49 protein-coding genes and 1 pseudogene are annotated in these 55,235 nt (G+C 72.6%); 17 read left to right on the top strand and 33 right to left on the bottom strand.

Annotated features, from left to right (window positions below; all coding sequences use genetic code 11):
• Positions 1–108, top strand: a pseudogene (locus tag CR165_RS18890) (IS5-like element ISRso1 family transposase); the annotation flags it as partial.
• An 18-nt stretch (positions 109–126) separates the two neighbouring features.
• Here CR165_RS18890 and dps read toward each other — a convergent pair.
• From dps to CR165_RS18920, 6 genes are all read right to left on the bottom strand, one after another.
• On the bottom strand, positions 127–609 hold the full coding sequence (gene dps, locus CR165_RS18895) for a DNA starvation/stationary phase protection protein Dps (RefSeq protein ID WP_109518503.1): 483 nt from the start codon (positions 607–609) through the stop codon (positions 127–129).
• A gap of 86 nt (positions 610–695) precedes the next feature.
• Positions 696–2,309 (bottom strand): MFS transporter, encoded by a 1,614-nt coding sequence (locus CR165_RS18900; protein WP_109518504.1) that lies wholly within the window; start codon positions 2,307–2,309, stop codon positions 696–698.
• A gap of 210 nt (positions 2,310–2,519) precedes the next feature.
• Complete coding sequence (locus tag CR165_RS18905; RefSeq protein WP_109518505.1) at positions 2,520–3,443, bottom strand: ketopantoate reductase family protein; 924 nt, start codon at positions 3,441–3,443, stop codon at positions 2,520–2,522.
• A gap of 57 nt (positions 3,444–3,500) precedes the next feature.
• The gene (locus CR165_RS18910; protein WP_109518506.1) at positions 3,501–4,073 is read right to left on the bottom strand and encodes a nucleoside 2-deoxyribosyltransferase; all 573 of its coding nucleotides are present in this window, start codon (positions 4,071–4,073) and stop codon (positions 3,501–3,503) included.
• Between the two features lie 49 nt (positions 4,074–4,122).
• Positions 4,123–5,541, bottom strand: a complete 1,419-nt coding sequence (gene otsA / locus CR165_RS18915; RefSeq protein ID WP_109518507.1) for an alpha,alpha-trehalose-phosphate synthase (UDP-forming) — start codon at positions 5,539–5,541, stop codon at positions 4,123–4,125.
• Between the two features lie 12 nt (positions 5,542–5,553).
• On the bottom strand, positions 5,554–7,332 hold the full coding sequence (locus CR165_RS18920) for an ABC transporter ATP-binding protein (protein ID WP_109518508.1): 1,779 nt from the start codon (positions 7,330–7,332) through the stop codon (positions 5,554–5,556).
• 131 nt (positions 7,333–7,463) lie between these two features.
• On the opposite strand from CR165_RS18920, the gene CR165_RS18925 reads away from it, so the two are divergent.
• Entirely contained in the window at positions 7,464–8,522 is a 1,059-nt protein-coding gene (locus tag CR165_RS18925; protein ID WP_109518509.1) for a glycosyltransferase family 4 protein, read from the top strand.
• An 84-nt stretch (positions 8,523–8,606) separates the two neighbouring features.
• Here CR165_RS18925 and CR165_RS26045 read toward each other — a convergent pair whose 3' ends face one another.
• From CR165_RS26045 to CR165_RS18945, 4 genes are all read right to left on the bottom strand, one after another.
• Positions 8,607–10,313 carry an ABC transporter permease gene (locus CR165_RS26045; RefSeq protein WP_281262111.1) on the bottom strand — a complete coding sequence of 569 codons (1,707 nt, stop codon included), beginning with the start codon at positions 10,311–10,313 and terminating at the stop codon, positions 8,607–8,609.
• 107 nt (positions 10,314–10,420) lie between these two features.
• The gene (locus tag CR165_RS18935) at positions 10,421–11,074 is read right to left on the bottom strand and encodes a flavin reductase family protein (protein ID WP_109518510.1); all 654 of its coding nucleotides are present in this window, start codon (positions 11,072–11,074) and stop codon (positions 10,421–10,423) included.
• A 34-nt stretch (positions 11,075–11,108) separates the two neighbouring features.
• Positions 11,109–12,080, bottom strand: a complete 972-nt coding sequence (locus CR165_RS18940) for a 2-hydroxyacid dehydrogenase (RefSeq protein WP_109518511.1) — start codon at positions 12,078–12,080, stop codon at positions 11,109–11,111.
• Positions 12,081–12,085: 5 nt separating this feature from the next.
• Complete coding sequence (locus tag CR165_RS18945) at positions 12,086–13,096, bottom strand: 2-hydroxyacid dehydrogenase (RefSeq protein ID WP_109518512.1); 1,011 nt, start codon at positions 13,094–13,096, stop codon at positions 12,086–12,088.
• A 146-nt stretch (positions 13,097–13,242) separates the two neighbouring features.
• On the opposite strand from CR165_RS18945, the gene CR165_RS18950 reads away from it, so the two are divergent.
• Both CR165_RS18950 and CR165_RS18955 read left to right on the top strand, forming a co-directional pair.
• Entirely contained in the window at positions 13,243–14,031 is a 789-nt protein-coding gene (locus CR165_RS18950) for an SDR family oxidoreductase (protein ID WP_109518513.1), read from the top strand.
• The gene (locus CR165_RS18955; RefSeq protein ID WP_245906591.1) at positions 14,024–15,304 is read left to right on the top strand and encodes a hydantoinase/carbamoylase family amidase; all 1,281 of its coding nucleotides are present in this window, start codon (positions 14,024–14,026) and stop codon (positions 15,302–15,304) included. The genes CR165_RS18950 and CR165_RS18955 overlap by 8 nt, the downstream gene beginning before the upstream one ends.
• A 52-nt stretch (positions 15,305–15,356) precedes the next feature.
• Here the strand turns inward: CR165_RS18955 and CR165_RS18960 are convergent, their stop codons facing one another.
• Entirely contained in the window at positions 15,357–17,912 is a 2,556-nt protein-coding gene (locus CR165_RS18960; protein ID WP_109518515.1) for a VCBS domain-containing protein, read from the bottom strand.
• Positions 17,913–18,051: 139 nt separating this feature from the next.
• Here CR165_RS18960 and CR165_RS18965 point away from each other — a divergent pair, with 139 nt between their 5' ends.
• The gene (locus CR165_RS18965; protein ID WP_109518575.1) at positions 18,052–18,573 is read left to right on the top strand and encodes a YaiI/YqxD family protein; all 522 of its coding nucleotides are present in this window, start codon (positions 18,052–18,054) and stop codon (positions 18,571–18,573) included.
• A gap of 46 nt (positions 18,574–18,619) precedes the next feature.
• Here CR165_RS18965 and CR165_RS18970 read toward each other — a convergent pair whose 3' ends face one another.
• The 3 genes from CR165_RS18970 to CR165_RS18980 form a co-directional block, all read right to left on the bottom strand.
• Positions 18,620–19,597 (bottom strand): aldo/keto reductase, encoded by a 978-nt coding sequence (locus CR165_RS18970; RefSeq protein WP_109518516.1) that lies wholly within the window; start codon positions 19,595–19,597, stop codon positions 18,620–18,622.
• Positions 19,598–19,684: 87 nt separating this feature from the next.
• Positions 19,685–22,060 carry a penicillin acylase family protein gene (locus CR165_RS18975; RefSeq protein ID WP_109518517.1) on the bottom strand — a complete coding sequence of 792 codons (2,376 nt, stop codon included), beginning with the start codon at positions 22,058–22,060 and terminating at the stop codon, positions 19,685–19,687.
• Between the two features lie 140 nt (positions 22,061–22,200).
• Complete coding sequence (locus CR165_RS18980; protein WP_109518518.1) at positions 22,201–22,968, bottom strand: IclR family transcriptional regulator; 768 nt, start codon at positions 22,966–22,968, stop codon at positions 22,201–22,203.
• 186 nt (positions 22,969–23,154) lie between these two features.
• Between CR165_RS18980 and CR165_RS18985 the strand changes: the two genes are divergently transcribed.
• From CR165_RS18985 to CR165_RS19005, 5 genes are all read left to right on the top strand, one after another.
• Complete coding sequence (locus CR165_RS18985; protein WP_109518519.1) at positions 23,155–24,606, top strand: N-acyl-D-amino-acid deacylase family protein; 1,452 nt, start codon at positions 23,155–23,157, stop codon at positions 24,604–24,606.
• 69 nt (positions 24,607–24,675) lie between these two features.
• Positions 24,676–25,263: a LysE family translocator gene (locus CR165_RS18990; RefSeq protein WP_109518520.1), complete on the top strand. Its 588-nt coding sequence runs from the start codon at positions 24,676–24,678 to the stop codon at positions 25,261–25,263.
• Positions 25,264–25,331: 68 nt separating this feature from the next.
• Entirely contained in the window at positions 25,332–26,915 is a 1,584-nt protein-coding gene (locus tag CR165_RS18995) for an alkaline phosphatase D family protein (protein WP_181378242.1), read from the top strand.
• A gap of 103 nt (positions 26,916–27,018) precedes the next feature.
• Positions 27,019–28,398, top strand: a complete 1,380-nt coding sequence (locus tag CR165_RS19000) for a class II 3-deoxy-7-phosphoheptulonate synthase (RefSeq protein WP_109518522.1) — start codon at positions 27,019–27,021, stop codon at positions 28,396–28,398.
• 20 nt (positions 28,399–28,418) lie between these two features.
• Complete coding sequence (locus CR165_RS19005; protein ID WP_109518576.1) at positions 28,419–29,561, top strand: beta/alpha barrel domain-containing protein; 1,143 nt, start codon at positions 28,419–28,421, stop codon at positions 29,559–29,561.
• A 35-nt stretch (positions 29,562–29,596) separates the two neighbouring features.
• Here CR165_RS19005 and CR165_RS19010 read toward each other — a convergent pair whose 3' ends face one another.
• The 4 genes from CR165_RS19010 to CR165_RS19025 form a co-directional block, all read right to left on the bottom strand.
• Entirely contained in the window at positions 29,597–30,016 is a 420-nt protein-coding gene (locus tag CR165_RS19010; protein WP_109518523.1) for a DoxX family protein, read from the bottom strand.
• Positions 30,013–30,822, bottom strand: coding sequence for an HvfC/BufC N-terminal domain-containing protein (locus CR165_RS19015; RefSeq protein WP_109518524.1), 810 nt, complete (start codon positions 30,820–30,822; stop codon positions 30,013–30,015). The genes CR165_RS19010 and CR165_RS19015 overlap by 4 nt, the downstream gene beginning before the upstream one ends.
• Positions 30,819–31,676 carry an MNIO family bufferin maturase gene (gene bufB / locus CR165_RS19020; RefSeq protein ID WP_109518525.1) on the bottom strand — a complete coding sequence of 286 codons (858 nt, stop codon included), beginning with the start codon at positions 31,674–31,676 and terminating at the stop codon, positions 30,819–30,821. Before bufB ends, CR165_RS19015 begins: the two co-directional genes overlap by 4 nt.
• Positions 31,677–31,750: 74 nt before the next feature.
• The gene (locus CR165_RS19025; protein ID WP_109518526.1) at positions 31,751–32,041 is read right to left on the bottom strand and encodes a BufA1 family periplasmic bufferin-type metallophore; all 291 of its coding nucleotides are present in this window, start codon (positions 32,039–32,041) and stop codon (positions 31,751–31,753) included.
• A gap of 170 nt (positions 32,042–32,211) precedes the next feature.
• Between CR165_RS19025 and CR165_RS19030 the strand changes: the two genes are divergently transcribed.
• Both CR165_RS19030 and CR165_RS19035 read left to right on the top strand, forming a co-directional pair.
• Positions 32,212–32,760, top strand: a complete 549-nt coding sequence (locus CR165_RS19030; RefSeq protein WP_281262112.1) for a sigma-70 family RNA polymerase sigma factor — start codon at positions 32,212–32,214, stop codon at positions 32,758–32,760.
• Positions 32,757–33,395 carry an NrsF family protein gene (locus CR165_RS19035; RefSeq protein ID WP_109518528.1) on the top strand — a complete coding sequence of 213 codons (639 nt, stop codon included), beginning with the start codon at positions 32,757–32,759 and terminating at the stop codon, positions 33,393–33,395. The genes CR165_RS19030 and CR165_RS19035 overlap by 4 nt, the downstream gene beginning before the upstream one ends.
• Positions 33,396–33,414: 19 nt before the next feature.
• On the opposite strand, the gene CR165_RS19040 is transcribed toward CR165_RS19035, so the two are convergent.
• From CR165_RS19040 to CR165_RS19060, 5 genes are all read right to left on the bottom strand, one after another.
• Positions 33,415–34,140 (bottom strand): prephenate dehydrogenase/arogenate dehydrogenase family protein, encoded by a 726-nt coding sequence (locus CR165_RS19040; protein ID WP_109518529.1) that lies wholly within the window; start codon positions 34,138–34,140, stop codon positions 33,415–33,417.
• A gap of 278 nt (positions 34,141–34,418) precedes the next feature.
• Positions 34,419–35,831, bottom strand: a complete 1,413-nt coding sequence (locus CR165_RS19045; RefSeq protein ID WP_109518530.1) for a dipeptidase — start codon at positions 35,829–35,831, stop codon at positions 34,419–34,421.
• 27 nt (positions 35,832–35,858) lie between these two features.
• Complete coding sequence (locus tag CR165_RS19050; protein WP_109518531.1) at positions 35,859–36,620, bottom strand: N-acyl homoserine lactonase family protein; 762 nt, start codon at positions 36,618–36,620, stop codon at positions 35,859–35,861.
• A complete protein-coding gene (locus tag CR165_RS19055) occupies positions 36,617–37,384 on the bottom strand; it encodes an SDR family NAD(P)-dependent oxidoreductase (RefSeq protein WP_109518532.1) in 768 nt (255 codons plus the stop codon). The genes CR165_RS19050 and CR165_RS19055 overlap by 4 nt, the downstream gene beginning before the upstream one ends.
• A complete protein-coding gene (locus tag CR165_RS19060) occupies positions 37,384–39,009 on the bottom strand; it encodes an ABC transporter substrate-binding protein (RefSeq protein ID WP_109518533.1) in 1,626 nt (541 codons plus the stop codon). Before CR165_RS19060 ends, CR165_RS19055 begins: the two co-directional genes overlap by 1 nt.
• Positions 39,010–39,119: 110 nt before the next feature.
• On the opposite strand from CR165_RS19060, the gene CR165_RS19065 reads away from it, so the two are divergent.
• Complete coding sequence (locus CR165_RS19065) at positions 39,120–40,112, top strand: D-2-hydroxyacid dehydrogenase (RefSeq protein ID WP_109518534.1); 993 nt, start codon at positions 39,120–39,122, stop codon at positions 40,110–40,112.
• 49 nt (positions 40,113–40,161) lie between these two features.
• Here CR165_RS19065 and gpt read toward each other — a convergent pair whose 3' ends face one another.
• A complete protein-coding gene (gpt, locus tag CR165_RS19070; protein WP_109518535.1) occupies positions 40,162–40,641 on the bottom strand; it encodes a xanthine phosphoribosyltransferase in 480 nt (159 codons plus the stop codon).
• 3 nt (positions 40,642–40,644) lie between these two features.
• On the bottom strand, positions 40,645–40,986 hold the full coding sequence (locus CR165_RS19075; protein ID WP_109518577.1) for a tRNA-binding protein: 342 nt from the start codon (positions 40,984–40,986) through the stop codon (positions 40,645–40,647).
• Between the two features lie 203 nt (positions 40,987–41,189).
• Here CR165_RS19075 and ggt point away from each other — a divergent pair, with 203 nt between their 5' ends.
• Together ggt and CR165_RS19085 are read left to right on the top strand one after the other, a co-directional pair.
• Positions 41,190–42,797, top strand: a complete 1,608-nt coding sequence (gene ggt, locus CR165_RS19080) for a gamma-glutamyltransferase (protein WP_109518536.1) — start codon at positions 41,190–41,192, stop codon at positions 42,795–42,797.
• Between the two features lie 67 nt (positions 42,798–42,864).
• Positions 42,865–44,355 (top strand): amidase, encoded by a 1,491-nt coding sequence (locus tag CR165_RS19085; protein ID WP_109518537.1) that lies wholly within the window; start codon positions 42,865–42,867, stop codon positions 44,353–44,355.
• Positions 44,356–44,397: 42 nt separating this feature from the next.
• On the opposite strand, the gene CR165_RS19090 is transcribed toward CR165_RS19085, so the two are convergent.
• Genes CR165_RS19090 through CR165_RS19100 form a run of 3 tightly spaced genes read right to left on the bottom strand, consistent with a single transcriptional unit; the run spans position 44,398 to position 47,891 of the window.
• On the bottom strand, positions 44,398–45,114 hold the full coding sequence (locus CR165_RS19090) for a ribonuclease activity regulator RraA (protein WP_109518538.1): 717 nt from the start codon (positions 45,112–45,114) through the stop codon (positions 44,398–44,400).
• A gap of 17 nt (positions 45,115–45,131) precedes the next feature.
• Positions 45,132–46,895, bottom strand: coding sequence for an L-arabinonate dehydratase (gene araD, locus CR165_RS19095; protein ID WP_109518539.1), 1,764 nt, complete (start codon positions 46,893–46,895; stop codon positions 45,132–45,134).
• Positions 46,896–46,913: 18 nt separating this feature from the next.
• Positions 46,914–47,891, bottom strand: coding sequence for a 2-hydroxyacid dehydrogenase (locus tag CR165_RS19100; RefSeq protein WP_181378243.1), 978 nt, complete (start codon positions 47,889–47,891; stop codon positions 46,914–46,916).
• 125 nt (positions 47,892–48,016) lie between these two features.
• Between CR165_RS19100 and CR165_RS19105 the strand changes: the two genes are divergently transcribed.
• Positions 48,017–48,727, top strand: a complete 711-nt coding sequence (locus tag CR165_RS19105) for a GntR family transcriptional regulator (RefSeq protein ID WP_109518540.1) — start codon at positions 48,017–48,019, stop codon at positions 48,725–48,727.
• 9 nt (positions 48,728–48,736) lie between these two features.
• Here CR165_RS19105 and CR165_RS19110 read toward each other — a convergent pair whose 3' ends face one another.
• Positions 48,737–49,588, bottom strand: coding sequence for a VOC family protein (locus tag CR165_RS19110; RefSeq protein WP_109518541.1), 852 nt, complete (start codon positions 49,586–49,588; stop codon positions 48,737–48,739).
• Positions 49,589–49,769: 181 nt separating this feature from the next.
• Here CR165_RS19110 and mbfA point away from each other — a divergent pair, with 181 nt between their 5' ends.
• A complete protein-coding gene (gene mbfA / locus CR165_RS19115) occupies positions 49,770–50,726 on the top strand; it encodes an iron exporter MbfA (RefSeq protein ID WP_109518542.1) in 957 nt (318 codons plus the stop codon).
• Positions 50,727–50,744: 18 nt separating this feature from the next.
• Here mbfA and CR165_RS19120 read toward each other — a convergent pair whose 3' ends face one another.
• The 4 genes from CR165_RS19120 to CR165_RS19135 form a co-directional block, all read right to left on the bottom strand.
• Complete coding sequence (locus tag CR165_RS19120) at positions 50,745–52,469, bottom strand: ABC transporter ATP-binding protein/permease (protein WP_109518543.1); 1,725 nt, start codon at positions 52,467–52,469, stop codon at positions 50,745–50,747.
• Between the two features lie 40 nt (positions 52,470–52,509).
• The gene (locus CR165_RS19125; RefSeq protein WP_109518544.1) at positions 52,510–52,785 is read right to left on the bottom strand and encodes a DUF3253 domain-containing protein; all 276 of its coding nucleotides are present in this window, start codon (positions 52,783–52,785) and stop codon (positions 52,510–52,512) included.
• A 25-nt stretch (positions 52,786–52,810) separates the two neighbouring features.
• Positions 52,811–54,169, bottom strand: coding sequence for an MFS transporter (locus tag CR165_RS19130; RefSeq protein WP_109518545.1), 1,359 nt, complete (start codon positions 54,167–54,169; stop codon positions 52,811–52,813).
• Between the two features lie 119 nt (positions 54,170–54,288).
• Entirely contained in the window at positions 54,289–55,044 is a 756-nt protein-coding gene (locus tag CR165_RS19135; RefSeq protein WP_109518546.1) for a DUF1194 domain-containing protein, read from the bottom strand.
• Positions 55,045–55,235: the final 191 nt, after the last annotated feature.

The raw sequence follows: 55,235 nt of genomic DNA on the forward strand, positions 1-55,235 counted from the left end.
CGCTGGCGTCGCCTGGTCCGTGACTACGAGCGCCGCTCCGACGTCTCCGAAGCCATGATCCACGTCGGCATGGGCGCGCTCCTCATCAGGCGCATCGCCCACCCATGACCATTCTCAAACGGGCACTTACTTGTCGAGATGCGCTTCCAGCATCCACAGCTTCTTGTCCAGGTCGCGGGACAGGCCGGTCAGCAGGTCGGCCGTGTCGGCATCGCCCGCCTCGTCGGTGGCGTCGATCCCCTCGCGCACGGACTTGGCGAGGTTGGCGAAGCGGTCGGCCAGCTCCTTCACATGCTCCATGCTGGCCGTGGTGTGCTGCGGGTAGGCCGGCAGGCGGGTCTTCTCGCCCACCAGCTGGCTGGTGCCGTCCGGCGTGCCGCCGATCTGCACCAGGCGCTCGGCCACCTCGTCGGCGGTGGCGAAGAGCTCGTTGTAGAAGCCCTCCAGCATGGTGTGCAGGCCAATGAAGTTGGAGCCGCGCAGGGTCCAGTGCGCCATGCGCACGCAGTTGGTCAGGTCGATGGTGTCGACCAGCGTGCCGTTCAGCACGTTCACGGACACCTTCTTGGCGTTCTCGCCCAGATCATTGCGGGTGGCGCGCAGGCTCATGGTTTGGTTCTCCTGTTCGGCGCGGGTAACGCTGAAGCTTGTGTGGGGTTGCCGGGGGCGGCTGTCAGCCCCGCTTCCCGCCAATTCTAGAGGGACTGGTGGATATAGCGCGCGCTCTCGGGGCCGGTTTCACCCCGGTGCAGAACCGCGGCGCGGGCGATGGCGGCATGGTCGGCCGGCTGCAGGCGGTCATTCTCGCGCAGATGTTCCGTCCAACTGCCCACCGACCACACCTCCACCCACAACTCGGGGTGCGCGACATCCTCGTAGAGCCGCCAGGAGAGCGCCCCGCTGCGCAGCCGGGCGCGGCGCAGATCGGCCATGGCGGCGAGGAAGGCGGCCCGGTCGGCGGGGTCGATGCGGTAGCGGACCATCTCCAGCACCTGGCCGCGGTCCTGCGCCAGGAGGGGCGCCAGCTCGGCGGCCGGCGCCTCGGGCTGCGGCATGGCGGGGCTGGCCACCTCGGCGGGGCCGGGCTGGTCCAGCCGCCAGCGGCGCATCGCCAGCGCCGCCGCGGCGCCACAGGCGCCGAAGCCCCACAGCGCCCAGCCCACCCCGACCAGCGTGCCCACCCAGCCGGCGAGCGCCGAGCCGAAGGCCAGCGCGCCGAAGAAGGAGAGCTGGTAGATGCCGATGGCGCGCGCCCGCACCCAGGCGGGCGATGAGAGCTGCGCCGCCGCCTGCAGGGTGCTGGCGGCGCCGATCCAGGCCGCGCCGTAGAGCAGCATGCCGAGCCCCGCCGCCGCCCAGCCGCCCAGGGCCAGGCGCGGCGCGAGGCCGAGCAGCAGCAGCGCGCCGGAGGCGAGCAGCGAGGCCGCCATCACCAGCCCGCCACGGTCCAGCCGGGCGCGGGCGCGCGGCAGCAGCAGCCCGCCGCCCACGGCGCCGACGCCCATGGCCGCCAGCAGCAGGCCGAAGGCCTCGGGCCCCAGCCCCAGCCCCTCGCGCACCAGCAGCGGCAGCAGCCCCCACATGGCGGCGCCGAAGAAGAAGAACACCACCGCCCGCAGGATGATGACCCGCAGCGCCGGCGAGGCGCCGACGAAGCGCACCCCGGCGCGCATGGCGGAGAGGAAGTGCTCCTTGGGCAGCCGGCTGGCCGGCGCCTCCCGCCGCCACAGCACCAGCGCCACGATGAGGATGAGGAAGCAGAAGGCGTTGAAGGCGAAGGCCGCCTGGGTGCCGGCGAGGCCGATGATGAAGCCTCCCAGCGCCGGCCCCACGGCGCGCGCCAGGTTGAAGCCGATGCCGTTGAGCACGATGGCCTGGGTGAGGTCGGCGCGCGGCACCAGCTCCGGCGTGGTGGCGGCCCAGGCGGGGAAGTTCATCGCGCTGCCGGCGCCGATGGCGAAGGTGAGCGCCAGCAGCCCCCACGGCCCCAGCAGGCCCAGCGCCGTGAGGATGCAGAGGAGCAGGCCCATGGCGCACATCCAGGCCTGGGCGAAGATCAGGTAGCGGCGGCGGTCCACGATGTCGGCCATGGCGCCCGATGGCAGCGCCAGCAGGAAGACCGGCAGCATCGAGGCCGCCTGCACCAGGCTGACCATGATGGGCGAGGGGGCGAGGCTGGTCATCAGCCAGCCTGCGCCGGTGTTCTGCACCCACATGCCGGTGTTGCTGGCCAGGTTGGCCAGCCAGAGCAGCCGGAAGGCCGGGTGGCGGAGCGGCGTGAAGGCGGAGGGCGGAGTCGGTTGGGGCATGGTGGGGGGCAAGCTGCCTCAATACCCCCCGGGGGGGCGTGACTGTTTGGTCATCTGCGCGCGACCGGCGGGATACACGAGGAAACGTTCATTTCCGGAAAAGGGCTCCGAGAAATCATCGCCGGCCTGGCGGCGCCCCGGCGGGGAGCGCCATGCCAGGCTGGCAAGGCCTCCCGGCTTCGTTTTTCCCGGACCGGAGGACGCTTTCCGTCAGGCGAAGTCCCGCTCGCGCTGGCGCACCAGGGCGGTGATGGTGGCGTTCACCGGCGCCGCGCGCCCGGCCAGCGCCGCCTCGCGCGGGATGGCGCCGTTGATGGCGTCGATCTCGCTGCGGCGGCGGGCCCGGTGGTCGAGCAGCAGGGAAGGGCGGGCATTGGGGATCTTGCGGCCGAAGGCGGTGATGTGCGCCACCGGGTCCTCCACCGAGAGGCGAACGCCGCGCGCCTTCGCCACTTCCCATGCCTCCACCCCGCAGGCGCGGGCGGTGGGCCACAGGTCCTCGTCCGCCATCACCTCGCCGATGGTCAGGCCGGTCAGCGCGCAGATCCCGGAGAAGGTGACGTTGCAGATCAGCTTCTCCCAGGTGAGGGCCTGGATGTCGTCGCAGGCCTCGGCGCGGAAGCCGGCGCCGCGCCACATCGCGGCGATGGCCGCGAGGCGCGGCGTCGCCGGCCCGTCCAGCTCGCCGATGCGCACCACCTCCATGCCGTTGTGGTGGGCGTGGCCCGGCCCCTTCAGCGAGGCGCCGAAGCCCCCGGCGATGCCCGCCACCACCCGGTCCTGCCCCAGCGCCCCGGCCAGCACGGCGCTGCTGCCGAGGCCGTTCTGGATGGTCAGCACCGTGGTCTCCGGCCCCAGCAGGGGCGGGATGGCGCGGGCGGCGGTGGCCACGTCCCGCGCCTTGGTGGCGAGGATCACCAGATCCACCGGCGCCTGGCCCTCGGTGGAGGTGGCGGCGGCGAGGCGCACGGTGCGCTCGCCCGAGGCGCCCTCCAGCCGCAGCCCGTCGCGGTTCATCGCATCGACATGCGCGCCCCAGGAATCGATGGCCAGCACATCGTGCCCCGCGGCGGCGAACAGCCCGGCATAGACCGAGCCCATGGCGCCGCAGCCCAGGATGGCGATTCGTGACATGCATTCCCTCCGTCGCGGCGCCTCTGCCACGCCGGAGGTCCGGTCATGCGGGTGCCGTCAGGGGGCAAGCCTTCCCCGCTTCAGCGCCGCCACGCAAGCCTCGAAGCCCTCAAGCGCCTGCCAGCGGCGCGCCTCCGGCACCTCCCGCGCGACGAGGATGCCGCCCGCGGCGACGATGCCGCCATCGATCATCAGGTTGTCGTGGCAGCCGAAATCCTCCAGCGCCAGCCCCTCGGCATCGGCCCAGCCGCCCCCGGGGCCCGGCCGCAGCCCGGCGCCCAGGAAGTGCCGCGTGCGCTGGGTGAAGCCCTGGCCGCTGTTGCTGTAGCCCGCCACCGGCCGCCCCAGCGCCCGCATGAAGCCCAGCTCGTACACCGTGCCGGCATCGGCCGAGGGGCCGCGGAAGGGGGTGAGGTTGGCCACCAGCGCGTCGCAGGCGCGGATATGCGCCTCGTTGCGGAGATAGATCTCCAGCCAGCGGCTGTCCGCTGCGTCGGCGGCGGCGCTCTCGATGGGGTCGGTCGGGAAGACGCCTTCCGCGCCGTGGCGGGCGCAGATGGCCTTCTTGGCGGCGGCGATGGCGGAGGCGTCGGGGAGGAAGACATCGGGTCCGGCGAGGTAGATGCGCATGGCGCGCAATCTGCCCCGGCCGGGCCCGGCTGGCCAGGAGCGGCGCGCCTCAGGCGGCGTCCAGCGCCCGGGGCGGCAGGGCGTGCAGGTCGCCCACGAAGCGGTCGCGCCAGCGCTCCAGGCTGTTGTGGCGCATCACCTTCAGCATGGCGGCGTGGCGCTCGCGCCGCTCTGCCAGCGGCATGGCCAGCGCCCGGGCCAGGGCATCGGCCACGCCAGCCTCGTCATGCGGGTTCACCAGCAGGGCGGCATCCAACTCCCGCGCGGCCCCGGCGAATTGCGAGAGCACCAGCACGCCCGGATCGGCCGGGTCCTGCGCCGAGACGTATTCCTTGGCGACGAGGTTCATGCCGTCCCGCAGCGGCGTCACCAGCCCGACGCGGGCGGCGGCGTAGAGCGGCATCAGGGCGCGGCGGGGGAAGGAGCGGTTCAGGTAGCGCAGCGGCGTCCAGTCGAGGTCGGCGAAGCGGCCGTTGATGCGGCCCGCCTCGCCCTCCAACTCCCGCCGGATGGCCTGATAGGCCTCCACATCGGTGCGGGAGGGCGGCGCGATCTGCAAATACTCCACCTGCCGGTGCCATTCCGGGTGCTTCGCCAGGAAGCGCTCATAGGCGGCGAAGCGCTGGCGCAGCCCCTTGGAGTAGTCGAGCCGCTCCACGCTCATCATCAGCGCCCGCCCGGCGAGGCCGGAGCGGAGTGCCGCGAGCTGCGGCTGGTCCGCGCCCGCCACCGCCTCGGCCCGCAGCGCATCGACATCCACGCCGATCGGGTAGACGCCGGTGCGGATCTGGCGGCCCTCGGCGGCCAGCAGCCCGCCCTCCAGCGCCGTGCCGCCCAGCTCGCGGCAGACATAGTCGGCGAAGGCGGTGCGGTCGGCCTCGGTCTGGAAGCCGATTAGGTCGTACTGGCAGAGGGCGCGCACCAGCTCGGCATGGACCGGCACGGTCATCAGCACGGAGGGCGCCGGGAAGGGGGTGTGCAGGAAGATGCCGATGCTGTTGCGCAGGCCGAGCGCCCGCAGCGCCCCCGCCAGGCAGAGCAGATGGAAGTCGTGCGCCCAGATGACGTCGTCCGGCGCCACGAGGTCGGCCAGGTGGCGGGCGAAATGGGCGTTGACGCGGCGGTAGCCCTCGAACTCCGCCCAGTCGAAGCGGGCGAGGCCGGTCTGGTTGTGCAGGATCGGCCAGAGCGTGCCGTTGGCGAAGCCGCGGTAGTAGTCGTCGTAGTCCCGCTGCGTCAGGTCGGTGGTGTAGAGGGTGACGGGGCCGCTGCGCGCCACGGCGGGCGGCAGGCCGGGCGGCAGGCTCTCGGGCGGCACCACATCCGGCACCGTCTGGCCGGACCAGCCGAACCACAGCCCGCCGGTGTGGCGCAGCGCGTCCATCACGCCGGCCGCCAGGCCGCCGGCGGTGGCCTCGCCCTCGTTGATCGGGGCGACACGGTTGGAAACCACGACCAGTCGCGACATGCGCGCTTCCCCTCACGCCGCCTCCGGCAGCTCCGGCAGGTTCCCGGAGTGCTGCTGGCGCAGCAATTCGCGATACGGTCCGTGGCGGCGGGCCAGCTCCGACGGAGGGCCGTCCTCCACGATCCGGCCGTGATTCATCACGATGATTCTGTCGAAATTTTGCAGGGTCGACAGGCGGTGCGCGATGGCGATGACGGTGCGGCCGCGCATCAGGCTGTCGAGCGCCGCCTGGATGGCGCGCTCACTCTCGCTGTCCAGCGCCGAGGTGGCCTCGTCGAGCAGCAGGATGGGCGTGTCCTTCAGCAGCGCGCGGGCGATGGCCAGGCGCTGCCGCTGCCCGCCCGAGAGCTTGACGCCACGGTTGCCCACCACCGTGTCGAACCCCTCCGGCAGCGCCTCGATGAAGGCGCGGCAATGCGCCATCTCGGCGGCGCGCAGCACCTCCTCGTCCGTCGCGTCGGGGCGGCCGTAGCGGATGTTCTCCCGCACCGTGCGGTGGAAGAGGGCGGTGTCCTGCGGCACCACGGCCAGCGCCGTGTGCAGGCTCTCCAGCGTGACGTCGCGCAGATCCTGCCCGTCGATCAGCACGCGGCCGGAATCGGGGTCGTAGAAGCGTTGCAGCAGGGCGAGAACGGTGGATTTGCCGGCGCCCGAGAAGCCCACCAGCCCGACTCGCTGGCCGGGCGGCACGGTGAGGTCCAGCCCGTCCAGCACCGTCGGGCGGTCCGGATAGGCGAAGTGCACCAATTCGAGCCGCACCTCCCCCGCGCCGGGGAGGAGCGGCACGGCGCCGGGGCGGTCCTCCAGCGCGTGCGGCACCAGCAGCGCGCCGGTCGCCTCCTCCAGCCGGGCGAGCTGCTGGGTCAGTTCCACCAGCGCCACCGCGATGTCCCGCGTGCCGTGCAGGATGGTCAGCGACAGGGTGGCGAGCAGCGCCACGTCCCCCACCGAGGCCTGGCCGCGCTGCCAGAGCAGCAGGGCGGCGGCCAGCACGGCGCCCGCCATCAGCACGGTGAGCACGGCGTGGATCGTCCGCAGCTTCTCCATGTAGAGCAGGCTGCGCTGGTGGGCGCCGATCTCCTCGCCCACGGCCCCAGCGATGCGCGCCCGCTCGCGCAGCGTGGCGCCGAAGGCGCGCATGACGCCGATATTGCCCACCACGTCCACCAGCTCGCCATCGATGGCGGCGGCGCTGTTGGCGTGCCGGCGGTGCAGTGCGGCGCCACGTCGCGCCAGCCGGTGCATCAGCAGGCCGATGGCCAGTGCCACGGCGGCCAGCGCCAGTGCCAGCGGCGGGTGGATGGCGCTGGTGAACAGGATGGCGCCGATCACCGCCGCGCTGGGCGGCACCACGTTCCAGGCGAGCGTGTTCTCCACCGTGAAGGCGGCCTGGGCGGTGGCGGAGACGCGGGCGGCGAGCGCCCCTGGCAGGCGGTCTGCGAAGTAGCCCGGGGTGTGGCCGGCGAGATGGGCGAAAAGGTCCTGCCGGATGTCGCCGGTGACGGCGGTGAAGCTGCGCGCCGCCGCCCAGCCGCCGACGCGCCAGAGCAGGTTGTCGGCCGCGATGATGGCGCAGAGCAGCGCGAAGGCCGGCCAGACGCTGCGCGCCGCCGCCTCCGGCCCCATCGCCACGATGTCGATGAGGTGCTTCAGCCCGTATTGCGTGGAGATGGAGCACAGCACCGCCAGCAGCACGGCGCCGAACACCACCGCATGGCCGAGCGGCCGGCGCCGGGCGTAGCGGAAGAGGAAGCCGAAGGCGGAGGGGCGCGGCGCGCTCGGTGCGGTCAAGGCAGCCTACTTTTCGCCATAATGGATTTGTATAACGCCAATGAAGTAAAGGCGCCGATAAATATTTTCAACGTTTTCGCGCCCGAACTCAAATAGAAGCTGTGATCTGCCTGAGAAAAGGGATCGCGTTCATGCGTATCGCGCAAATCTCGCCGCTGTTCGAGGCGGTGCCGCCCAAGTTGTATGGCGGCACGGAACGCGTCGTCTCCTCCCTCACCGAGGAACTGGTGGCCATGGGCCACGATGTCACCCTCTTCGCCAGCGGCGATTCCGTCACCGCCGCGAAGCTTGCCGCGATGCGCGACCAGGCGCTGCGCCTCGACCCCACCGTGAAGGACTGGGTGGCGCACTACTACAAGATGGTCGAGCAGATCGCCCAGCGCGCCGGCGAGTTCGACGTCATCCACTCTCATATCGACTACTTCCCGCTCGGCCTGCTGGACCGGCAGCGCACGCCGTTCCTGACCACCCTGCATGGTCGGCTCGACCTGCCGGAATTCAAGATGATCTACGAGACCTACGGGCACACGCCCTTCGTCTCGATCTCCGACAACCAGCGCCTGCCGATCCCGAAGCTGAACTGGGCGCGCACCGTGCTGCACGGCATGCCGGCCGACCGGCTGACGCCGCAGCCCGTCGAGCAGAAATACTTCGCCTTCCTCGGCCGCGTCTCGCCGGAGAAGGGGCTGGACCGTGCCATCCGCATCGCCGCCCGCGCCGGGGTCAAGCTGAAGGTCGCCGCCAAGATCGACGACGCGGACCGCGCCTACTACAACCGCGAGATCTCGCCGCTGATGAACCAGTCGCATGTCGAGTACATCGGCGAGATCAACGACAGCCAGAAGCCCGAGTTCCTCTCCGGCGCCCATGCCCTGCTCTTCCCGATCGACTGGCCGGAGCCCTTCGGCCTCGTCATGATCGAGGCGATGGCCTGCGGCACGCCCGTCATCGCCATGCGCCGCGGCTCCGTGCCGGAGGTGATGGAGAACGGGCTGACCGGCTTCATCGTCGAGAACGAGGATGAGGCGGTGGCGGCCGTCGCGCGCATTCCGGAGCTGGACCGCGCCCGCATCCGCCAGCGCTTCGAGCAGCGCTTCACCGCCCGCCGCATGGCCGAGGACTATGTCTCGGTCTACGAGCAGCTGATCGAGGCGAACAAGAAGCCCCGCCTGCGGGCGGTCAACGTCTGACAGAAAAAAGAAACCTGGGGGAAGGAATTCCCCCAGGCCCCCATCTTCTTTCTGCAAGGGCCGGCGGACGATGTCCGCCGGCCTTCAATCCTTCCGGTGCATCGCCTTCACCAGCACCAGGACGGGGACCAGGCCCACCGCCACGATCAGCAGCGCCGCCGTCGAGGCCTCGGCCAGCCGCTCGTCGGAGGCCAGGTTGTGCACCCGTACCGCCAGGGTATCGAGGTCGAAGGGGCGGACGATGAGGGTGGCGGGCAGCTCCTTCATCGTGTCCACGAACACCAGCACGGCGGCGGTGAGCAGCGCGCCGCGCGCCAGCGGCGCCTCCACCCGGCGGATCGCCTCGCCCGGGCCGCAGCCCAGCGTGCGGGCGGCCTGGAACAGGCTGGGCTTGAGGCGGGCCAGACCGCTCTCCACCGCCGACTGCCCCACGGCCAGGAAGCGCACCACATAGGCGAAGACCAGCGCCACCATGGTGCCCGAGAGCAGCAGCCCGGTGGAGACGCCGAACTGCGCGCGCATCCAGCCATCCAGCGCGTTGTCGGCCAGCCCGAAGGGCACCAGCGTGCCGACGGCGATGACCGAGCCCGGCACTGCGTAGCCCAGCCCCGCCACTCGGTTGGCGATGCGGGAGAGGCGCGAGGGATAGAGCCGCAGCCCCCAGCCCAGCAGCGCCGCCAGCGCCACGCCGATCAGCGCCGTGGTGCCGGCCAGCAGCAGCGAGTTGCGGGCGAAGGGCAGGTAGCGGTGCGGCGCCAGCGCGTCGCCCTGCTCCACCATCAGCCAGAGCAGCCCGCCCGCCGGGATGGCGAAGCCCACCAGCACCGGCAGGGTGCAGAAGGCGGTGGCTGCCCAGGCCTTCACGCCATGCAGCGCCACCGGCCGCAGCGGCGGCTGGCGGGTGGTGGTGGGGTGGTAGCGGCGCCCGCCGCGCGAGGCGTGCTCGGCCAGCAGCAGCAGCGCCACCACGCCCATCAGGCAGGCGGCGAGCTGGCTGGCGGCGCCCCGGTCGCCCATGCCGAACCAGGCCTCGTAGATGCCGGTGGTGAAGGTGCGGACGGCGAAGTAGTCCACCGTGCCGAAATCGGCCAGCGTCTCCATCAGCACCAGGCCGGTGCCGGCGGCCAGCGCCGGCCGCGCCAGCGGCAGCGCCACCCGCAGGAAGGTGCGCGGCAGGGAGAGGCCGAGCGTGCGGCTGGCCTCGATCAGGCAGGTGCTCTGCTGCAGGAAGGCGGCGCGGCAGAGCAGGTACACGTAAGGGTAGAGCACGGCGGCCAGCATCAGCGCGGCGCCGGGCAGGCTGCGGATCTCGGGGAACCAGTATTCGCCCCAGCGCAGCCCGGTGGCGTCGCGAATGGCGGTCTGCACCGGGCCGGCGCCATCCAGCAGCCAGGTGTAGAGATAGCCGCAGACATAGGCCGGCATGGCCACCGGCAGCAGCAGCGCCACCTCCAGCGATTTGCGGCCGGGGAAGCGGCAGGCGGTGACCAGCCAGGCGCAGACCACGCCGGTGCCCGCCGCCATCACCGCCACCAGCGCGCCGAGCTGCAGCGAGTTGCCCAGATAAGGCAGCAGGTTGGTCCGGGCGATATGGTGCCAGACCTGGTTGTCGCCGCCGCCGAGCAGGGGGGCGGCGGCGCTGGCCAGCACCGCCAGCACGGGCAGCGCCACCAGCAGGGCGACGAGCCAGCCCGCGCGCGCCCAGAGCGGCACGCGCCGCCGGGGCGGCTGCCGCGCCGGGGCGCCGGCCTGGGTGACGGGATGGGGGGAGGGGAGAGTTGTGATTGACACGCGACTGCGACTGCTTTTCAGCCGCGTTAGCACCGGCCCCCCGCCGGTGCAAAGGCAATCCCGCCCCGCGGTGTCCCAGGGAGGCGGCGTGGCGCGGCGTGGGGCCGCTACTCGGCGGCGCCGGCCTTCCGGGCCTGCCACTCCGCCAGAGTGGTGCGCGGGATGTCCACCCGGTCCCGCGTGCGGGTATACCAGCCGCGGCCGTGCATGCGCCCCAGCAGGTCCAGCTTCGGGGTGTCGATGTAGTATTTCTCGGCGTTCAGCACGCAGTCGTCGCGGACATGCAGCGCCAGCACCCGGCCCAGCACCAGCGTGTGGTGGCCGACGGGCACGAGCTGGAAGGTCTCGCACTCCATCGCCACCGGGCTCTGGGCGATGCGCGGCGGCGCCACGCGGGTGCTGGCGGCCTTTTCCAGCCCCACCTCGTCCAGCTCGTCCACCCCGGGGGGGAAGTCGGTGGCGGTGGCGCTCATCGCCGGCCCCATCGCCTCGTTCACCAGGCAGACGACGAACTGGCCGGTGGCGCGGATATTGGCCAGCGTGTCCTTGGCCGGGGCGTCGGCGCCCTCGGGGCGCGGGCCGCAGGAGAAGCCCACCACCGGCGGATTGTCGCCGAAGGCGTTGAAGAAGGAATAGGGCGCGGCGTTCACCACGCCCCCCTGGTCCTGCGACACCACCCAGGCGATCGGGCGCGGCACGATGGTCGAGACCATCAGCTTGTAGGCCTCGCGGGTCGGGATCGTCTCGAAGTCGAACAGCATGCGGGGCGTCGTCCTGGCGGAAGGAGGGAAGGGGTCAGCCGACCTTGTGCGGCGCGGGCTCGCCGCGCAGCAGCACAGCGTCGAGGTTGTCGAGGCAGCGGAAGCCCATGGCGTCGCGCGTCTCCACCGTGGCGCTGCCGAGATGCGGCAGCAGCACCACGTTGGGCGCCGTGTGGTAGCCCTCGAAGATCTTCGGCTCGCCGTCGAACACGTCGAGCCCGGCGGCGCGGAGATGGCCGGATTGCAGCGCCGCGCAGAGCGCCGGGTCGTCCACCGTGGTGCCGCGCCCGGTGTTGACCACGATGGCGCCGGGGCGGAGCTGGGCGATGCGCCGGGCATCGAGCCAGTGGCGCGTCGCGGCGCCGCCGGGGATGTGCATCGACAGCACGTCGATGGCGCCGAGGAAGGCGGTGTCGTCGCCATGGTAGGTCGCGCCCTGCTCCTCGGCGGGCGGGAGGCGGTTGCGGTTGCGGTAGTGGATCTCCATGCCGAAGCCGCGCGCCATCTGCGCCAGGGCCTGGCCGATGCGCCCCATGCCGAGAATGCCGAGGCGCTTGCCCTCCAGCGTCACCCCCATCAGCTGGGTGGGCGCCCAGCCGGTCCAGGCGCGGGCGCGCACCAGCCGCTCCGCCTCGCCGCCGCGCCGGGCGGCGGTCAGGATCAGCAGCATGGCGATCTCGGCGGTGGCCACGCTCAGCACGTCCGGCGTGTTGCTCACCACGATGCCGCGCGCCGCCGCCGCTTCCAGGTCGATATGGTCGGTGCCGACGCTGAAGGTGGCGATGATCTTCACGCCCTCCGGCAGGGCGGCGATGGTCTCGGCCCTCAGTGCGTCGCCGGCGGCGCAGAGGATGCCCACCGCCTCGCCCTCCGCCGCCGCCCTGGCGATCTGGCTGCCCGACATCGGCACGTCGGCCGGGTTGGGGATGGTGGTGTAGTCCCGCTGCGCGCGGGCCTCCACGGCATCCGGGAAGCGGCGGGTCAGCAGGAGGACGGGCTTGCTCATGCGGCTCAGCTCCAGATCGGGTCGATGGGGGGGTGGCCGGCCAGCACGGCCGCGATGTTGTCCAGGCTGCGGTGGCCCATGGCGTCGCGCGTCTCCACCGTGCCGCTGCCGATATGCGGCGCCAGCGCCACGTTGGGCAGGCCGATGAAGCGCCGGTCGAAGCGCGGCTCGCCCTCGAACACATCGAGCCCGGCGGCGGCGACGTGGCCATCCTGCAGCCGGGCGATCAGCGCTTCCTCGTCGATCAGCCCGCCGCGCGCGGCGTTCACCACCACCGCGCCGCGCGGCAGCAGGGCCAGGGTCTCGCCGTTCAGCACGTGGCGGGTGGCGGGGGTGAGGGGGCAGTGGAGGGAGAGGAAGTCGCTCTGCGCCAGCAGGGCGGGCAGCGACTCCACGTAGTGCGCGCCTTCCTCCAGCGCCGGCGGCAGCGGCGCCACGTCGTGGTAGAGCACGCGCATGTCGAAGCCGCGGGCGCGCCGCGCCACCGCGCGCCCGATCCGCCCCATGCCGAGGATGCCGAGCGTCTTGCCCCAGACCCGCACGCCGAGGAAATCGCCCATGCTGCGCGGCCCCCAGGCGTCGCGCCGCATCAGCGCGTCGGCCTCGGGCAGGCGGCGGGCGGCGGAGAGCAGCAGGGAGAAGGCGAGGTCGGCGGTGCAGCCGGTCAGCACGTCCGGCGTGTTGGTGACGATGAGGCCGCGCGCCTTGGCCGCCGCCACGTCGACATGGTCGAAGCCCACCGAGCAGGTGGCGGCCACCTTCACCTGGGGCGGCATGGCGGCGATGTAGCCGGCATCCAGCTTGAAGCTGGAGCTGAACAGCAGCGCCTCCGCCGCGTGGTCGCGCAGCAGCGCCAGCGACTCCTCGCGCCCGATGTCGTGCTCCACCGCCAGGACGCCGTTATACTCCGCCGCGGCCCGCGCCGTGACGGCGGGTGGCAGGCGCCGCACCGAGACGAGGCGGTGGCGCGATGCCCCTCCCGAGGGGGGGCTGGGGGGAACGCTGGCTGCGGACATGGCTTTCCGGACTCCCAATTCTTTGGAGGTAGCTTAACCACGTCCCCGGCCCTGGCCAGACCCTCCCTTTCCGCGCCCCCCCGTCTTGCCAGGGGCGGGGGAAGCGTTCACCGTCCGCGCCCAATTCTTTCGGGAGAGTCAGGACCATGGATCTCGGTCTGAGCGGGCGTCGCGCCCTGGTGATGGGGGCCTCGAAGGGCCTCGGCCGTTCGATCGCCGATGCGCTGGCGGCGGAGGGGGTGGCGGTGGCCGTCTCCGGCCGCAGCCAGGAGAGCCTTGACCGCGTGGCGGCCGAGCTGATGGCGCTCGGCGCGCCGAAGGCGGTGGGCATCCCGGCCGACGTGGCCGAGGGCGCGCAGATGGACCGGCTGGCCGACGCCGCCGTGGCGGCGCTGGGCGGCGTGGACATCCTGGTGCTGAACCATGGCGGCCCGCCGACCTGCTCGGCGCTGGAGATGAAGCAGGAGGACCTGATCACCTGGTTCCAGCGCATCGTCCTCTCGCCCATCCGCATCGCCAACCGGCTGATCCCGGCGATGCGCGAGCAGAAGTGGGGCCGCATCCTGGCGGTGGGCTCCACCGGCATGGTGCAGCCGCTGCCGGGCCTGGCGCTCTCCAACACGCTGCGCGCCTCGATCGTCGGCTGGAACAAAACCCTCTCGGCCGAGCTGGCGGGCGAGGGCATCACCTGCAACATCCTGGCCCCCGGCGCCTTCGCCACCGACCGCACGGCGGAGACGCTGGCCGCCGTGGCCGCCAAGACCGGCAAGAGCATCGAGGCGCTGGTGGCCGAGCGCTCCGCCGCCATCCCCGCCGGCCGCTATGGCGAGCCGCCGGAGTTCGGCCCGATGGCCGCCTTCCTCGCCTCCGACAAGGCCGCCTATACCACGGGCCGCATCCACATCATGGATGGCGGGGCCGTCCGCTGTGTCTGATACGGCTGCCCGACTGAACCTGGTGCCGGATGTCGACCTCGCCGCCCGCATGTTCGACGAGGTGCGGGAGAAGAGCCGCGACGGCGAGGGCGTGACGCGCGAGGCCTATGGCCCCGGCGAGCGCATGGCCCATGCGCTGGCCCGGCGCGAGGCGGAGGCGCTGGGGCTGGAGGTGGCCGCCGACCCGGTGGGCAACCTCTACATGACCCTGCCGGGGCGGGACCGGGCGGCGCCGCGCGTGCTGCTCGGCAGCCACCTCGATTCCGTGCCGAATGGCGGCAATTTCGATGGCGCGGCGGGCGTGCTGGCCGGGCTTGCCGCCGTCTCCGGGCTGAAGCGCGCGGGCTTCGTGCCCGAGCGGGACATCGTGGTGATGGCGACGCGGGCGGAGGAGGCGGGGGCTTGGTTCCCCACCTCCTACCCCGGCAGTCGCGGCGCGCTGGGCCGGCTGAAGCCCGAGGAGCTTCAGGTGAAGCGCCAGGACAGCGGCCGGACGCTCGCCGAGCATATGCGCGAGGAAGGCTTCGACCCCGATTTCGCCGCGCGCGGCGAGCGCGTGCTGACGCCGGAGAACACCGCCGCCTTCCTCGAGCTGCACATCGAGCAGGGGCCGGTGCTGGATGCGGAGCGCATCCCCGTGGCCATCGTCACCGGTATCCCCGGCAGCCGGCGGCTGCGCCAGGGGCGGGTGCTCGGCGAGTACAACCACTCGGGCGGCACGCCGCGCCGCTACCGGCGGGACGCGGCCATCGCGCTCGCCGAGCTGGCGGTGGCGCTCGACGAGGAGTGGGCGCTGCTGGAGGCGCGGGGCCACACCCTCGTCGTCACCTTCTGCACCCTGGCCACCACGGCGGAGGCGGGCTTCACCAAGATTCCCGGCGAGGCCACCTTCATGCTGGACGTGCGCAGCGTGAACCCGGCCAGCGTGGACGCCATCTTCGCGGCGCTCGCCCGCAAGGTGCCGGAGATCGAGGCCCGGCGCGGCGTGCGCTTCGAGCTGGGCGCCGAGACCGGCTCGCTGGCCTCGCCCATGGATGCCGGCATCCGCGCCGGCCTGGCCCGCGCGGCGGAGGCGGCGGGTGTGCGCCACCGCGAGATGGCCTCGGGCGGCGGGCATGACGCGGCGGCCTTCGGCGCCGCCGGCATCCCGGCGGCCATGCTGTTCGTGCGCAACCAGAATGGCAGCCACAATCCGCACGAGGCGATGCGGATGGAGGATTTCGCCGAAGGCTGCGCCGTGGTGGCGCACTGGCTGCGCGAGGCCGCCGGCTGAACCGGCGGGGCCGGGAGGATGGCCTCCCGGCCCCGCCTTGCTCCGCAACCGCTCAGAGCGGGTCGGAGAAGCGGACGTTGTCCAGCCAGAGATCGGCGAGGCCGAAGGCCGGCTCTTCCTGGTCGGAATAGAGCAGCGCGGCGAAGCCGAGCTGGTAGGTCCCGCTCTCCTCCACCGTGAAGTAGATGTTGCTCCACTGCTGCCCGGTGTCGCTGAAGCCGTAGATCTGGGCGTGCGCCTCGTTCTGCAGCGAGATCAGCGCCAGGCACTCATAGCCTTCCGGCGCCCCGGCCAGCTCGTTCACCAGCCACATGTCGAAGGAGACGACCTGGCCCGCCTCGAGCTGCACCGTCGTCCGGATGCCCGACGCTTCGGAATGCAGCGGCATGGGCAGGCCGATCTCGGCGCCGCCGAAGAAGGCGGTCAGCCCGGCCAGGTCGTTCTCCGGCGCCCCGTCCGGCAGGGCCGACATGAGCACCTCGGCCACGCTGAGGTCGTTGACGTCGAACACCGTGCCGAAGCTCTCCCAGCCCTGCAGCCCGTCCTCGAAGGTGAAGTCGATGCCCGGCTGCTCGTCCGCGCCGGCGATGGTGACGGTGATCTGCGTCTCCGTCCCGTCGGCCGACCGGACGGTGAGGACATCCAGCAGGCTCTCGCCCGCCTTCAGCGCCTGCACCTCGGGGCGGTCGTGGCCGTCGAAGATGTAGATCCAGTCGCCCTCCCGGTCGATGGAGAGGGTGCCATAGGCGCTCTCCAGGACCGCCTCGCGGAAGGAGGACTGGCCTGCATCGGGGTCGGTGACGGTCAGCCTGCCATAGGTGATGGATTCGTCGTCCTCGATGACCGTCCCGGTGCCGGTGCCGCCGAAGACGGGGGCTTCCGGCACGTCGCAGACGGCGAGGGTGAAGGGGGTGGCGACGGAAAGCCCCTGGCCGTCATGGTCGGTGGCGGTGACCTGGAGGTGCAGCGTGGCGGCGGCTTCGTGGTCCAGCGCGATGCCGTCCTTCAGCTTCAGCAGGTTGCCGGCCACCTCGAAGCGCTCGTCATCGACGCGGAAGCGGTGCGTGTCGCCGGCATCGGGGTCGACCGCCGTCAGCGTGCCGACCACCGCGCCGGCCTCGTTCTCGCGCAGCGAGAAGCCGCTCAGGCGGATGTCGCGGGGCGAGTCGTTGGCGTCCAGCACCGGCACGGCGAGGCTGCGCTCCGTCCACAGCCCGTGGCTGTCCGTCGCCCGCACCAGCACGGCAATCCCGGCCTCGGTCTCGAAGTCGAGGGAGACGCCCTCCCGCAGCCGCAGCAGGTTGCCGTCCACCACCTCGAAACGCTCATCCGCCGTGCTGAAGCAGAGGCTGTCGCCCGCATCCGGGTCGGCGGCGGAGAGCCGGCCCAGATTGGCGCCGGGCAGGTTCTCGTAGAGAGGCACGGGGGAGAGGGTGGGGGCGGCGGGGGCCTCGTTGACGTCGCGCACCGCCAGCTCGAAGCGGCGGGTGACGGACAGGCCGCTGGAATCGGTGGCGGTCAAAGCGAGGCACAGCACCGGCTCGGCCTCGAAATCGACAGCGATGCCATCCTTCAGCTTCAGCAGGGTTCCGGCCACCTCGAAGCGATCGTCATCCACGCTGTAGGTGAGGCCGTCGCCATCGGGGTCCCGCGCACAGACGGTGCCCACCGCCGCGCCCGGCCGCGCCTCCTCCAGCGCCAGCGCGGAGAGGCTGAGGTCGGCCGGCGCCTCGTGCACCGGCCGCGCGGCGCGCGCCTCGCCCAGGCCGTGCATCAGGTAGTGCAGCATCGGGTTCACGCCGGCCTCGGCCACGTCCGGGTTGTCGGCCAGATACTTGCCGCCGTCGAACCCGGCCGAGGGGCTGCGCTGCTCGCGCCAGCCGAAGCGCAGGTAATGCTCCAGCGGGTCCATCCCGCTGGCGGCGACGTCGGGGTTCTGCGCCAGGTAGTGGTCGCGGTCGAACACCGCGTTGGCGGCACGGCCCTCGGCGCGGCCGAACAACACGTAGTGCTCCTGCGGGTTCATGCCGGAGCGGGCGACGTCGGGGTTCTGCTCCAGGTAGAACGCCGCGTCGAAGCCCAGCACCTCCAGCGCGCCCGGCGTGGCGGAGCGGCCCTCGAAGCGGCCGAAGGCGATGTAGTGCTCCAGCGGGTCGATGCCGGCGGCGGCGACATCGGGGTTGGCGGCGAGATAGGCGGCGGTGTCGAAGAAGGGGGAGGGGTCGCGCCCCTCGCGCCAGCCGAAGACGCGGTAATGCGTCAGCGGGTCGATGCCCGAGGCGGCCACGTCGGGGTTGGCGGCCAGATAGGCCTGGGCGTCGAACAGCCCGCCGGTGGCGCGGCCCTCCTGCCAGCCCTGGCTGGCATAATGCGCGTCGGCATCGGCGCCGGAGAGCCAGACATCATGGTTGCGGCTGTAGTACAGGAGGTCCTCGACCAGCAGGTCGCCATCGGCGTCGTCCACCGTGCCATCGGTGAACACATAGCGCCCGCCGGCCGCGGCCCGCACCGGCTCGCCCTCGGGCCCCCACACGGTCACCACGCCGCCATTCCGCTGGATCGTGGCCTCGGTGAGACGGAAATTGAAGGTTGTGGTGTTGATGGACATGCTTTCCCCCGGACCGCCGGCGTTTCCAGAAAAACCGCCGGCATTGCCATTTTTTATACAGGGGATATTAATTTATTGTCCGATCAAAATAATGTTTCCAGGACGTGCAATGTGAGACAATGTAAGAATGGTGGGCACCATGACTGAGCCGGATGCCAAGGCGCCGGAGATCTGGATCGACGGCGATGCCTGCCCGGTGCGCGAGGAGGTGTTCCGCGTCGCCGGGCGGCTGGGCCTGGTGGTGCATGTCGTCTCCAACGGCGCGCGGGGCATCCGCCTGCCGGAAGTGCCCTGGATCCGCCGCGTCATCGTGGCCGAGGGCGCCGATGCCGCCGATGACTGGATCGCCGAGCGCATCCGCGGGCAGGATCTCTGCATCACCGCCGATATCCCGCTGGCCTCGCGCTGCCTGGCGCGCGGCGCGCGGGCGCTCTCGCCCAACGGCCGCGTCTGGACCACCGACAACATCGGCAGCGCCCTGGCCGGGCGCGAGGTGGCGCGCCACCTGCGGGAGATCGGCGCCACCACGCGCGGCCCGGCGCCGATGGCGGCCGCCGACAAGTCCCGCTTCCTCTCGGCGCTGGAGACGGAGGTGCAGGCGGCGATCCGGGGCGTGAGCAACCCGGCGCCGGTGCTGTGGCGGCCGGGGCTCGACATCTGAGGCGGCGGGGGAGGCGGGGCTCTCCTCCCGCTTCCCGCCCGCCGGCTCAGGGCGTGGGCGCGTTCGGCGGCAGCAGGGCCTGCTCCTTCAGCGCGGCCCAGAAGGCGGCGGGGATCTCCCGCTTCATCAGCGCGGCGTTCTGGCGCACCCGGTCGGGGTGCTTGGCGCCGGGGATCACCGAGGCCACCACCGGGTGCGCGGCGCAGAACTGCAGGGCGGCGGCCTTGAGGTCCACCCCATGCTCGGCCGCCACGGCGGCCATGCGGTCGCGCGCCGCCACCTGCTCGGGGCCGGCTTCCTGGTAGTCGAAGTTGCGGCCGCCGGCGAGCAGGCCGGAATTGTAGGGGCCGCCCACCACGATGTGCGCGCCGCGCCCGGCGCAGAGCGGGAACAGCTCCTTCAGCCCTGAGAGGTCCAGCAGGCTGTAGCGGCCGGCGAGCAGGAACACGTCGGGGTCGGATTCCTTCAGGGCGCGAACGCAGGGCTCGGTCAGGTTTACGCCGAGGCCCCAGGCGCGGATCAGCCCCTCCTCCCGCATCCTGGTCAGCTCGCGGAAGGCGCCATCGCGCGCGGTGCGGAAGGCCTCGTCATAGCCGTCGCCCAGGTGGTCGGGGGCGAGGTCGTGCACATAGGCGATGTCGATGCGCCCCACCGCCATGCGCTGCAGGCTGTCCTCCACCGAGCGGCGGGCGGCGGCGGCGGAATAGTCCACCTGCCGGCGGAACATCAGCCCGCTGACGAAGGGCTCGCCGATCTCGGGCTCGACGCTCGGCACCAGCAGCCGGCCGACCTTGGTGGAGAGCACGTAGTCGTCGCGCGGCTTCTCCCGCAGCACGGCGCCGAAGCGGTGCTCGGAGAGGCCGGCGCCATAATGCGGGGCCGTGTCGTAGTAACGGATGCCGCTTTCCCAGGCGGCCTCCAGGCTGGCCTCGGCGGTGGCCTCGTCCACGCGGTCGAACATGTCGCCGAGGGGCGCGCCGCCGAAGCCGAGCGGGCCGGGCGGGGCGAAGCGTTGGCTGGGCATCGGGCATCTCTCCTGCTGGCGGGGCGGCGCCCGGGCAGGGCGCCGCGCTCAACGGAGAGACGCCGCCCGGCGCCCCGGGTTGCCGGCTCAGCCGGCCGGGACCAGCTCGATGCGCTGCATCTCCATCGCGTCCACCGCCGCGCGCGAATAGAGCAGGGGCACATACTCGCCCCGCGCCCAGTGGGGCGCGAGATCGGCGTAATGCGGCGAGGCCGGGTCGCCCGACTGGCCCGGCGCGTTGATGCAGAGGCTGTTGTCCCATTCGCCGACATCCATCACCAGCCGGACCGAGGCGCCGTAGGTGCAGCGGAAATCGGAGGGGCGGTAGCCGGTGTGCATCGGCGTCGAGGCGCTGCCGCCGACGGGGAAGGGGCCGACATCGAGGTTGCCCGCCTCCGGCGCCACCCCCATCAGCGCGTGGCTGAAATAGCCCTGGTGCAGCCGGCTCCACTGCCACTCGGCCGGGGAGACGCCCATGCGCGCCTCGCAGTCGCGGAAGGCGGCGAGCAGGCACTCGGTCAGCAGCGCGTCGCGCGCGCGGGCCGGGTCGGCGCCGAGGCGCGGATCGGGCTGCTCCACGGCGCGCAGCAGGCTCTCCATATCCTGCGGCAGCAGCAGCGGGCGCAGCGTGGCATCCGGCACCAGCGCCGCCAGCAGGCGCGGCTTCAGGTGCTTGGTGACGAACACCTCGAACAGCGCGGCGGCGGCGCTGTCCGCCTCCAGCCGGTGGTCCCATTCCTCCAGCAGGGCGCGGGCGGCCCACAGCTCCGGCTCGCGCCCGCGCGGCAGGGAGAGCAGCAGGGCGCAGAGGCGGCGGGCGGGCAGGGAGGTGACATCCGTCTGCAGGTCGGTGGAATCGGCCAGCGTCAGCAGCGGGCCGCGCGTCAGCGCCTCGCGGATGCGGCGGGCGCGGGAGGCCTCGGTCCACTCGTAGCCGAAGGTCTTCCGCGCGTGCGGCCAGTCGGCCGGCATGTTCTGCTCGTTGGCGCTGTGCACGAAGCCCTCCAGCGGGTCCACCCGCCAGGGGTATTCCGCCGGGTCCAGCAGGCCGGACCATTCATGGCTGCCATCGCCCGGCACGGGCAGCAGCCCGTCCCAGTTCGGCCGTTGCGGCGCGAAGCCGGCCGGTGCCCAAGCCACCGTGCCGCCCGTATCGGCATAGACCTTGTTGACCGAGGGCGTGCCCCAGCGGCGCAGCGCCTCGCGGAACTCCGCCAGGCTGCGCGCCCGCATCGAGGAGAGGCTGCCGAGATAGGGCGCCGCGCCGGGCTGCGACCAGACGGTGCGGATGGCCACCGCCCGCCGCGCCGCGCGGTCCTCCGCGATGACGGGGCCGTGCCGGGTGAAGCACAGCTCCAGCACCTGCTCCGGCGCATCCTTCACCGCGAAGCGCTCCTCCACCACCTCCATCGGCTCGAAGCCGCCGGCGTGGCGGTAGTGGCGCGGCAGGTCGGCGGCCGTCTCGTAGACATAGACATCCTCCTGGTCGGCGCCGTGGATGGTCAGCGCGAAGGCCGCCGTGCCGTTGTGGCCGATGGAGATGCCCGGCACCCCCGGCTCGCCGGCGCCGATGGCGTTGAAGCCCGGCGCCTCCAGATGGACGATGTAGCGCAGCGAGGGCGCGGCATGGGCGCGGTGCGGGTCGGAGGCCAGGATCGGCCGGCCGCTCTCGGTGCGGCTGCCATGGATGGCCCAGTTGTTGGAGCCTTCCATCTCGGCGCCCTGCACCACCTCGCCGAGGTCGCTCACCCCCGTCCAGCGGCGCCAATCCCCCAGCGGCGCGGCGAGGCGCTCGGCCGAGAAGGTGACGCCGGCGGTGGCCAGCTTGAACTGCGTCAGCACCTCGACCCCGAGGGTGGAGAGGTCCAGCCCCTCCGCCCGCACCGGCTCCTTCATCGGCTCCAGGTTCTTGCGCAGCAGGTCGGTGGCGAGGTCGGCGCGGGAGAGGATGATGGCGCGGATCACCTCCGAGAGGGCGTTGCGCGTCAGGCTGTGGCTGCGGATGCGCACCACATCCTCCGCCGCCCAGCGCTGCGGCCGCGTGCCCATGGCGCGGAACTCGGGCGGCAGGCGGTCCGGCTCGGCCTCCACCAGCGCCACATAGGCGTTGATGCCGGCGACGAAGGCCTCGCAGATGGCGCGTGCATCCGGCGCATAGGCGGCGAATTCCGCCTCGATGTCGCCGCGGTAGAGGAACAGGCGGGAGGCGCGGTCCTGCGCCAGGTAGCCGGGGCCGAAATCGGCGGCGAGCAGGCCGAGGCCGCGCTTGCGCCAGAGGTCGATCTGCCAGAGCCGGTCGCGCGCCGCGTTGAAGCCCTGCGCCAGGAACAGGTCGTGCTCGTTCTCCGCCCGCAGGTGCGGGATGCCCCAGCGGTCCACATGGATCGAGGCCGGTTGCCGAAGCCCGGCCACGGCGATGCGCTCATGCGGCGGCAATGTGTCTTTGGGGGTGGTCTCGGTCATCGGTCACGGCGTCCCTGGCAGCGCGAGGGCGGGAGGCTAGAAGCCCGCGCCGCAGGGCGCAATCCGGGGAAAAGTCGTTGCGGGACAAGGCGATATCGGCATGCGATTGTCGCCCCGCCATCCCCGCCGCGCAACGGCCTTCAGCGGCCGCTGCCGCCGCTCAGGGCGCGCGCCGCCTCCAGCGCCAGCGGCGCGAAGCGGGCGGCGAAGCGCGCCGCCGGCCACTCGGCCAGCGAGCCGGCCACATGGATCGCCCCCACCGGCCGCCCCTGCTGGTCGAGGATGGCGGCGCCGATCACCACCTCGCCGATCAGCATCTCCTCCTGCGCCAGGCAGTAGCCCTCGCGCCGGGCCAGGTCGATGCGGGCGGTGATGGCGTCGGGGTCGAGCAGCGTCTTGGGCGTCACCGGGCGCAGATCGGCGCGGTTGAGCAGCGCGGCCACCTCCTCGCGCGGCAGGTGGGCCAGGCAGGCGCGGCCGCCGGCGGCGGTGAAGCTCGGCAGGCGGCGGCCCACCAGCGTGGCGAAAAAGGTCTCCCGCTTGGTCTGCCGGCGCAGCGCGTAGACGATGGTGGTGCCGTCGAACAGGCTGAGGTCGACGCGCTCGCCCGTGCTGCGCTGCAGGTCGATCACAACCGGGGTGGCGCGCTCCACCAGCGGCCGGCTGCGCAGGAAGTCGAAGCTGCGGTCGAGGATCTTGCGGCCTGGCGTGTAGCCGCGCCCGTTGTTGCCGCGCTCCAGGTAGCCGAGCTTGAGAAGGGTGTGGGCCATGCGCTGGGCGGAGCTGCGGTCGATGCCGGAGAGGGCGGCCAGCTCGTTCAGGCTCAGCTCGCCCGGCTGCCGTGAGAAGGCCTCCAGCAGCGCCAGACCTTTCTGCAAGGATTGTACGAACAGCCTGTCGTCCGCCATTTCCGGCCCCTCCCGTTGTGCCGGGCGTCTTGGGGCCATGGCGGCCATGGTGCAAGAGCGAAGGGGAAAAACCCGCCGCTTTCCGCCCTGCCGCCCTGGATCACCGCGCCGGACGGGGGCATGATCCGCGGCCCTGCCGTCCGTTGTTCCCGCGGCCCTGCCGCCTGCCAAGAGGATCTGTCCGCCATGGCGCTCCGCTGCGACCTCATCATCCGCGATGCCACGATCTACGACGGCACGGGGGGGCCGCGCCGGGTGGGCGATGTCGGCGTCAGCGGCGACCGCATCGTGGGGGTCGGCGACCTCGGCGGCATGAGTGCCGACCGCGAGGTGATCGGCACCGGCAAGGCCATCGCGCCGGGCTTCATCGACGCGCACACGCATGACGACCGTGCCGTGCTCTGCGGCCCGGCCTGCACGCTGTGCAAGATCAGCCAGGGCGTCACCACCGTGGTGGTGGGCAATTGCGGCATCAGCCTCTCGCCGATGCGCCACACCGCCAAGCGCCCGCCCGCGCCGCTCGACCTGCTGGGCGACGAGCAGTGGTGGACCTTCGACAGCTTCGGCGACTACGCCCACGCGCTGAAGACCAAGGGCAGCGAGGTGAACACCTACGCGCTGATCGGCCACCAGACGCTGCGCGTCGAGGCGATGGGCGGCGATCCCTACCGCGCCGCGACGGATGCCGAGATCCTGCGCATGCAGACGCGGCTGAAGCAGGCGCTGGCCGAGGGCGGCTCCGGCTTCTCCACCGGCCTCTACTACGCGCCGAACGCCCAGGCCTCCACCGAGGAGGTGATTGCGGTGGGCGAGGCGATGCGCACCATGGGCGGCCTCTACGTCACCCACATGCGCGACGAGGCGGACAAGATCTGCGCCTCGATCGAGGAGACGCTGAAGATCGCCCGCCGCCTCGGCGTGCCGGCGCATATCAGCCACCACAAGTGCTCGATGCCGGAGAATTACGGCCGCTCGGTGCAGACCCTGGCGCTGATCCAGGCCGCCGCCTCGATGCAGGAGGTGGCCTATGACGTCTATCCCTACCCCGCCGGCTCCACCGTGCTGATGCCGGACCGGGTGCGGGATGATCTCCGCACCATCATCACCTGGTCCGTCCCCTATCCGGAGATGGCGGGCAAGGACCTCTCCGAGATTGCGCGCGGCTGGAACACCGACCTGCGCGCCGCCGCCGAGCGGCTGACGCCGGCCGGCGCCGTCACCTTCCAGATGGACGAGGAGGATGTGCGCCGCATTATGCGCCACCCCCTCTCGATGATCGGCTCGGACGGGCTGCCGCATGACGAGAAGCCGCACCCGCGCCTGTGGGGCACCTTCCCGCGTGTGCTGGGCTTCTACACCCGCCAGCTCGGCCTGTTCGACATGGAGACGGCCATCCACAAGATGACCGGCCGCGCCGCGCAGGTCTTCGGCATGGTCGATCGCGGCGTGCTGCGCGAGGGCGCCTATGCCGACCTCGTGCTGTTCGACCCCAACACGGTGATGGACAACGCCACCTTCGAGAACCCGGTGCAGATGAGCGTCGGCATCGAGCAGGTCTGGGCCAATGGCGTGGCCACCTTCGCGGGCGGCAAGGAGACCGGCGAGAAGCCGGGCCGGCTGGTCACCCGCAACCGCTGAGGCCCGCGGCGCGGCACCGGAAAGGTCAGCATTATTGACCTTGATGCCGTTTCGCGCTTCGTTTCGGGCATGGAAACGCTGCTGCCGCTGCTGGGCTTCGCCATCGCCGCCTCGGTCACGCCGGGGCCGAACACGCTGATGGTGGCGGCCATGGCCGCGCGCGGCGGGGCGCGGGCGCCGCTGCCGGCCATGCTTGGCATCTCGGCCGGCTTCGTGGTCCTGCTGCTGGTGGTGGCGCTGGGGCTGGCGGCGCCGCTGGCGGCCAGCCCCATGGCGCAATCCGCCATGCGCTGGGTGGGAGCGGGGTGGCTGCTCTGGCTGGCCTTCCGCATCGGCACCGCGCCGCCGCCGGCGCCCGGCGCGCCCGCGCGGGTGATGGGCTTCTGGGCCGCCGCCGCCTTCCAGTGGGTGAACCCCAAGGCCTGGCTGGTGGGGCTGGCGGCCACCGCTGCCTTCTCGGTGCCGGGGGAAGGGGCGCTCGCCGGCGGGCTGCGCATCGCCCTGGCCTTCGGGGTGGTGTCGCTGCCCTGCCTCGCCGTGTGGGTGGCGCTCGGCCTCGGCGCCGGGCGGGCGCTGCGCATGCCGCGCGCCTGGCGGGTGTTCAACGCCGCCATGGGCCTGCTGCTGGCCGCCAGCCTGCTGCCGCTGCTCGGCTGAGGGCGTCATCCGCCGGTCATGGCCGGCATGGCATGCTGCGCGCCCGCCGACTCCGCCCGAGGCCCGCTATGGACAGCACCGCCCGCCACATCCTGGAGCTTTCCCGCCGTGGCCTGCTGCGCGGCGCCGCGGGGCTCGCGGCACTGGCCGCGTTGCAGCCACCCGCCGCCCGCCACGCCTGGGCGCAGCCGCGCTTCACGGACGACCTCTTCACCCTCGGCGTCGCCTCCGGCGAGCCCTGGCCGGATGGCGTGGTGCTCTGGACCCGGCTGGCGCCGGAGCCGCTGGCGGGGGGCGGCATGCCGAGGCGCGCCGTGCCGGTCTCCTGGCAGGTGGCGGAGGAGCCGGAGATGCGGACCATCGCCGCCGAGGGGGTGGCGCTGGCGCGGCCGGAGCTGGGCCATGCCGTGCATGTGGAGGTCTCCGGGCTGCGGCCGGGGCGGCCCTACTGGTACCGCTTCCGCGCCGGCGAGGCTCTCTCGCCGGTTGGCCGCACCCGCACCGCGCCGGCGCCGGGGGCGATGCCGGGGCGGCTGCGCTTCGCCCAGGCCGGCTGCCAGCACTACGAGCACGGCCACTTCACCGCCTGGCGGCACATCGCGGAGGAGCCGGAACTCGACTTCGTCTTCCACTATGGCGACTACATCTACGAGGGCGCTCCGCGCGGCGGCCAGCCACGCCGGCACAATTCCGACGAGCTGTATTCGCTCGACGACTACCGCAACCGCTACGCCCAGTACCGCCTCGACCCCCACCTCGCGGCGGCGCATGCGGCGCACCCCTTCCTGCCCTCCTTCGACGACCACGAGGTGCACAACGACTGGGCCGGCGCCTTCTCGGCCGATGACGGCACACGGCATGGCCGGCCCGCCGTGCCGCCCGAGATCTTCGCGCTGCGCAGGCAGGCCGCCTTCCAGGCCTGGTACGAGCACATGCCGCTGCGCGCCGCGCAACTGCCGCGCGGGCCGGAGATCACCGCCTGGCGCGGCTTCCGCTTCGGGCGGCTGCTGGAGGTCTCGGTGCTGGACACCCGCAGCTTCCGCACCGACCAGCCCTGCGGCGACGGCACCGTGGCACCCTGCGCCGCCTGGGACGACCCGGCGGCGCAGATGCTGGGGCCGGCGCAGGAGGCGTGGCTGGCCGGCCGCCTCCGCCCCGGCCGGGCGCGCTGGTCGCTGCTGGCCCAGCAGGTGCCGATGCTGCGCCGCGCCTTCGGCGGCGAGCCGCCGCGCCTGTCGATGGACAAGTGGGACGGCTACCCGGCGGCGCGGGAGCGGCTGCTGGCCGGCGCCGAGGCCGCCGGGCTGCGCGACCTGCTGGTGCTCTCGGGCGACGTGCACAGTGCCTGGGCCGGAACGCTGCACCGCGACGCCGCGGAGGGGCCGGCGCTGGGGGTGGAATACGTCGCCACCTCCATCTCCTCGGGTGGCGACGGCTCGGAGCAGCTTGGCACCACGCCGGCGATGCTGGCGCGCAACCCGCACCTCCGCTTCTTCAACAACCGGCGCGGCTACACCCTGCACGAGGCGCGGGAAGGGCGGGTGGAGAGCGCCTTCGTGGCCGTCGCCGCCGTCACCCGGCCCGGCGCGGCGCGGGAGGAGCGGGGGCGCTTCGTGGTGGAGGCGGGAAATCCGGCCCTGCTGCCGGGCTGAGACACGGCTTCCATGCGCTGCGCGGGTGCTTCGGCCGTAGCACTCGGGGGCGTGCTGGGTTTATCCTGCCCGGCCAAGAAATAGTCTGAGGACGCTAAGTGTCATGACGGTGCGCGGGTGGCAGCCCGGAAGCTGGCGAGAAATGCCGATCCGGCAGGTTCCGGACTATCCGGACCAGGCCAGGCTGAATGCGATGGAAGCCAGGCTCGCGAGCTTTCCCCCGCTGGTGTTTGCAGGCGAGGCCCGCAGGCTGCAGCAGGCCCTGGCCCTCGCCGGGCAGGGCCGGGCCTTCGTGCTGCAGGGCGGCGACTGCGCTGAGAGCTTCGCCGACTTCAAGGCCAACCCGATCCGCGACACCTTCCGGGTGCTGCTGCAGATGGCGGTGGTGCTCACCTTCGGCGCCTCGCTGCCGGTGGTGAAGCTCGGCCGCATGGCCGGGCAGTTCGCCAAGCCGCGCTCCTCGGACACCGAGACGCAGGATGGGGTCACGCTGCCCTCCTATCGCGGCGACATCATCAACGGCCCCGAATTCACCCCCGAGGCGCGCATCCCCGATCCCGGGCGGATGGAATTCGCCTACATGCAGTCGGCCGGCACGCTGAACCTGCTGCGCGCCTTCGCCACCGGCGGCTATGCCGACCTGCACGAGGTGCACCGCTGGAACCTGGGCTTCGTCGCCCGCTCGCCGCTGGCCGAGCGCTACCAGGACCTGGCCAACCGCATCGACGAGACGCTGCGCTTCATGGCCGCCTGCGGCGTGGCCTCGGCGCCGCAGATGCGCGAGACGGAGTTCTACACCAGCCACGAGGCGCTGCTGCTGCCCTATGAGGAGGCGCTGACCCGCGTCGATTCGACCACGGGCGACTGGTATGCCTGCTCGGCGCACTTCCTCTGGATCGGCGACCGCACGCGGCAGCCGGATGGCGCGCATGTGGAGTTCCTGCGCGGGGTGAAGAACCCGCTCGGCCTCAAGGTCGGCCCGACCACGGATGCCGACGAGCTGGTGCGCCTGACCGAGATCCTGAACCCCGAGAACATCCCCGGGCGGCTGACGCTGATCAGCCGCATGGGGGCACAGAAGGTGGGCGAGAAGCTGCCGCCGCTGCTGCGCGCCATCCAGCGCGCGGGGCGCGAGGTGGTGTGGCTGTGCGACCCGATGCACGGCAACACCCACACCGCCGGCAGCTACAAGACCCGCTCCTTCGATTCCATCCTGGCCGAGCTGCGCGGCTTCTTCGACGCGCACCAGGAGGTGGGCACCTGGCCCGGCGGCGTGCATGTCGAGATGACCGGCAGCAACGTGACGGAGTGCGTGGGCGGCGCCCACCGCCTGACGGAGGCCGACCTCTCCGCCAACTACGCCACCTTCTGCGACCCGCGCCTGAACGCCGAGCAGGCGCTGGAACTGGCCTTCCTGGTGGCGGAGGAGCTGAAGGCCCGCCGGCCGGAGGGCGCGGCGCTGCCGCTGATCGCGGCGCAGTGACGCAGGGCCACAACTCGGCGATGGTGGAGGACACCGCCATCGCCCGCCAGACGGACGCCTATTTCAACCGCACCAAGGCCATCGTCGGCCGGTTCGGGGATGCGCGGGTCACCTACGCGGTGTTCATGCGCCGCCCCGTGGTTTCCGCCCCGCGGCTGATGATCGACTGGCTGGAGCGGGTCTCGGCGGCGCGCGGCACGCCCTTCGAGATCGAGCTGGTGCACAAGGAAGGCGAGTGGGTCGGCGCGGGCGACCCCATGGTCTATCTCACCGGCTCCTTCCACGCGCTGGCCGACCTGGAGACGCTCTATCTCCAGAAGCTCGGCCCCGCCTGCGTGGCGGCGCACAACGCCTTCCAGATGGCGCTGGAACTGCCCCGCGCCAGCTTCCTGGCCATGGATGCCCGCCACTGCGCCGGCGCCGAGATGCAGGAGATGATGGCCTATGCCGCCTCGGTCGGCAGCGCCGCGGCGCAGCGCGAGGGGGCGAAGGGCTTCATCGGCAACGCCAACGACGCCACGGCCCACTGGTTCGGCAAGAGCCATGGCTACGGCACCATGCCGCACGCGCTGATCGGCTACGCCCGCAGCACGGTGCGCGCCGCCGAGATGTTCCACGAGACCTATCCGGACGAGCCGCTGACGGTGCTGGTGGACTATTTCGGCCGCGAGGTGACGGACAGCCTCGGCGTCTGCCAGCGCTTCCCTGAGCTGGCGGAGAGCGGGCGGCTGGCGGTGCGGCTCGACACCCATGGCGGCCGCTTCCTGGAGGGGCTGGACCCGGCGGAATCCTACGCCGTGCTGGAGCGGCACGTGCCCGGCGCCATCCGCCGCTACCGCTCCGAGACCGAGCTGCGGCACCTGGTGGGCACCGGCGTCTCCGCCGCCGCCATCTGGCGCATCCGCGAGGCGCTGGACGAGGCGGGCTTCCCGAAGGTGCGGATCGTCGCCTCCTCCGGCTTCGGCGTGACCAAGTGCCGGGTGATGAACGAGGCGCGCGCGCCGATCGACGTGGTCGGCACCGGCAGCTTCATCCCCAACACCTGGAGCGAGACCTACGCCACGGCCGACATCGTCTCCTATGACGGCGTGGCGCGGGTCAAGCTGGGGCGCGAGTTCCTCCTGCACCGCAACGGCGCCCGCCGGAAGCAGCCGGCCAACTGAGCGGTGCGGGGCCGCACGGCCCCGCACCTCTTTCGTCACCGCGTTGCGGGGCGCGGCGGCACCGGCAGCCAGGCATCCAGCGCCAGCCGTCCGCCGCCGCGCACCGCCACCCAAAGCAGGCAGGCCGCCCAGACGCCATGCGTCGGCCAGGCGCCCGGGTAGACGAAGAGCTGGATCACCAGCGTCATCCCCAGCAGCGCCAGCGCCGCCAGCCGGCTGCCCAGCCCCAGCACCAGCAGCAGCGGGAAGGCGTGCTCGGCCGCCGCCGCCAGCACCGCCGCCACGCCGGGGTCCAGCAGCGGCAGGGCGTATTCGTCGCGGAACAGCTCCACCGTGCCGGGCGCCAGGGCGAAGCCCTCCACCTTGGTGCGGCCGGACTGCCAGAAGATGGCGGCGGGGAAGACGCGGCTGGCCAGCAGCAGGCCATCCTCCAGGGTCAGGGCGGGGCGGTTCATGCGGGGGCTCCATGGCTGCGCGGGCCGCGTTCCTGACGGAAGGCGCCCTGGCCGATGAGGATGGAAAGCACCGAGGGCAGGTCGAGGCCGGGATGCCCGGCGAGGGCCTGCCCGGCGGCCTCACCCAGCGGCCGGCCCGCCGCCAGGGCACGGGCGAGGGCCACCCCCCCGGGCGGCAGGCGGTGCACCAGCACGGCCTGGTGCGGCCGTGTCACCAGCGCCGCCTCCGGCTGCCAGGCGGAGAGGGGCCCGAGCGGCATCTCGCCCACCTGCATCGCCCAGATCGTCACCACCGGCTGCGCCGAGGCCAGCAGCCGCAGCGCCGGGTGGGGCCGCAGCACCCGCCGCTCCAGCCCCCCATCGGCGGTGGCGAGGGCGGCGAGGGAGAGCGGCGGCGCATCGGCGGCATGGAAGGCGCGGGCGCGCGCATCCTCCAGCCGCAGCAGGTCCGGCAGGTAGGGCAGCGCGGCGGCGGGCGGGAAGCCGGCCACGAAGCGCGGGAAGCCGCCGCCATAGGCCAGCATCGCCGGCGAGCGCGGCGGGTGGCAGCGGGCATAGGCGGCGGCCATGGCGGCGAAGAAAGCCTCGCCCACCACGGCCTGCCCGGCCGGGTAGCGCGCGGCCAGCGCCGCCACCAGCCCGGACAGCACGTTGTTGCGGTGGACGGCGAAGCGCCGCTCCGGCGCCTCGCCCGGCAGGGGGCGCAGCGGCGCTGGCAGCGGCGCCGCCGGGTCCAGCAGCGCGGCGGCGAGCGGCGCCGTCGAGGCGTCGGCCGGCAGCGGCGGGCGGGGGGCGGGGGCGATCATGCCGCCCGCCGTGTCCGGGCCGGTTGCAGCAGCGCCTCGGCCCGTGCTGCCTCGCGCAGCAGCACCGGCCAGGGCGGCACGTCATTGTCCCATTCGATCAGCGTCGGCAGCGGGCCGGTCGCCTCCAGCAGGCGGGCGTAGAGCGCCCAGACCGGGTCGGCCACCGGTGCGCCATGGTCGTCGATCAGCAGCGGCGGCCCCGCCTCCGGGCCGGTGGCGGCGGCATGGCCGGCGAGATGGACCTGCCGCACAGCGTGCAGCGGGAAGCATGCCAGCTCGGCCGCCGGGTCGGCGCCGCGGTTGCGCGCGGCGACGTAGAGGTTGTTGACATCGAGCAGCAGGAAGCAGCCGGTGCGGCGGGCGACCTCGGCCAGGAACGCGCCCTCCGGCATGGTCTCGCCGGCGAAGGCGACGTAGCTGGCCGGGTTCTCCAGCAGCATCGGTCGGCCGAGCGCCGCCTGCACCGCGTCCACATGGCGGGCCACCCGCGCCAGGGTCTCGGGCGTGTAGGGCAGCGGCAGCAGGTCGTTGTAGTAGATCCCGTCATGGCGGGACCAGGCGAGGTGCTCGGAGAAGCTCTCCGGCGCGTAGCGGGCGCAGAGCCGGCGCAGCCGCGCCAGATGCGCCCGGTCCGGCGGCGCCATGCCGCCGATCGAGAGGCCGACGCCATGCAGGGAGAGCGCATGGTCCTGGCGCAGCCGGGCGAGCTGGGCGTGCGGCGCGCCGCCTTGGCCCATGTAGTTCTCGGCATGCACCTCCAGGAAGCCCACCGCCGGCGGCGCGGCGATGATCGCTTCGAAATGCGCCGGCTTGAAGCCGAGCCCGGCGCGGGGAGGAAGGCGGGGTTCGGGCATGGCGGTGCTCCCGGCAGGGGGGCGCAAGGGGGGAAGGGCGGCGGGCTGGCCCGCCGCCACGGGGCCGGCCGGTGTCAGGCCGGGCGCTTGATCGGCGTCAGCGAGCCGGGGCCGTGCGGGGTGCCCATGGTGGTGCAGGTGCCGGCGGGCACCAGCTTCCAGGCATTGCCCTGGTAGTCGACCTTGGAGGTGCCGGCGCAGGTGGTGCCGGGGCCGGCGGCGCAGCCATTCTGCCCGGCCAGGGCAACGCCGTAGCATTTCTCGGTGGCGGCCTGCTGCGCGGCGGCCGGGGCGGCGCCCAGCGCCAGGGCCGTGCCGAGCGAGCCGAACAGCGCGAGGGCGAGGGTGGAGGAGGTGGAAGCCATGGGTCTGTCTCCGTGGTCGGCGGGGCCGGAAGCGGCCCACGGAGGCGGTTACGGCCTGGCGAACCCCGGCATTACACGGCACGGCGGCGGAATATTTTCCCGGCGCCGCGTAACGTCCCGCCCCTGGGCGCCGAACGGAGGCAGGCGCATGCAGCACAGGGGAGGCCGGGCTGACGGAGGATGAGGAATGGTCCGGCTGGATGCAGGCCGGCCTGGCCGGCGACGCCGCGGCCTACCGGCGCCTGCTGGAGGCGCTGACGCCGGTGCTGCGGGCGCGGGCGCGGCGCGGCTTCCAGCGCGCCGGCCTGCCGCCGGCCGAGGCGGAGGACGTGGTGCAGGAGGCGCTGCTGGCCATCCACCTGAAGCGCCACAGCTGGGACAGCGCGCGGCCGCTCGGGCCGTGGCTGGCCGCCATCCTGCGGCACAAGCTGGTCGATGCGCTGCGCCGCCGGCCCGCCGCGGCGCATGTGCCGATCGACGACCTGCTGGAGATCCTGCCCGCCGAGGCACCACCCGAGCCGGTGCGCGGACACGAGCTGGACCGGCTGCTGGCGCAGCTCGGCGCCCGCCAGCGGGACATCGTCCAGGCCCTCACGGTCGAGGGGCTTTCCGCGCGGGAGGCGGCGCAGCGCCTCCGCATGTCCGAGGGCGCGGTGCGCGTCGCCCTGCACCGGGCGCTGAAGACCCTGGCCCTGCTCACCGGAAGGCAAGCCGCATGAACACCACGGAACTCATCAACGCCCTGGTGCAGGACCAGGCAGCGCCGCGCTGGCGCCTGCCCGCCGCGCTGCGCATCGGGCTGGCGGCGGGGGCGGTGCCGGCCGCGCTGGCCGTGCTGCTGTGGCTGGGGCCGCGCGCCGGCCTGCTGGCGCTGCTGCCCACCGCGCCGCTGCTGCTGAAATTCGCCACCACCCTGGGCCTGGCCCTCTGCGCCCTGGCGCTGACGCTGCGCCTGGCGCGGCCCGACGGCACGCCCGGCGCCTGGCCCTGGGGCCTCGCGACGGTGGCGCTGCTGCTGGCGGGCGGCGTGGCGCTGGAGCTGGCCCTGGCGCCGGCCGCCGAATGGGGCGCCCGGCTGCGCGGACAGAACGCCCTGGCCTGCCTGATCCTGGTCCCGCTGCTGGCCCTGCCGCCGCTGGCCGGGCTGCTGCTGGCGCTGCGCCAGGGCGCGCCGCGCCGGCCGGGGCTGAGCGGCACCCTGGCCGGGCTGGCGGCCGGCGGCGTGGCCGCCGCGCTCTACGCCCTGCACTGCGTCGACGACAGCCCGCTCTTCCTGGCGATGTGGTACGGGCTGGGCATCGGATTCACCGGCCTGCTGGGCGGGCTGGCCGGCCGGATCTGGCTGCGCTGGTAGCGGGCGCCGCGCGGCGGGCTCAGGCGGCCAGCGCCGCCGGCGGCGCGCCGAGCACCGCCGCCATCCGCTCCCGGAGCTGCGCCTTCACCTCCTCCACGAAGGGGTTGTCCTCGGTGATGGTGCGGAACAGCGCCTCGGAATCCTGCGAGACCATGGCGGTGGCACGCATCAGCTGATCGAAGCTGCTGGTGGTGTGGGGCAGGGGCGGCATCTCCAGCCCCGCCACGACGCGGCCGAGCAGATGCGTCAGCCCCTGCACCCAGGCCATCTGCCGGTCATGCGCCTCCGGCGTCATCACCACCACCTCCAGCCCGAGGCGGCGCAGCATCCGCCCCGCCAGCCGCCCGCGCGCGCCGGTGCCGGGGCAGAGCACCAGCCGCAGCCCGGCGATGCCCTCCCTCCCGCTCTGCGGCCCGAACAGGGGATGGGTGCCGAGGATCTCCACATGCGCCGGCAGCAGGGCGCGCAGCGTGGCGAGCGGCCGCACCTTCAGCGAGCAGACCTCCACCACCAGCGCGCCGGGGCGCAGATGCGGGGCGATGGCACGCGCCGCCTCGGCCAGCCGCGCCACCGGCACGGCCAGCACCACCACGGGCTGGCCGGCGGCCTCCGCCAGTGTGGCGCCGCCGGGCCGGGCCGGATCGTGCCCGTGAACGGTGAAAAGCTTTTCGAGATGCGGCCGGGCGAAGGCGCCGAAGGCACCGAGGCCGATCAGGCCGAGAGACGGAAGCGGGGAGGGAGACATGAAAACCTCGGGCTGGGCTGGGCGCCGACGCCGAGGGGATGCTCCTGAAACACACATGCCGCCCGGCGGCGGCATGGTTCGATCTGGCAGGGTCGACCGGGCCGCTCTCTATGGAGAGAGCGGATAATAGGATCGCAGCGAGGGCGCGGCCTTGGTCATGGGCCGACCTTGCGCCCCCGCCGCGAGGCCTGTCAAGCGGCGGGCGGTTTGCGCCGGGGGATCAGATAACTGGCGCCTTGCGCCGGGGGATCAGATAACTGGCGCCTTGCGCCAGGGGATCAGATGACTGGCGCCCTGCGCCAGGGCGCGAAGGATGCCGCCTCCTGCTCGCCGAGGCGGGAGAGCAGGGCGGGCCAGCCGCGCAGCCCCTCTTCCAGCGAGGCGAGGCGGAAGAACTCGTTGGGCGCGTGCACATCCTCGTCCGGCATGGCGTAGCCGAACATCAGCGTGTCGATGCCCAGCATCTCCTGGAAGATGCCGGTGATGGGCAAGGTGCCGCCGATGCGCGCCCGCGCCGGGGCACGGCCCGCGGCCTCGCGCACCACCGCCTCGGCCGCCACGAGCAGCGGGTGCCCATCGGGCAGGGTGGAGGAGGGGGAGTTGCCGCCGGGCGGGCTGAATTCCAGCACCACCCCCTCCGGGCAATGCGCCTGGAGATGGTCCACGATACGCTGCCGCGCCGCGTCCGGGTCCTGCCCCGGCACCAGGCGGGCGGTGATCTTGGCATGGGCCTCGGCGGCGATGACGGTCTTGCTGCCGGCCCCGGTGTAGCCGCCCCACATGCCGTTCACGTCGATCGAGGGGCGGAGGGTGGTGCGCTCCCGCACGCTGTAGAGCGGGTCGCCATGCGGCAGGGCCTGCGGGCCGGCGTAGAAGGCGGCCTCGTCTCCGGCCAGCTCCGCGGCATCCGCCCGGTCGCGGTTGGTCAGCGGCGTGGCGTCGCTGTCGAAGCCAGGCACCTGGATGCGGCCCTCGGCGTCGTGCAGCGTGGCGACGAGGCGGGCCAGCTCATGGATGGCGTTGCGCACGGCACCGCCATAGCGGCCGGAATGCATGTCCTTCCCCGCCGAGCGCAGCGTCACCTCCAGCTTGCACAGCCCGCGCGAGCCGGTGTTCAGCGTCGGGATCGTGGTGCTGGCGCGGCCGCCATCGGCCGAGAGCACGGCATCGGCCGCGAGCAGCTCCCGGTGCGCCTCGATGATGCGGCGGATGCTGGGGCTGCCCGTCTCCTCCTCGCCCTCCAGGAAGAACTTCACGTTGACCGGGCAGCCGCCCTCCACCGCCAGGAAGGCGCCGATCGTCTCCACCGCGATGAGGGTGGAGCCCTTCACGTCCGAGGCGCCGCGGGCATAGAGCCGGCCGTCGCGGATGCTGGGCTCGAAGGGCGGCGTCACCCAAAGGTCGAGCGGATCCGGCGGCTGCACGTCGTAATGGCCATAGACGACGATCGTCGGCTTGCCGGGGGCGCCGAGCCATTCGCCATACACCGCCGGCTGGCCGCCGCCATCGAGCAGCCGGACATTCTGCAGCCCCAGCGCCTCCAGGCGTTGCAGCAGGAATTCCCGCGTGGCGCGCATCCCCTCGGCATAGGCCGGGTCGGTGCTGACGCTGGGCAGGCGCAGCAGCGCCATCAGGCGGTCGAGGATCGCATCCTTCTGCGCGACCAGATGGTCGGCGACGGCTTGGCTCATCGTGTCACTCTTCTTCGTTGCTGTCGGTCACAGGGGCGCCACGAAGCCTTCGGCGCCGTCGCTCACGGCGGGGTCGTGCGAGGGGATGACCAGCTCCGGCGCGTCGGCCAGGGCCAGCACGCGCTCGAAGGCGGCCAGCGCGTCGCCCACATGCCAGAGGGCGGGGAAGGGCACGCGCCGCTCCAGATGCGCGCGCAGCGCCACCGTGTCGCTGGCCAGCACCATCCAGCCACGCGCCGTGCGGAGGCGGACGAATTGCAGCCCGTCCGTGTGGCCGCCCGCATGGTGCAGCTCGAGGCCGGGGAGCAGCTCCACCACCCCGTCATGCAGCGCCAGGCGCCCGGCATGGAGCAGCGCGGTGTGGGCGGCGATGTCCTCCGCCCGGTAGCCGGCGCGCAGCACGGCGTGGCGCATGGCGGGGCCGTTCACATAGGCCATTTCCCGCGCCTGCATATGGAAGGTGGCGGCGGGGAAGAGGCCGGGCTGCCCGGCATGGTCCCAGTGCAGATGCGTCTGCACCACATGCCGCACCGCGCCCGGCTCGACGCCGAGCCGCGCCATGGCGGCGGGCAGGGTGCCGTCGGTGGGCTTGCCGAAGGCGGCGCAGGTCTCGGGGCTGGCGGCGGTGTCCATCGCCACCCAGCCCTGCGGGCCGCGCAGCAGGTAGGCGTGGTAGGCGAAGGGCGTCGGCGCATCGCCGCCCGCCCCTCCGAGGAAGGTCTGCGCCGCGCGCCGCGCCGGATCGCTGGCGAAGCGGATGGCATAGGCCTGCCACACCGCGCCGCTCATGGCCGCTGCCCCATCAGCGAGAGCCCGCCATCCACCGTGACGGTGCTGCCGGTGACATAGGCCGCGAGGCCGCTGGCGAGGTAGAGGATGGCGCCCGCCACATCCTCCGGCGTGCCGGTGCGGCCGGCGGGGATGAGGGCGAGCTTCGCCGGGCGCCAGGCCGGGTCCTGCCGGGCGGCGCGGTTGAAGTCGGTCTCGATGGTGCCGGGAGCGACGAGGTTCACCGTGATGCCATCGGGCGCCAGTTCCAGCGCCATCTGCCGGGCCAGCTGCATCAGCCCGCCCTTGGAACTGCCATAGGCCACGAGGCCGGGATTGGGCATCCACTGGTTCACCGAGGAGGTGAAGACGATGCGCCCGCCCTGGCCCGCCGCCCGCATCAGCCCCGCCGCCTCCCGGGCGAGGGCGAAGGCGCCGCCGAGATTGACAGCGTGGACGCGGGCGAACTCGGCGTCCGTCGTCTCGGCGAGCGGCTTGCGCAGCAGCATCCCGGCATTGCTCACCAGGATGTCGAGGCCCCCCAGCGCCTCGGCCGCGCGGTGGGCGAGGCCGGCGGCCTGCGCCGTATCGCCGAGATCCGCCTGCAGCGCGGGGCCGCCGGTCCGTTCGGCAAGGGCGGCGGCGGCCTCCGGCTCGGCATGGTGGTGGATGGCCACGCGCGCGCCGGCCCCGGCCAGCAGCAGCGCCGCGGCGCGGCCGATGCCCTCCGTGCCCGCGCCCGTGACAAGGGCGCGCCGGCCCGAGAGATCGATGGCGAGCGACATCAGCGGGCCGTGCTTCCCGCCGGGGTCACCTCGATGGCGAGGGTCTCCTCGTCGGCGCGCGGGGTGAAGTCCACCTTGTCCGCGCGCCCCGCCCACACCGCCTCGAAGGTGAGGATAGGGATGATGAGGTTCTCGGCCATGGTCTGCTCCATCACCGTCTCCAGCAGGGCGCGGCGCTGGCCTTCGTCGAGGGTGCGGCGGGCGCGCTGGATCAGCCCGTCCAGCGCCGGGTTGCCGATGCCGGAGTAGTTGATGGCGCCGAGGCCGAGTTCCTTGTTCGGGGTATGCACCTGGCTGGTGAGGAAATAGCTGCTCTCGCCCGTCAGGCTGCCCCAGCCGGCGGCGTGCAGCGGCCATTCGCGCCGCGCGCGGGCGGGGAAGAAGGTGGCGCGCGGCTGGGCGTTGAGATCGACGCGGATGCCGGCGCGCTGCAATTGCTGCGCCGCCGCCTCGCAGATCTTGCTGTCGTTGACGAAGCGGTCGTTCGGGCAGGCGAGGCTGGTCTGGAAGCCGTTGGGGTAGCCGGCCTCGCGCAGCAGGGCGCGGGCGCGCTCCAGGTCGAAGCGGGCGGGGGCGATTTTCTCCGAGTGGCCGAAGAAGCCCTGCGGCACCGCCTGGTTGGCCACGCGCGCGCGCCCTTCCATCAGCCGCTCGACGATGGCGGTGCGGTTGAGGGCGAGGGAGACGGCCTCGCGCACCTTCGGGTCCTTCCACGGGTTCTTCGCCAGCGGCTGCCCCTGCGCGTCCCGCGTGCCGGCGAGCGGCTCCTTCTCCAGCTCGGGGAACAGCATGTAGACATAGGCGGAGGGGCCGCTGAACACGCGCAGCCGCCGCGCGCCCTCGGTCTTCTCCAGCCGCGCCACGTCCTGCAGCGGCACGGCGTTGATGAAGTCCACATCGCCGGCCAGCAGGGCGCCGACGCGCGCGCCATCGCTCGGGATGGGGCGGAAGGTGACGCGCGACCAGGCGGGCGCCGTGCCGTGATAGGAGGCGTTGCGCTCCAGCACCAGCGGCTGCCCCGGCTGCCAGGAGGCCAGGCGATAGGGCCCGGTGCCGATCGCCGCCGCGCCGCTGTTGAACTCGCCCGTGCTGCGCACCCCCTTGGCCGAGGAGAGGATGAAGATGTTGGAGAGGTTGACCGGCAGCAGCGGCACCGGCCCGTCGGTGAGGAAGCGCACCGTGCGGGCATCGACCACCTGCACCTCGCGGATGCCCTGGATGTAGGTGGCGTAGCTGTTCGGGTTGCCCTGCACGCGCGTCACGCGCTCGATGGTGAAGCGCACATCCTCGGCGGTCAGCGTGCTGCCGTCGTGGAAGGTGACGCCCTCGCGCAGGCGGAACTCCCAGGTGGTGTCGTCCACCGCCTTCCAGGATTCCGCCAGCGACGGGCGGAGCTGGAGCGACGGATCGCGCGAGAGCAGCGTGTCGTAGATGTTGCGCAGCGCCGAGGTGTTGGTGCCGAGCAGGTTGAACTGCGGGTCCATCGTGCCCGGCTCGCCCTGCATGCCGATGGTCAGGCTCTGCGCCGCGCCCTGGGCCGCCGCTTCCTGGGTGGCGGCGAGGCCGAGCACGGCGGCGGCGGCGAGAAGGGCGGGCAGGGGACGGGGCGTGCGGGTGTGGCGCATGGGGCAGCCTTTGCGGCAGGGAAGGCCAATATCGGGCGCGCAACGCGGCGGCCTGTCAATCGGTGCGTAACCGTCTTGACGCGGCGCGCCATCCTGCGACCCTCCGCGCCATGCGCATCCATGTCCAGAACCCCGCCGACGAGACCGTCTTCCCCATCACGCCGCAGCAATGGGACGCGGCCATCGCGCGCGCGCCCGACATGGCGGATCTCCAGGTGAGCTTCGCCTCGGACGATGCCGGCTTCGCCGCCGCCATGGCCGATGCCGAGGCCATCGTCACCTGGACGAAGGTGGTGCACCAGCGCTTCCCGAAGGGTGCGCTGCCCGGCGTGGCGCCGAAGCTGCGCACCATCTTCTGCACCTCGGCCGGGCTGGACCGCCTCGCGCCCTTCGACTGGCTGCCGGAGCAGATGACGCTGCTGAACAACCGCGGCACCCATGCCGCCAAGGCGGGCGAGTTCGGCATCATGGCGCTGCTGATGCTGGCCAACCATGTGCCGTGGTTCGCGCATGACGCGCGCCAGGGGCAGTGGGCGCCGCGCTTCGCCTCCGTGCTTGCGGGGCGCACCGTCTGCGTGGTGGGCCTTGGCTCGCTCGGCGGCGCGGTCGCCGCGCGGGCGAAGCAGTTCGGCATGCATGTCATCGGCGTGCGCAGCAGCGCCACCCCGCACGAGTCGTGCGACGAGGTGGTGGCGCAGAGCGATATCGATTCCGTGCTGCCGCGCGCCGAGTTCCTGCTGCTTGCCTGCCCGCTGACGCCGCAGACGCGCGGCATGATCGACGCCCGCCGCCTCGCCCTGCTGCCGCGCGGTGGCAAGGTGGTGAATATCGGCCGCGGCGCGCTGTGGGACCAGGACGCGGTGTGCGACCTGCTGGAGAGCGGCCATCTCGGCGGCGCCGTGACCGACGTGGCGGTGCCCGAGCCGCTGGCGCCCGAAAGCCGGCTGTGGCGCACGCCGGGCCTGTTCGTCACGCCGCACATGTCGTCCGACGACCCGGCCACCTACAACGACCGCAGCCTGGACATCTTCTTCGAGAATCTGCGGGCGGCGCGCGCCGGCCAGCCCATGCCCAACCGGGTGGTCCCGGACCGGGGCTACTGAGGGGCGGGTGGAACCGGGGCCCGCGCGCGGGCCCCGGACTGGCGGTGGCCTATTTCGGCACCGCCGAGCGCGCGATGGGGGCGATGAACTGCGGCTCGGTGTCCCAGGGGAACAGGATCCAGGTGTCCTGGCTCACCTCGGTGATGTAGGTGTCCACCAGCGGGTTGCCGGCGGGCTTGGCATAGACGGTGGCGAAGTGGGCCTTGGGCAGCAGGCCGCGCACCACGCGCAGCGTGGTGCCGGTGTCCACCAGGTCGTCCAGCACCAGCCAGCCCTCGCCATCGCCGGCGGCGACGGGCGGCTTGGCCACCTGCGGCTCGCCGCGCACCTCCTCGTCATAGGTGATGATGGAGACGCTCTCGATCATCCGGCAATCCAGCTCGCGCGCCACGATGGCGGCGGGGATCAGCCCGCCACGCGTGATGGCGACGATGCCCTTCCACGGGCCCTTCTCGACCAGCCGCCAGGCCAGGGCCTTGCTGTCTCGGTGAAGCTGGTCCCAGCTGACGGTGTAGTAGCGCGGCGCCATGGTTCAGAACATCCTGCCGCCATTCGGGACGGCGAAATCGGGTCGGAGCAGCACCACCGCGCCCTCCGGGTCCGGCAGGCCCAGGGTCAGGACCTGGCTCTCGAACCCGGCGATGCGGCGGGGCGGGAAGTTCACCACGCAGAGCACCTGGCGGCCGATCAGCTTGTCCGGCGTGTAGTGCACGGTGATCTGCGCCGAGGAGCGGCGGATGCCGAGTTCCGGGCCCAGGTCGATCTCCAGCCGGAAGGCCGGCTTGCGCGCCCCCTCCAGGGGCTGCGCATCGACCACGGTGCCGACACGGATGTCGAGGCGGTCGAAATCTTCGATCGTCGCGGTGGCTTCCATCTCCATCCGATAGCGCAGCGGGGGCGGCGGTGGAAGTGGCCGCATTTACGCGGCGCGCCAGCCGTGCCAGCGTCAGCGCCCCGCGAGAGGCCGCCGAGGCCCGGCCGATGGAATGCTGCGCCGCGAAAGGCGCGCCGCCCATCCCCGGGCGCCGGCGGCCTCTCCCCCTGCCCATCGACGTTTTCGCTTCCGTAAGGACCATCATGCGCGACTTCCACGCCCCCGGCCGCAGCCCCGTCCTGGCCACGCATGGCATGGCCGCCACCTCCATGCCGGCGGCCACCCTCACCGCCATCGACATCCTGCGCCAGGGCGGCAACGCGCTGGACGCGGCCATCGCCGCCTGCGCCGTGCTGGCGGTGATCGAGCCGCAATCCACCGGCATCGGCGGCGACAATTTCTGCCTCTACGCGCCCGCCGGCACGGGGCAGGTGATCGCCATGAACGGCTCCGGCCGGGCGCCGGCCGGCGCCACGCCGGAGAAGCTGCGCGCCGATGGCCTCACCGCCATGTCCGCCACCTCGGCCCATTCGGTGACGGTGCCGGGCGCCATCTCCGCCTGGGAGAAGCTGAACAAGGCGCATGGCAAGCTCAGCCTGGCGCAGATCCTGGCGCCCGCCATCAGGATCGCCGAGGAAGGCCACCCCGTGCATGCCCGCGTGGCGAGCGACTGGGAATCGGCGGCGCCCAAGCTGGGCAAGCAGGCGGCCGCCGCGCGCCGCTTCCTGAAGGACGGCAAGCCCTACGCCATCGGCGACCGCTTCGCCCAGCCGGAGCTGGCCCGCACGCTGCGCGCCATCGGCGAGCGCGGCGCGAAGGCCTTCTATGAGGGCGAGATCGCGGCCGACATGGTGGCGACGCTGCGCGCCGCCGGCGGCACCCACACCGAGGCCGACTTCGCCGCCGGGCTGGACGTGGCCGAGTTCGTCACGCCGATCCAGACGCGCTGGAAGGGCCTCGACATCTTCCAGTGCCCGCCGAACGGCTCCGGCCTGCTGGTGCTGCAGATGCTGGGCGTGCTCGGCCAGTGTGAGACGCCGGAGCAGGGGCCGCTCTCCACCGAGCGGCTGCACCGCCACATCGAGGCGGCGCGCCTCGCCTACCGCGACCGCGATGGCTTCCTGGCCGATCCCTCGCAGGTCGAGGTGCCGGTGGCGAAGCTCACCAGCGACGAGTACACGCGCAAGCTGCGCGCGCTGATCCGCGACGACGCGGCGATGCCCGAGCTGCCGCCCGCCGGCATGGCCGAGATGCTGCCGAAGCACCGGGACACGGTGTATCTCTGCGTCGTCGACGCCGACGGCAACGCCTGCTCCTTCATCAACTCGCTGTTCGAGAGCTTCGGCTCCGGCCTGCTGGCCGAGAAGAGCGGCGTGATGCTGCACAACCGCGGCTTCGGCTTCCGCCTGGAGGAAGGCCACCCGAACTGCATCGCGCCGAACAAGCGGCCGATGCACACCATCATCCCCGGCATGGTGATGCAGGATGGCCGCGCCATCATGCCCTATGGCGTGATGGGCGGGCATTTCCAGCCGATGGGGCAGACGCTGTTCCTGTCCAACCACTTCGAGTTCGGCCTCGACGTGCAGGCGGCGCTCGATCTGCCGCGCCTCTTCCCCTACCAGGGCAAGGTGCAGGTGGAACGCGGCGTCCCGGCCTCGGTCATCGACCGGCTGAACCGGCTGGGCCACAGCTGCGAGCTGATCGACAAGCCGCATGGCGGCGGCCAGGCGATCCTGATCGACCATGCGCGCGGCGTGCTGATCGGCGGCTCCGACCCCCGCAAGGATGGCTGCGCGCTCGGCTATTGAGGGAATGGCTGCGCGGCGGGCCGCCGCGCAGCCCCTTGCCTGGACCGGATGAAAAGGAGCCTGCCGCGTGACTGAACCGTGTGACCTGCCCGCCGTGACCGCCCGCCGCCTGATCGGCGAGAAGAAGCTCTCGCCTGTCGAGCTGCTGGACTCCTGCCTCGCGCGCATCGGCGCCGTGAACCACGCCGTGAACGCCATGACGGCCATGGACGAGGAGCGCGCCCGCGCGGCCGCGAAGCAGGCCGAGCAGGCGGTGATGCAGGGCGCGGCGCTCGGCGCGCTGCACGGCCTGCCGCTCGGCATCAAGGACCTCGACGAGACGGAAGGGCTGCGCACCACCTTCGGCAGCCCGATCTTCAAGGATCACGTGCCCGCCAGGGATTCCTCCATGGTGGCCGACCTGCGCGAGGCGGGCGGCATCGTGCTTGGCAAGACCAACACGCCGGAATTCGGCGCCGGCGCCAACACGCGCAACGCCGTCTATGGCGCGACGGGCAACCCCTTCGACCCGACGCGCTCGGCGGCCGGCTCCTCGGGCGGCTCCGGCGTGGCGCTGGCCTGCTCCATGGTGCCGCTGGCCAGCGGCTCGGACACCGGCGGGTCCTTGCGCAACCCGGCGGCCTTCAACGGCATCGTCGGCTTCCGCCCCAGCCCCGGCCTGGTGCCGGCGGAGCGCCGCCTGCTCGGCTGGTCCAACCTGCCGGTGCTGGGCCCGATGGCGCGCGACATGGGCGATCTCGCCTTGATGCTCTCCGTCATGGCCGCCGACCACGCGCTCGACCCGCTGGCCTACACCCTGCCCGATATCGACGTGCGGCGCGGCATGCCGCTGCACGAGGCGGTGGACCTCTCCACCCTGCACGTGGCCGCCACGCCGGATTTCGGCTTCGCGCCGACCGAGAAGCACATCCGCGCCGTCTTTGCCGAGCGGATGAAGGCGCTCTCGCCCTTCTTCGCCAGCGTCGAGGAGAAGACGCCGAACTGTGACGGCGCCGACGAGACCTTCGCCATCCTGCGCGCGCTGAACTTCCTGGCCGCGCATGAGGAGAAGGTGCGGGTGCGGCCGCAGGATGTCGGCCCCAATGTGCGCGCCAATGTCGAGGAGGGGCTGCGCTACAGCGCCAATGACGTGGCCCGTGCCTCGGTGGCGCAGACGAAGATGTACCGCGCCTGGCAGGGCTTCTTCGAGAGCGGCGTGGACGTCATCATCACCCCCGCCATCACCCTCTCGCCGCGCCCGTGGAGCGAGCTGTACCCGTCCGAGATCGACGGCCAGCCGACGAAGAACTACTTCCACTGGCTGGCCATGGCCTACGCGGTGACGCTGGTGGGCCATCCGGCCATCAGCATCCCGCTCGGCGTGGACCATGCAGGCATGCCCTTCGGCCTGCAGATCGTCGGCCCGCGCGGCGGCGACGCGCTGGTGATCGCGGTGGCCGCCGCCATCGAGGCGGCGACGGCGGGCGACGCGGCGCTCGCCCGCCCGGTGCCGGACCTCGCCAAGCTGAAGGCCGCGCGGCCGATCAGCGAGATGCCGGGCTTCCTCAGCTTCGACTGAGGCGGAGAGCGCCGGGGGAGGGTGGCCTCCCCCGGCGGCGCGTCAGCGCCCGTTCGCCTTCCGCCATTCGGCGAAGGCGGCGAGGTTGCTCTCGTCGGTCGGCGGGTAGAGGCCGAGGATGCTCTGGCCGCCGCGCACCTTCTCCGTGACGAAATCCTCGAAGGCCGTCATCTCGGTGGCCTCGGTGGCGATCTCGTCGGCGAGATGCGCGGGGATGACGATGACGCCGTCATTGTCGCCGACGATGACATCGCCCGGGAACACGGGCGCGTCGCCGCAGCCGATCGGCACGTTGATGTCGATGGCCTGGTGCAGCGTCAGGTTGGTGGGCGCCGAGGGGCGGGCGTGGAAGGACGGCATGTCGAGCGTGGCGATCTCCGCGCTGTCGCGGAAGCCGCCATCGGTGACGACGCCGGCCACGCCGCGCTGCTGCAGCCGCGTCACCAGGATGCCGCCCGCCGAGGCGGCGCGCGGGTCCTTGCGGCTGTCCATCACCATCACCGCGCCGGGGGGGCATTCCTCCACCGCCTTGCGCTGCGGGTGGGCGCGGTCGCGGAACACGTCGAGCTTGTTGAGGTCCTCGCGCGCCGGCATGTAGCGCAGCGTGAAAGCCTCCCCCACCATGCTCTCCGCCATCGGGCGCAGCGGCTGCACGCCCTGGATCATCTGGCTGCGGAAGCCGCGCTTGAACAGCGCGGTGGCCAGGGTGGCGGTGCTGACCTGCTTCAGCTTGTCGCGGGTCTCGGGGCTCAGGGCCATGGGCGTTTCGCCTTCGCTCAGTAGATGACGGGTTCGGGGACGGGGGCGCCGAATTCGGTGCCCAGGAAGTCGAAGTCGCAGCCCTCGTCGGCCTGGCGGATGTGCTTGGTGAACATCCAGCCATAGCCGCGCTCGTAGCGCGCCGCGGGCTGCACCCAGGCGGCGCGCCGGCGCTCCAGCTCCGCCTCGGAGACCAGCATGTTGAGGCTGCGCGCCTGCACATCCATCTCGATGATGTCGCCCGTCCGCAGCAGCGCCAGCGGGCCGCCGACGAAGCTCTCGGGCGAGACGTGCAGGATGCAGGCGCCGTAGCTGGTGCCGGACATGCGCGCATCCGACATGCGCAGCATGTCGCGCAGCCCCATCTTCAGCAGCTTCTTGGGCATCGGCAGCATGCCCCATTCCGGCATGCCGGGGCCGCCCTGCGGGCCGGCGTTGCGCAGCACCAGCACGCTGTCCGGCGTGAAGGGATAATCCTCGTCCTCCACGGCCTTCTTCATCGAGGGGTAGTCGTCGAACACCACGGCGGGGCCGGAGTGCTTCAGGAACTTCTGGTCCATGGCAGCGGGCTTGATGACGCAGCCGGAGGGGGCGAGGTTGCCCTTCAGCACCGCGAGCGACCCCTCGCCATAGATCGGGTTGGAGAGGGGGCGGATCACGTCGTCATTGTAGACCTTCGCGTCGGCGATGTTCTCGCCCATGGTCCGGCCGGTGACGGTGAGGCAGTCCAGGTGCAGGTGCTCGCGGATGTTGCCCATCAGCGCGCAGATGCCGCCGGCGTAGAAGAAATCCTCCATCAGATAGGTGCTGCCCGAGGGGCGCACATTGCCGATGACGGGCACCTTGCGGCTGTAGCGCTCGAAATCGTCGAGGCCGATATCCTGCCCCGCGCGCCGCGCCATGGCGATGAGGTGGATGATGGCGTTGGTCGAGCAGCCCATGGCCATCGCCACGGCGATGGCGTTCTCGAAGGCCGGGCGCGTCTGGATCTTCTGCGGCGTCAGATCCTCCCACACCATCTCGACGATGCGGCGGCCGCAGGCGGAGGCCATGCGGATGTGGTTGGCATCCGCCGCCGGGATGGAGGAGGCGCCGGGCAGGCACATGCCGGCCGCTTCCGCAATCGCCGTCATGGTGCTGGCCGTGCCCATGGTCATGCAGGTGCCGTAGCTGCGGGCGATGCCCTGCTCGACGCCGAGCCAGTCCTTGTCGGTGATCTTGCCGGCGCGCAGCTCGTCCCAGTACTTCCAGGAATCCGAGCCGGAGCCGAGCACCTTGCCGGCCCAGTTGCCGCGCAGCATGGGGCCGGCGGGCAGGTAGATGGCCGGCACGTTGGCGCTGGTGGCGCCGAGCATCAGGCCCGGCGTCGTCTTGTCGCAGCCGCCCATCAGCACCACGCCATCGACGGGGTGGCTGCGGATCAGCTCCTCCGCCTCCATCGCCAGCAGGTTGCGGTAGAGCATGGAGGTGGGCTTGAGGTAGCTCTCGTCGAGCGAGATCGCCGGCAGCTCGACGGGGAAGCCGCCCGCCTGCAGCACGCCGCGCTTCACGTCATCGACGCGCTGCTTGAAGTGCGCGTGGCAGGGGTTGAGGTCCGACCAGGTGTTGAGGATGGCGATGATCGGCTTGCCGGTCCACTCCTCCGGCGCGTAGCCCATCTGCATGGCGCGGGAGCGGTGGCCGAAGGAGCGCAGGTCGGCCGGGCCGAACCAGCGGCGGCTGCGCAGCTCCTCGGGCGACTTGACGCGGGGCAGGGGGGAACTGCTCGGGGATTCGCTCATGGCGGCAGGGCTTCCGGGTCAGACAGGGTCGAGGGGAGCGCGGCCGGCGGCGATGGCGGCCACGTTGTCGAGGGCGCGCAGGCCCATCGCGTCGCGCGTCTCCAGCGTGGCGCTGGCGACATGCGGCGTGAGGAACACGTTGGGCAGGGCGGCGAAGCGCGTGTCGTAGTCGGGCTCGCTGCGGAACACGTCGAGCCCGGCGGCGAAGAGATGGCCGGAGGTGAGCGCCGCGAGCAGCGCGTCCTCGTCCACCAGTGAGCCGCGCGCGGTGTTGACGAAGACGGCGCCGCGCGGCAGGGCGGCGAAGGCGGCCTCGTCCATCAGCACGCCATTCGCCACGCCGCCCGGCAGGTGCAGCGAGAGGATCTGGCAGTGCGGCAGCATCTCGGGCACCGAGGCGAAGTATTCCGCGCCCTGCTCCAGATCGGGCGGGAGGCGGCTGCGGTTGTGGTAGAGGATGCGCATGCCGAAGCCGCGCGCGCGCTGCGCCACGGCCCGCCCGATGCGCCCCATGCCGACGATGCCGAGCACCTTGCCGGAGGGCCGCACGCCCAGCATGTCCGGCAGGCCGAGCCCCTTGCGCCAGCCCGCGCGCATCAGCGCCTCGTATTCATGCGCGCGGCGGCAGGCGGCGAGGATGAGCAGGAAGGCGAGGTCGGCGGTGCAGTCGGTCAGCACGTCCGGCGTGTTGGTCACCAGGATGCCGCGGGCGCGGGCGGCCTCGGCATCCATGTGGTCGTAGCCGACGCTGCTGTTGGCGATCAGCTTCACATGGCCCGGCAGCCGGGCGATGGCGGCGGCATCCAGCTTCACCTTGGGGCCGATCAGGATGGCCTCCGCCCGGTGCGCGGCGGCGGCGTCGATCGCCTCCTCCGTGCTCATGTCGTGCTCCGCCAGCAGGGCGTCGAACTCGCGGCGGGCGCGGTCTGTGGCGGCCGGGGTCAGGCGGCGCGCCACCAGGAGGCGGGGCAAGGCTCGGGGCAAGGCTGGGGCCATGGAACGTTTCCCTGATCCGGCCGTCGCGACAGGGCGGCCTTGCCATCCTCGATACCGGACATCACCTTGTCCGGCAAGCAGCCGATATTTCGGATTTCGCGTGCCGGGCTTATAAGGTTCCCACCATGTCCGTCATCCAGCCGCCTGCCGCCCTTCCCCTGCAGCCCTTCGGCCGCCCTCCCTCAGCGGGCGCCTTCGCCTATGTCAGCCTGCGCGAGGCCATCCTGACCCTGGCGTTGCCGCCGGGGGCGGTGCTCTCCCGCGCCGCGCTGGCGGCGCAGCTCGGCCTCAGCCAGACGCCGGTGCGCGAGGCGCTGATGCGGCTGGAGGCGGAGGGGCTGGTGGAGGTGGTGCCGAGCGCCTCCACCCGCGTGGCGCCGATCGACCTGACCAGCGCGCGCCAGGCACAGTTCCTGCGGCGCGCCGTGGAGCTGGAGATGGTGCAGGCGCTCGCCGCCGCGCCCCCGGCCACGCTGGGCGAGGTGCTGGCCGGGCACCTCGCGCGGCAGGCGGAGCTGGTGGCGCGGGAGGACCATGCCGGCCTTACCGCCGCCGACGACGCCTTCCACGAGGCGCTCCACGAGGCGGCCGGCATTTCTCCGCTCTGGGCCATGGTGCGCAGCCGCAGCGGGCATCTCGACCGGCTGCGCCGCCTGCACCTGCCCGCGCCCGGCAAGGCCGAGACCATCCTGCGCGAGCATGAGGCGATCGCCGGCGCCATCCTGGCCGGGGACGGCGCCGGCGCCGCCATGGCGCTGCGGCGCCATCTGGCGGACACGCTGGGCCGGGTGGAGACGCTGCGCGCCGCCCAGCCCGGCCATTTCACCGGTGCCTGAGGCGCCGCCTCAGCCGAGAAAGGCCAGGGCCACGCCGCAGGCTTCCTCGGCCGGCACCAGGATGCGGCCCGGCTTCTCCAGCATCGGCACCCCGCCGGACTGGAGCGCCGCCCGCGCCGCGTCCAGCCCGGTTCCCCCGGTGCGGAAGCTCAGCGCCACCATGCGCTCGCCGCTGGCGGGCAGCTCCGGCAGGCCCTCGCCCCAGTGGCTGCGCGCGGCCTCGGGCAGCAGCACCAGCACGGCGCCCTGCGCCGCCTGGATGGCCAGCCCCCCCGCCACGGGCCGGATCGCCTCCTCGCCGAACAGCGCCTTGTAGGGCGCCAGCGCCCGCGCCGGGTCGTCGCTGACGATGCCGAACTCGGCGATGCCGGTGACGCCATTGGCATGGCGCTGCCATTCCGGCCGCCACACCAGCTCCGGCGTGAAGTGGTGGCAGAAGAAGACGCGCCCGCCGAAGGTGACCTCCGGCCCCAGATGCGTCACCCGGAAATGCGCCTCCGGGCTGGTGCCGTCCGGCAGCGCGACGGGGCGGACGAATTCGCGGGACTCCTGCACCGGCAGTCCGGCGGCGGCCACGCGGTCGCGGAAGCCGGCATCGGCCGGCGGCTTGAACACCAGCCCGCCCAGGCCGGCCGGCATGCTCAGCAGCTCCGGCCGCGCCGCCGCGCGGCCCGGCTCGAAGCCCAGCAGCTCCAGGTAGTCCGTGCCGAAGATGGCGAGGTTGTTGCTGGAACCCAGGGAGTGATGCCCGCGCTCGGTGAGCTGGAAGCCGAGCCGGGCATAGCGCCCGGCCGCGTCGTCCAGCCTGTCGCCGACATTGATCACCACATGGTCGATGGCGGGCTGCAGCACGGCGGTCATGGGCCAGATCCTTTCCTGCGGGTTCGGAGCCGCATCATGGGCCGTGCCGGGGGCTTTGCGAAGCCGGGTTGAGAACGCGGCGCATTCTCTCCAAGTGCCTGAAAAATCGGCGGAAACTGCGCCTGCCGGGTTGCCTCGCCCGGGCTCCGCGGCAACAATGCCGGGCAGGAGAGCCACCCGCATGAAACGCTTCCAGGACCTGACGGAGGCCGAGACCCTCGCCCTGGCGGTCGCCAATGAGGAGGAGGATGCCCGCATCTACCGCAGCTTCGCGCTGCGGCTGCGGGCCAGCTACCCCGCCTCCGCCGCGCTGTTCGACGCGATGGCGGCGGAGGAGGAGGAGCACCGCCACCGCCTGCTGACCCTCTACGAAGCGAAGTTCGGGCGGGAGATGCCCTACATCACCCGGCAGGATGTGCGCGGCTTCATGAAGCGCCGCCCGGTCTGGCTGATGCGGGATCTGCGGATCGAGACGGTGCGCGCCCAGGCGGCGCTGATGGAACGCGAGGCCGGCCAGTTCTATGCCCGTGCCGCCGAGCGCGCGCGTGACACCGAGGTGCGCCGCCTGCTCGGCGACCTCGCCGAGATCGAGCAGAAGCACGAGGACCGCGCCGCGGCGCTGGAGGCCGAGCTGCTGCCCGCCGACGCCCGCAGCGCCGAGGATGCCGAGGCGCGGCGGATGCTGCTGCTGCAGGTGGTGCAGCCGGGCCTGGCGGGGCTGATCGACGGCTCCGTCTCCACACTGGCGCCGATCTTCGCCGCCGCCTTCGTCACGCAGAACTCGGGCGATGCCTTCGTCGTCGGCCTCGCCGCCTCCATCGGCGCCGGCATCAGCATGGGGCTGACCGAGGCGCTCTCGGACGATGGCGAGATCACCGGGCGCGGCCATCCCTGGCTGCGCGGCGGCGTCTGCGGCGTGATGACGACGCTGGGCGGCCTCGGCCACACCCTGCCGTATCTGATCCCGGATTTCTGGACCGCCACGGCGGTGGCCGGCGTGATCGTGGCGCTGGAGCTGTTCGCCATCGCCTGGATCCGCTGGCGCTACATGGAGACGCCCTTCACCAGCGCCATCGTGCAGGTGGTGCTGGGCGGCGTGCTGGTGCTGCTGACGGGCATCTTCATCGGCAGCGCCTGAAGGGGCCGCGCCACCCCTTCAGGCGGGACCGATCCGCCCCTCCGAAAGGCGCAGCACCCGGTCGTGGTGGCGCACCACGGCGGGGCGGTGAGCGATGGAGAGGATGGCGGTCTCCGGCAGCTCGCGCCGCAGCGTGGCGTAGAGATGCTCCTCCGCCTCCGGGTCGAGGCTGGCCGTCGCCTCGTCGAGGAACAGCCAGCGCGGCTTCAGCAGCAGGGCGCGGGCCAGCGCCAGCCGCTGCTGCTCGCCGCCCGAGAGGCGGCGCTCCCAGGGCTCCACCGCGTCCAGCCGGCCGCGCAGCGCGCCGAGGCCGGCCTGTTCCAACGCCGCCACTACCGCCGCCTCCGGATACCCTGCCGCATCATGCGGGTAGCAGATGGCGGCGCGCAGCGTGCCGAGCGGGATGTAGGGGCGCTGCGGCAGGAACAGCGCCTCGCCCGGCGGCAGCGCGATGCGCCCGGTGCCGAAGGGCCAGATGCCGGCGAGCGCCCGGAACAGGGTGGACTTGCCGCTGCCCGAGGCGCCGGTGATGACCACCGCCTCGCCTGGCGCCAGGTGCAGCGCGGCATCCTGTGTCAGGGCGCGGCCACCGGGCAGGGCGATGGAGAGCGCCTCCACCCGCAGCCCGTCGCCGCCGCCGGCGGTGAGGGAGGGGCCTTCCCCGGCCGCGTCCTGCGCCGCCCGCAGGGCGCGCTGGAAGCCGGTGAGGCGCTCCACCGTGGCGCGCCACTCGGTCAGCCGCGCGTAGTTGGTGACGATCCAGGAGAGCGAGCCCTGCACCTCGCCGAAGGCGGAGGAGGTCTGGATTAGCCCGCCGAGCTGGATGCGCCCGGCGAAGAAGGCGGGCGCCGCGACGACGATGGGAAAGATGACCGCGAGCTGCCCGTAGCCCGCGGTGAAGAAGGTGAGCTGCTTGGTGGCGCGCATGATGCCCCACCAGTTCTGGATGACGGCGCCGAAGCGGGCCAGCAGGCCGCGCTTCTCCTGCGCCTCGCCGCCATGCAGCGCCACGCCCTCCATGGTCTCGCGGAAGCGCACCAGGGCGTAGCGGAAATCCGCCTCCACCCGCTGCTGCAGGAAGTTCAGCCCGATCAGCTTGCGGCCGATCAGGTGCGCCAGCCAGGTGCCGAGCCCGGCATAGAGCAGCGCCACCCACACCATGTAGCCGGGGATGGAGAGGCCGAAGACCTCCATCGGCCCCGACAGGCCCCACAGCACCACCACGAAGGAGGCCAGCGTCACCACCGCGTTCATCAGCCCGAGGCCGAGGACGAGGGTGCCGTCCACATAGAGGCGGGTGTCGTCGGCGATGCGCTGGTCGGGGTTGTCGGTGCCGGCATCGGTCAGCGCGATGCGGTAATAGGCGCGCTTCTCCAGCCAGCCGGAGAGCATCCGGTCGGTCAGCCAGCGGCGCCAGCGGATCTGCAGCGCCTGCTGGAGATACAGCGCATAGACGCCCACCAGGATGTAGGCCGCGGCAATGAGCGAGAAGCCGGGCATGAAGCCTTCCTCGCCGCCCTGGCCCCACAGGATCAGCCCGGTGAAGGCCGCGAAGTCCTTGGCCTCCAGCGCGTTGTAGAAGGCGCGCTGCCAGTAGGTGAGCAGCACGCCCATGCCCACCAGCGCCAGGTTCAGCAGCACGACCACGGCCAGCAGGCCACGCGCGCGCCAGCGTTCCTCGCTGTTCCAGTAGGGGCGCGCCAGCGCCCAGGCCTCGCCGAGGAAGGGAAGGATGCGCCGCATGGAAAAGCGACCTCGCAGGTGAAGGGAAGCGGCCCGCGCGTCAGGCCGCGCCGGCGGCGCGCAGGCGGATGACGCCGCGCACCTCCTCGGCCGGCACCGGCTTGCCCTTGCGCAGGATCTCGATGCGCCCTTCCTTCTGCAGCTTCAGCGCGGCGTGGCGCACGGGTGTCATCAGGCTGCGCCATTGCGGGTCCGGCATCAGGGCGCGCGCCACCTCGCTCGGGCAGATAGACTTGCCGGGGCCGCAGGCGGCGGTCTGGCGCAGGATCTCCTCTCCCAGCGCCTCGAGGGAGGGGCGTTTCGGCTCGGCGGACATGGGCGGCACTCCTGGCAGGGCGATCTCAGCGGATGCGGGGTGTGAGGCGTGTGAAGCTGATCAGCGCCGCGCCGGCGGCGATGGTGGCGGCGACGCCGAGCGCCGCCGTGGCGCCATTCTCCCCGGCCAGCCGCAAGGTCAAGGCCGCCATCGCCGCGCCGCTGGTCTGCCCCAGCAGGCGGGAGGTGGAGAGCATGCCACTGGCGCCGCCGCTGCGCTCGCGCGGGGCGGAGGAGAGGAGGGTGCGGTTGTTGGGGCTCTGGAACAGCCCGAAGCCGAGGCCGCACAGCGCCATGCGCCAGCCGATGTCGAGAGCGGTGGGCGCCTCGGGCAGCCAGGCCAGCAGCGCCAGCCCTGTGGCCATCAGCCCGAGGCCGAGGCCGCCCAGCAAACCTGCCGGCAGCTTGTCGGAGGCACGCCCGGCCAGCGGCGAGACGATGATGAGCACCAGCGGCCAGGGTGTCATCAGCAGCCCCGTCTCCACCTGGCTGCGGCCGAGGCCGTGCTGGAGGAAGAAGGGCAGGGCCACGAAGGCCAGCATCTGCGCCGCGAAGGAGCAGATGGCGGTGGCGACCGACAGGGCGAAGATGGGGATGCGCAGCAGATCCACCGGCAGCAGCGGCGCCGGCCGCCCGGCCTGGCGCCGCACCAGGGCGATGCCGGCCGCCACGCCGCCGGCCAGGATCAGCCCCGCCTGCCAGGGGGCGGCGCCGCGGGCGAACTGCTCCAGCGCCGTCATCACCAGGCCGAAGGTGGCGGCGCTGAGCAGGGCGCTGGCCGCGTCGAAGCGGCGCCGGGCGCGCGGCGTGGCGGGCAGGAAGCGGATGGCGAGCAGCAGCGCCAGCGCCCCCACCGGGATGTTGACGGCGAAGATCCAGGGCCAGTGCGCCACGCTCAGGATGCCCGCCGCCACCGTCGGCCCGAGCACGGAGGAGATGGCCACCACCAGCGCGTTGACACCCACGCCCTGCCCCAGCAGGCGCTGCGGATAGATGAAGCGCACCAGCGCGGTGTTGACGCTCATCAGCCCGGCGGCGCCCAGCCCCTGCACGGCCCGCGCGGTGGCGAGGCCGGTGAGGGAATCGGCCATGGCGCAGAACAGCGAGGCGATGACGAACAGCGCCAGCCCCGTGCGGTACACCTTCTCATGCCCGATCAGCTCGCCCAGCGAGGCCAGCGGCAGCAACGCCATCACCACGGCGATCTGGTAGGCGTTCACCACCAGGATGGCGTCGGAAGGCGGCACGCGCAGATCGGCCGCGATGGCGGGGAGGGCGACATTGGCGATGGAGGAATCCATGACCGCCATGGCGATGGAGACGGCGAGCGCCAGGACCGCCCAGAGCCGCTGCGGCTGCGGCAGGCCATCGTTTTCCTCTTGCATCCGGCGCCGTTTCCTCCTGTGGGGGCAGAGGCGCCGACCATGCGCCCGGGCACGCCCCGGCGCCAGAGGGCGGGGCCGGGGGACGGGGCTGCGGGGCGCGCAGGGCAGCGCGCCCGCCCTCAGGCGTAGGCGCGCTCCACCCGCGGGCCGGGCGGCGGATTGCTGGCGATCTCGCGGATGATCTTGCGCCGCACCGCGCCCTCGAAGGCCTGGAAGCCCTCCGCCACCATCAGGAAGGCGCCCGGGCCGCCGATGACCTCGTCCCGGTAGTAGTCGTCGAGCGGCGGGGTGAGGTTGGCGAACTGCGCGGGGGGCGGGGTGCGGTCCAGCACCGCCAGGCCGTTCAGGATGATGCCCCGGGACAGCGCGTCGGCGCGCGCCTGGGCCAGCGGCCGGCCGGAGTTGTTCACGCCGTCGCCGGAGATGTCCACCACCTGGCGCGTGCCCTCATAGCCCTGGCCGAACAGCGTGGCCGCGTAGTCGATGGCGGCGGAGATCGAGGTGTAGAGGTGCGTGCGGCGCGGCGCGGCGTCGATGGCGGCGGCGAAGCGCTCGCCGCTCTCCCGCCCGTCGATGCGCGCCCAGGGCACCAGCAGCTCCTGCACGTTCCAGTCGGACCAGGTGAAGAAGCATACGGCGATGGAACCGATCGCCCCGCGCGCGATGCCGTCCAGCAGGCGCGGGTCCCGGAAGGCGGCGGCATAGCCGCGGAATTGCAGCTCCTGCTCCTCCGCGTCCACCGAGCGGCTGACATCCACCGCCAGCGCCAGCTCCACATCGACCGGCTCCACCGCCCTGGCCCGGCCCGCGGCCAGGAGGGCGGGCGCCGCCAGCAGCCCCGCCGAGGCATGGCGGACAAAATCCCTACGTCGCATCCGACTCTCCGTCAGTCGAGGCCGTGCACGGCTTTCCCTCAGTCTCAGACTAGGGGAGAATTTTTGTGCGCTGCAACATGAGAGATGTCATGGCTGTGTCTCACGCCATGCGGGGCGAATTCGGCGCCCGGGGCGGCAACCCATGGCCGCCCCGCCCGCTTCTCTATCCTTGAACAGGAGTGAGGGACCCC

Source organism: Teichococcus aestuarii, assembly GCF_003116135.1.
Classification (GTDB): Bacteria; Pseudomonadota; Alphaproteobacteria; order Acetobacterales; family Acetobacteraceae; genus Pseudoroseomonas; species Pseudoroseomonas aestuarii.

Bases quoted from the DNA above. Each gene is read 5' to 3' on its own strand.
- CR165_RS19035 (WP_109518528.1), top strand. From the start codon at position 32,757: ATGAACACCACGGAACTCATCAACGCCCTGGTGCAGGACCAGGCAGCG.
- CR165_RS18900 (WP_109518504.1), bottom strand. From the start codon at position 2,309: ATGCCCCAACCGACTCCGCCCTCCGCCTTCACGCCGCTCCGCCACCCG.
- otsA (WP_109518507.1), bottom strand. From the start codon at position 5,541: ATGTCGCGACTGGTCGTGGTTTCCAACCGTGTCGCCCCGATCAACGAG.
- CR165_RS18965 (WP_109518575.1), top strand. From the start codon at position 18,052: ATGACTGAGCCGGATGCCAAGGCGCCGGAGATCTGGATCGACGGCGAT.
- CR165_RS19040 (WP_109518529.1), bottom strand. From the start codon at position 34,140: ATGTCTCCCTCCCCGCTTCCGTCTCTCGGCCTGATCGGCCTCGGTGCC.
- CR165_RS19130 (WP_109518545.1), bottom strand. From the start codon at position 54,169: ATGCAAGAGGAAAACGATGGCCTGCCGCAGCCGCAGCGGCTCTGGGCG.
- gpt (WP_109518535.1), bottom strand. From the start codon at position 40,641: ATGGCGCCGCGCTACTACACCGTCAGCTGGGACCAGCTTCACCGAGAC.
- CR165_RS18925 (WP_109518509.1), top strand. From the start codon at position 7,464: ATGCGTATCGCGCAAATCTCGCCGCTGTTCGAGGCGGTGCCGCCCAAG.
- CR165_RS19120 (WP_109518543.1), bottom strand. From the start codon at position 52,469: ATGCGGCGCATCCTTCCCTTCCTCGGCGAGGCCTGGGCGCTGGCGCGC.
- CR165_RS19045 (WP_109518530.1), bottom strand. From the start codon at position 35,831: ATGAGCCAAGCCGTCGCCGACCATCTGGTCGCGCAGAAGGATGCGATC.
- CR165_RS19000 (WP_109518522.1), top strand. From the start codon at position 27,019: ATGACGGTGCGCGGGTGGCAGCCCGGAAGCTGGCGAGAAATGCCGATC.
- CR165_RS18960 (WP_109518515.1), bottom strand. From the start codon at position 17,912: ATGTCCATCAACACCACAACCTTCAATTTCCGTCTCACCGAGGCCACG.
- CR165_RS19075 (WP_109518577.1), bottom strand. From the start codon at position 40,986: ATGGAAGCCACCGCGACGATCGAAGATTTCGACCGCCTCGACATCCGT.
- CR165_RS18970 (WP_109518516.1), bottom strand. From the start codon at position 19,597: ATGCCCAGCCAACGCTTCGCCCCGCCCGGCCCGCTCGGCTTCGGCGGC.
- CR165_RS18985 (WP_109518519.1), top strand. From the start codon at position 23,155: ATGGCGCTCCGCTGCGACCTCATCATCCGCGATGCCACGATCTACGAC.
- CR165_RS19010 (WP_109518523.1), bottom strand. From the start codon at position 30,016: ATGAACCGCCCCGCCCTGACCCTGGAGGATGGCCTGCTGCTGGCCAGC.
- CR165_RS19065 (WP_109518534.1), top strand. From the start codon at position 39,120: ATGCGCATCCATGTCCAGAACCCCGCCGACGAGACCGTCTTCCCCATC.
- mbfA (WP_109518542.1), top strand. From the start codon at position 49,770: ATGAAACGCTTCCAGGACCTGACGGAGGCCGAGACCCTCGCCCTGGCG.
- CR165_RS18905 (WP_109518505.1), bottom strand. From the start codon at position 3,443: ATGTCACGAATCGCCATCCTGGGCTGCGGCGCCATGGGCTCGGTCTAT.
- CR165_RS18950 (WP_109518513.1), top strand. From the start codon at position 13,243: ATGGATCTCGGTCTGAGCGGGCGTCGCGCCCTGGTGATGGGGGCCTCG.
- CR165_RS19060 (WP_109518533.1), bottom strand. From the start codon at position 39,009: ATGCGCCACACCCGCACGCCCCGTCCCCTGCCCGCCCTTCTCGCCGCC.
- CR165_RS19050 (WP_109518531.1), bottom strand. From the start codon at position 36,620: ATGAGCGGCGCGGTGTGGCAGGCCTATGCCATCCGCTTCGCCAGCGAT.
- CR165_RS18990 (WP_109518520.1), top strand. From the start codon at position 24,676: ATGGAAACGCTGCTGCCGCTGCTGGGCTTCGCCATCGCCGCCTCGGTC.
- CR165_RS19025 (WP_109518526.1), bottom strand. From the start codon at position 32,041: ATGGCTTCCACCTCCTCCACCCTCGCCCTCGCGCTGTTCGGCTCGCTC.
- ggt (WP_109518536.1), top strand. From the start codon at position 41,190: ATGCGCGACTTCCACGCCCCCGGCCGCAGCCCCGTCCTGGCCACGCAT.
- CR165_RS19090 (WP_109518538.1), bottom strand. From the start codon at position 45,114: ATGGCCCTGAGCCCCGAGACCCGCGACAAGCTGAAGCAGGTCAGCACC.
- CR165_RS18975 (WP_109518517.1), bottom strand. From the start codon at position 22,060: ATGACCGAGACCACCCCCAAAGACACATTGCCGCCGCATGAGCGCATC.
- CR165_RS18935 (WP_109518510.1), bottom strand. From the start codon at position 11,074: ATGCTGTTCGACTTCGAGACGATCCCGACCCGCGAGGCCTACAAGCTG.
- CR165_RS18995 (WP_181378242.1), top strand. From the start codon at position 25,332: ATGGACAGCACCGCCCGCCACATCCTGGAGCTTTCCCGCCGTGGCCTG.
- dps (WP_109518503.1), bottom strand. From the start codon at position 609: ATGAGCCTGCGCGCCACCCGCAATGATCTGGGCGAGAACGCCAAGAAG.
- CR165_RS18940 (WP_109518511.1), bottom strand. From the start codon at position 12,080: ATGAGCAAGCCCGTCCTCCTGCTGACCCGCCGCTTCCCGGATGCCGTG.
- CR165_RS19110 (WP_109518541.1), bottom strand. From the start codon at position 49,588: ATGACCGCCGTGCTGCAGCCCGCCATCGACCATGTGGTGATCAATGTC.
- CR165_RS18945 (WP_109518512.1), bottom strand. From the start codon at position 13,096: ATGTCCGCAGCCAGCGTTCCCCCCAGCCCCCCCTCGGGAGGGGCATCG.
- CR165_RS19005 (WP_109518576.1), top strand. From the start codon at position 28,419: ATGGTGGAGGACACCGCCATCGCCCGCCAGACGGACGCCTATTTCAAC.
- CR165_RS19135 (WP_109518546.1), bottom strand. From the start codon at position 55,044: ATGCGACGTAGGGATTTTGTCCGCCATGCCTCGGCGGGGCTGCTGGCG.
- CR165_RS19015 (WP_109518524.1), bottom strand. From the start codon at position 30,822: ATGATCGCCCCCGCCCCCCGCCCGCCGCTGCCGGCCGACGCCTCGACG.
- CR165_RS19125 (WP_109518544.1), bottom strand. From the start codon at position 52,785: ATGTCCGCCGAGCCGAAACGCCCCTCCCTCGAGGCGCTGGGAGAGGAG.
- CR165_RS18910 (WP_109518506.1), bottom strand. From the start codon at position 4,073: ATGCGCATCTACCTCGCCGGACCCGATGTCTTCCTCCCCGACGCCTCC.
- araD (WP_109518539.1), bottom strand. From the start codon at position 46,895: ATGAGCGAATCCCCGAGCAGTTCCCCCCTGCCCCGCGTCAAGTCGCCC.
- bufB (WP_109518525.1), bottom strand. From the start codon at position 31,676: ATGCCCGAACCCCGCCTTCCTCCCCGCGCCGGGCTCGGCTTCAAGCCG.
- CR165_RS19055 (WP_109518532.1), bottom strand. From the start codon at position 37,384: ATGTCGCTCGCCATCGATCTCTCGGGCCGGCGCGCCCTTGTCACGGGC.
- CR165_RS19105 (WP_109518540.1), top strand. From the start codon at position 48,017: ATGTCCGTCATCCAGCCGCCTGCCGCCCTTCCCCTGCAGCCCTTCGGC.
- CR165_RS19100 (WP_181378243.1), bottom strand. From the start codon at position 47,891: ATGGCCCCAGCCTTGCCCCGAGCCTTGCCCCGCCTCCTGGTGGCGCGC.
- CR165_RS18980 (WP_109518518.1), bottom strand. From the start codon at position 22,968: ATGGCGGACGACAGGCTGTTCGTACAATCCTTGCAGAAAGGTCTGGCG.